The sequence below is a fragment of the Paenibacillus sp. B2(2019) genome (genome assembly GCF_008370385.1).
In the GTDB taxonomy this organism is placed as follows: Bacteria; Bacillota; Bacilli; order Paenibacillales; family Paenibacillaceae; genus Paenibacillus_AQ.
The window spans coordinates 1-57,671 of sequence record NZ_VTZR01000015.1; the positions used below are offsets into that span (position 1 = coordinate 1).

Here is a 57,671-nt window from a genome sequence, read left to right on the forward strand (position 1 = left end):
TATGACATGGCTACGAACTAAAATGGTTAGGGATATGATGTTGCCGGATTATGCGAATAATGCTAACAATGAGATTGAGCAGCTGAGTAATGATTTAATGAAATTTTTAAGTCAACATGATATCAAATCGGAAATACATGTTCAGTAATTTTTGTTAAAATATTATAGTATTTTTTAATTTTTTTTCGTTAAATCCTTCAATGTAGAGCTTATGAACCAATTGAACATCCATCTGGCCGACCAGATTATTCAAATATGTAATTGAAATATACACAAAGATACTTATAATCTACGAGGTGAAGTTCCTACTTTTGGAGAGGCTTGTAATGAACATAATTAATCTGATATATGACAAGTAAAAGGGGGACACTAAGTCCTCTTTTTTTTGTATGTTATTTCTTTATATTTCCATTTATAACCACAAAAGAACAATACTTTTTGGGGTAAAACCTTTAATTTGAACAGATTAAATTGTAAGTAATCTATGATAAGCTTCTATTTGAAATCGCTTACAATTATATAAATGGAAGGATGTGGTGATCTCGGGAGTTTTACCAAACAACAAAGAAAACCACAGACGATTGCTTGGAATACTAGAGGTCAGTCAAGTAGTATGTAATCAAAAAAATCTTAGGAGGTAGATTATGTTTAAGATGAATAAGAAAATCTTGACTGTTTTATTCGCAGCAACTATGAGCTTTAGCTTGTTTGCAGCAACTACAAATGCAGCGACAGATTATTGGCAAAATTGGACTGATGGTGGAGGAACAGTAAATGCTACGAATGGATCCGGTGGGAATTACAGTGTTACATGGTCAAACACCGGGAACTTTGTTGTCGGTAAAGGCTGGAATACCGGATCACCAACAAGGATAATAAACTACAATGCCGGCGTCTGGGCGCCTTCCGGTAATGGATATTTGACACTCTATGGGTGGACGAGAAACTCACTCATAGAATATTACGTCGTTGATAGCTGGGGCACTTATAGACCTACTGGAACATTTAAAGGTACCGTAACCAGTGATGGTGGCACATATGACATCTATACGACTACCCGAACCAACGCACCTTCTATTGACGGCACTGCAACTTTCAATCAGTTCTGGAGTGTAAGACAGTCGAAGAGAGCAACTGGGAGTAATGTTGCCATCACTTTTAGCAACCACGTTAACGCATGGAAGAAATATGGAATGAATTTGGGAAGTAGTTGGGCTTACCAAGTGTTAGCTACTGAGGGATATCAAAGTAGTGGGAGCTCTAACGTAACGGTGTGGTAACAGGTAAACTGTAGCCTCTTAATCGATGATATTCCTAAGGACTGCCGGTCTCACAACCGGCGGCCTTATTTATTCGAAAAGAATACTTACATACTACTAAGTTCATCGTCACGACTTATTATTTTCCTATCCGTTCAAAGGAGATAAATCAATGAGAAAACTATTGAGTTTCCTATTCATAACAACAATAGTTGTTATCAGCGCTTGCTCACAAGAAATGCCTGAAATGAGTAATGACAATGTATTTGTAAAGGGAGGGACTTTTATAAACACAAAGTCCAACTACAATGGTGCAACCCTATCGAACTTTTATATCGGTAAATATGAGTTAACTCAAAAAGAATGGATTGAGGTAATGGAAAGTAATCCCTCAGAATTCAAGGGCGACAATTTGCCGGTTGAAATGGTTAGCTGGTATGACGTTGTTGAGTACTGTAATAAGCGGAGTATAAAAGAGGGTTTAACACCCTATTACAATATAGATAAGAATAAAATAGATACAAATAATAAGAGCGAAAACGATAATATAAAATGGACCGTAACGATCAATGAAGGTGCTAATGGTTATCGATTACCGACAGAAGCAGAGTGGGAATATGCTGCAGGTGGAGGTCAATTAAGCAAGAGTTACACCTACAGTGGAAGCAATAATGCAGATGAGGTAGCATGGTATTGGAAAAACGCTGGAGATAAATACTTATCGGGAGAATGGAACTGGCCTATAATTGAAAACAACAATAATAAAACAAAATCTGTTGGTGTCAAACAGCCCAACGAGTTAGGACTTTATGATATGTCAGGGAATGTAAGGGAATGGTGTTGGAACTGGTATGGGGATAGGGGAAGCGATGTCGGTTCTTTCCGGGTTGTGAAGGGCGGCGGTTGGATCGGCAACATCACCAACAACGAGATATCTTTTCAAGGTAAGTTCGACGCAAATGGCATGGGACCTGATCAAGGCTTTCGTGTGAGTCGTGGTGAGTAAACGACGGGAAGGTTATTCTCTTTTAAGTTAAGACTCCATTTCGTAGGCAATGATAAAATGATCTAGCCAATAAGCTGTTTCCGGTACTCTACCGGAAGCAGCTTATTTAATTTCGTTTATTTCCAACTACAAAAGATCTAAACTTTTCACGGTATAAGCTTTAGTTTATGCATATGAAAAAATTAGGACAATGATAGAATCTAATTATTTCCGCTTACATTAATAAATATGGAATAAAAAGGAGGTTTATCAAACAGGTTGCACAGCATCTTAGTAAGACTAGTTGCAGTATAACCAAGAGGAGGACAGCAAATGAAACAAAAGAGAATGCGTTTGTTTTTAGTAATCATTATTTGTTTTATGCTTGCATTGCCTGCAGTAAGTGTAAATGCCGCAACAACGATCACATCTAATCAAAGTGGCACCCAAGACGGCTACTACTTTGAGCTATGGAAGGATTCCGGTAGCACGAGTATGACTCTTGATAGTGGAGGTACATTCAGTGCTCAGTGGAGCAACATCGGAAATGCTCTGTTCCGTAAAGGTAAGAAGTTCGATGAGACCCAGACACACCAGCAAATTGGAAACATAACTGTTAACTACAGTGCCAACTACCAACCAAACGGCAATTCGTATTTATGTGTCTACGGATGGACCGTTGATCCACTAATCGAATATTACATCGTTGATAGCTGGGGGAGCTGGCGTCCGCCTGGTGGAACGTCTAAAGGTACCATTACCGTTGATGGGGGAACATATGACATATATGAGACTACCAGAGTCAACCAACCTTCAATTAAAGGCACAGCAACCTTTAAACAATATTGGAGTGTCCGGACGACCAAACGTACAAGCGGAACCATATCTGTTAGTGAACACTTTAAAGCGTGGGAGAGCAGAGGAATGTCAAAGGGGAAGATGTATGAAACTTCGCTTACGGTAGAGGGTTATCAAAGTAGTGGAACAGCTACCGTGACTAGCAATACAATTACGATCGGAGGTAGCGGAGGTACGAATCCGACGCCAACGCCTAATCCGACTTCAACGCCAAACCCAACCTCCACACCAAATCCGGGCACAAGTACAAAAATAGAAGCTGAAAATATGACCAAAAGTGGTCAGTATACCTCCAATATAAGCTCACCATTCTCTGGAGTGGCTTTATACGCCAACAATGATCTAGTGAAATATACACAGAATTTTACGACCGGTACCCATAATTTTTCACTCCGCGGGGCTTCGAATAACTCCAATATGGCGAGGGTCGATTTGAAAATCGGCGGGGTAACCAAGGGCACCTTTTACTTCGGGGGAAACAGTCCCGCCGTTTATACTCTAAACAATGTCAATCATGGAACCGGAAATCAAGAGATCCAGCTCGTCGTAACAGCTGATAACGGGACATGGGATGCTTATCTTGATTATCTGGAAATCCAGTAATATTCCAAACACGGAAAATGGAGACGGACTACTTAATGTAGAGACAAAATGAAAAAAGCAACCTACCAGCCATGACTGGTGGGTTGCTTGCCTTGTATAAACGGAAAATTTATTTATCTGTTTAAATTACAACCTATCTCTCAACAACGGTCTCACCTTCAATTAATACAGGCTGATAATAAGTGTTGTTTGGAAGGTCTCTTTTTCCTTGTAGTTTCTTAATGACCCAATCCGCTGCATCGCGTCCCATGGCTTCTTGTGGGTGTGTCAAGGTGGTTAGTTTGATGTTCGCGTTTTTGGCGATATAGGAATTGTCTTGTCCGATAATCGATAATTCCTCCGGAATAGTGATCTCCAGCTGTCTACAGGCATGAACCACTTCCAACCCAACCTCGTCGTTATAACAAACAATAGCAGTGAGTGTATCTCTATTTTTATTCAGAAAATCCTTCAAGTCTGTAGATAACGTCTGTTTTGTCTCCGTGTTGAATGAAAAAATCTGCTCAGGATAAAATCGTAATTTGGATTCTCCGAGTGCTTTAATATACCCTTTCATCCGATACTTTCCTTGTAAATCATCCATTTTTGCAATGAGCCCTATTTGGGTGTGCCCTTTGGTTATCAATTCTTTTGTTGCCAAATAGCTGGACTGCACGTCATCAAGACAAAGGTACGGCAGTTCTATTTCTTCATAAAAGGCATTAATCATTATAATCGGAATATCCTGTTCCTTAAAAGAAAGGTAGTAAGCAATATTGGGGTTATATAGATTGCTTTTCGTCGGTTCAATAATTAAACCATCTACACCGTAGGACAGCATCATTTCCAGGGCCTTTTTTTCTTGAGCAACATCGTTATTTGTACTAGCTAATAGTAGAGAATAATTATCCTCATTTAGTCGACTCTCGATCCCACGGATAATGGAAGGAAAGATATAGTCGGAAATATAGGTCGTGATTACACCGATCGTCTTCTTATGGGAACTCCCGCCGGTCTTCGAACGATATTGGTTGCTGACATAAGTACCAGACCCTTTTTCGCTTCGCAGGAAGCCTTCGTTGGAAAGTTCTAAAATTGCTTTTCGAACAGTCTGCCGGCTAACTTCGTACATGGACTGCAAGGCAGATTCAGTAGGGATTTGTTCGCCAACATTGTAATCTCCCGAAAGGATTTTGCTTTTTATGTCATCTAATATCACTTGATACTTTGGTTTCATGTAATTCCTCTTTCCATTCTTGTTCGCTAAGTTATTCGTATATTCGGTAAATTTGTATGTACAAATTATAGCATGACAACGAAAAAAATAGAAAGGGGCTCTTTTTTTATACAGTTAAATCATTATTATCTCCATATTTGTATGTAAATATAACTATTCAATTGACAAATGTACGTACAAAAAATTATACTATAGCTGTCAATTAAGAAAGCAAATTCTTATCATGACCTTTTAAAAAAGCGCTCTCAGAGAGGTGACAAACGTGATATCGAATCGATTAAGCATCGAACCAGCGATTAATAAGGGAGAAACTTCGCTTGGTATTGAATTTGGGTCCACGCGCATTAAAGTTGTACTTATCGATCATAGCTTTCAAACGATCGCTTCTGGAAGTTACGAATGGGAAAATCAGTTGAAGGACGGTTTTTGGACGTACAACTTGGAAGATATTATCAAAGGTCTGCAAGACGCCTATCGCGAGATGAAGGAAGAAGTTGCACAAAAATACGGAATCACCCTTCAAACGGTTGGTTCAATCGGTTTTTCTGCAATGATGCATGGATACATGGCTTTCGACGAGCACAATGAACTGCTTGTTCCATTCCGGACTTGGCGTAATGCAACTACGGGTGCGGCTGCCAAAGCATTGACCGATCTGTTTGGGTTTAATATCCCAGAACGCTGGAGCATAGCTCATCTTTATCAGGCGATTTTGAATGAAGAAGAACATGTGCCACAGATACGTTTTGTTACGACACTAGCAGGATACATTCATTGGCTATTGACTGGAAATAAAGCACTTGGTGTTGGTGATGCATCCGGTATGTTCCCAATTGATGAAACTACAGGAAATTTTAACGCTTCCATGATACAGCAGTTTGATGAACTGGTTGCAAGCAAAGCTTATCCGTGGAAGACCAGTGATTTACTTCCTAAGGTGTATGTTGCAGGAGAGCAAGCAGGTATTTTAAGCGAAGCGGGAGCTAAAATTCTGGATCCATCGCTGCATTTACAATCAGGTATTCCGCTTAGTCCTCCAGAGGGGGATGCTGGAACCGGGATGGTTGCAACGAATAGCGTAAGAAAACGAACCGGGAATGTATCTGTAGGAACCTCTGTTTTTGCCATGATTGTATTAGAAAAAGAACTTTCCAAGGTTTATCCGGAAATTGATATGGTTACTACTCCGAACGGAAGTCCAGTGGGCATGGTTCATGCGAATAACTGTTCAAGTGACCTTAACGCCTGGCTAGGGTTATTCCGCGAATTCTATGAAGCCATGGGACACAAAGTGGATGCCAATAAATTGTACAGCGTGCTATTAAATAAAGCTTTGGAAGCAGATCCTGATGCCGGTGGATTACTAAGCTATGGTTATCTCTCAGGAGAGAATATTACTGGGTTAGAACAAGGTCGTCCGCTATTTGTCCGCTCGCCGGAGAGCAAATTCAATCTGTCCAACTTTATGCGTACACATCTATTCAGCGCCTTTGGTGCTTTGAAAATTGGAATGGACATTTTGACGAAGGAAGAGAATGTGGCCATTGATAGTATTTTAGGCCACGGCGGCTTATTTAAGACTCCTGTAGTGGGTCAAAAAATGATGGCAGCTTCAATGAATGTTCCTGTTTCCGTAATGTCGACTGCCGGTGAAGGCGGTGCATGGGGAATGGCTATTCTTGCCGCTTACATGATGAATAAAAATCAGGAAGAAAGTTTAGAAGACTTCCTCGATCAAAAAGTGTTCAAAGATGTTAAGGGTGAAGAAATTCATCCAGAGGCAACCGACATTAAAGGATTTGAAACCTTTATCGAACGTTATAAAAAGGGTCTGGCGATTGAGCAGTCCGCTGTTGACAATTTAGTGTGAAAATGGAGGTAGCAAGATGTTAGAACAACTTAAAGAAGAGGTTTTTCAAGCCAATCTGGAATTGCCGAAACAAGGACTTATTAAATATACATGGGGAAATGTGAGTGCAATTGATCGTGAAAGTGGATTATTCGTAATCAAACCTAGCGGTGTAGATTATGAAACAATGAAAGCCAGCGATATGGTAGTTGTTGATCTGGATGGCAATGTGGTTGAAGGAGATATGAGACCTTCCTCCGATACACCTACTCACGCCGTGCTTTATAAGCATTACTCCGAGATCGGGGGAATCGTGCACACGCATTCCACTTGGGCGACCATTTGGGCTCAAGCAGGACTAGATGTTCCTGTCATGGGAACGACCCATGCTGATACCTTCTATGGTTCCATTCCTTGTGCGCGTTTCTTGACGCAAGAAGAAGTCGATCGTGGTTACGAAGCGGAAACGGGTAATGTAATCATCGAGACCTTTGAACAACGTGGGATTGATATTATGGCGGTTCCTGGTGTTTTACTTAAAGGACACGGACCCTTTACTTGGGGGAAAAATGCGAAATCGGCGGTAATAAACAGCGTAGTTTTGGATGAAGTATCCAAAATGAATTTGTTTGCAAGAGAGCTGAATCATTTTGCTGAGGAGTTGCCACAACGTATTTTAGATAAACATTACTTGCGAAAACATGGAAAAGACGCTTATTACGGACAAAAATAATTAAACCACAAAATTACGAAAAGAGGATGAATATGTCAACAGCAGTAGCAAAAGAATTTTGGTTTGTCGTAGGTTCACAACATCTTTATGGGGAAGAAGCATTGGCTGAAGTTAAGGCGCATGCCCAAACGATGACAGATGCTTTGAATAAAAGTGGAGTTTTGCCTTACCCACTAGTATTGCAGGATTTGGCTGTCAGCGCAGATAAAATCACAAACATCATGAAAGAAGTCAATTACCGCGATGAAGTTGCCGGTGTTATCACTTGGATGCATACTTTCTCGCCTGCAAAAATGTGGATCCGTGGAACTAAAATGCTACAAAAACCTTTGCTACATCTAGCTACGCAATATAATGAAAGTATTCCATGGGCAACCATCGATATGGATTTCATGAATCTAAATCAAGCCGCTCATGGTGACCGTGAATATGGTTTTATTAACGCCCGGTTGAACAAACAAAACAAAGTGGTAGTAGGCTACTGGGAACGTCCTGAAGTCCAAAAGCAAATTGCAGAATGGATGGACGTAGCCGTTGCTTATAACGAAAGTTTTAATATCAAGGTCGCTCGCTTTGGTGACAATATGCGTAACGTTGGCGTAACCGAAGGAGATAAGGTTGAAGCCCAAATTCAATTTGGATGGACTGTTGACTACTTTGGTATTGGCGATCTAGTACAAATCATTAATGAAGTTAAAGAAGAAGAGATCGACGCCTTATTCGCTGAGTATTCAGAGCTGTATGAATTTGATTATGGGACTAACAGCAAAGAAGCTTGGGAAGCTAGCGTAAGAGTTCAAGCAAGCTATGAAATTGCTATTAAACGTTTCCTTGATCAAGGTGGCTACAACGCCTTCACATCGAACTTCGAAGATTTACACGGAATGAAACAACTTCCAGGACTTGCTGTTCAACGACTGATGGCACAAGGCTATGGTTTTGCTGGAGAAGGAGATTGGAAGACTGCAGCTCTCGATCGCTTGCTTAAAGTGATGAGCCATAACCAATCCACTGGCTTTATGGAAGATTACACTTATGAATTGACGGTTGGTCAAGAATCCATTCTTCAATCCCATATGCTTGAAGTAGATCCTACTTTGGCAAGCAACAAACCAAAAATTATCGTATCTCCACTGGGTATTGGTGGTAAAGACGATCCAGCACGTTTAGTATTTGACGGTAAAGCAGGAGACGGTGTGGTTGTTTCCATGGCTGACTTTGGGACTCATTACAAACTGTTGATCAATGAAGTTACTGCTTTCGAACCAACGGTTCCAGCTCCCAACCTTCCAGTAGCTCGTGTACTTTGGAATGTTAAACCTAACTTCCAAGATGGGGTTAAAGCTTGGATCGAAAATGGTGGCGGTCACCACACCGTTGTTTCATTAACGCTTACAACAGACCAAATTATTGCTTACGCAAAACTTGTTAACTTGGAATATGTAGTTATTAAATAATAGCAAAGCTTTGTTACGATTAATAGGACTCTATTCCTCGACCTTTTTGAGGAATGGAGTCCTATTGTTTTGTTCGATATACTTCAATAAATGCGATAGTTTCCACTTAGGGCCAATAAACTAAAGAAGTACAGACAGTTATCATAGTAACGACGGAGTCCAGTGCGCAATGGTGTATCCCAAAACAAACGGACAAAATGCTCTGCCTCCGGGCCATTAGAAGCAAGGGAAGCCATGGCATTGGTCGCCAACAGACCTGTCGGGTGCAGTGCCGGTTCGTCGAAGGGCTGTCCCTCAATGGTATACCGCCGGTAATCGGAAACTTCGATATTCCTAAAAAAAGCCTGAATCCGGTTACATTGATCGACCTGCCAGATGTCCTTTTGGAACCAAGCCCAGTCCAGACCGATATTAGCAGCTACCCGGTAAGCATCACTGAAAAAATGGCTGAAATCACCATGAGGCTGGGGTTCTGCCGGGGACCCGTTAAAATTAGCATATTCGGGAGCAAGGCCGGTTATCGGATGGCATGCAGTATGCAGATATGTGCGGCTGGCTTCCGCGGCTTCTCGCCAAAACATGTGGTCACGTTCGTCAGCCCACAAGGCGAACAAATCATAGAAATGGGGGAGATGGTAAGACGGATCACTGAAGGTGGATTCCGGTACGAATTTGATCAATTTAGTTTCCGCGTCCCACATTGAGTCGCCATCTCCTGTTTCAGTTTTATGTACACAAGCATGTAATATCGTTCGGGCCTGCTCAGAATAATTATAAGGTTCCGTACCGTTCCCCCAACGTTTTGAGGCAAAAAACAGAGCCATGGCGAAAAACTCTTCGCCGTCCGGTGCGGGTCCCTGAGAAATCCTTGTTCCGTCAGGCTTGCAGTGCCAAGCAAAGTAATTGGCATAGCGACCTTCTTTGTGCTGCATAAACGTCTTTGAGAAGTTCCATAGACGATCAAACTCTTCTTTTTTATTCATTTGAACGGCCATCATCATCCCGTAGGACATTCCTTCCGACCGAACGTCTAGATTACCTGTATCCAAGATATAGCTTTTATCCTCGTCCTGCGGATAGTATATTCGTACGTTCAGATCTCCGTAAAACAAATCATTCCAAGTTTCATTGAGTTTAGCGTTGATATCATCTTCAGAAAAGCCGAGCTCCTTAAATATATTGCGATATTCCCCCGTATAAAAAGCACCTTGTTGTGTCATTGTCATCAAAAACGCCCTCCTGTGAACTACAGCATGCAGTCCATTTTAATAAAAACTAAGGATGGATGATTTGAATGGTGCCATCATCGTTGTATCTCAGCTCTGTATATTTTACAGAACGCTTGTTGTCAGCTCCACCAGACAAAGAACTGTCATGATAAAATAAATACCATTTCTCTTTAAACTGAACAATAGAATGGTGCGTTGTCCAGCCTATCACTGGAGAAAGGATTTTCCCTTGATATTCATAAGGTCCAAGCGGATCTTTACTGATAGCGTATACAATATTGTGGGTAGTACCAGTGGAATAAGAAAGATAATAATATCCGTTGTATTTATGTACCCATGGACCTTCAAAATATCTTCTCTCTTCATCTCCAGCAAGAATCGGATTTCCGTTCGTATCGATGATGGATATTTCTCTAGGTTCACCTTCAAAGCTCAGCATATCCTCGCTCAACTCCGCTACGATAGGTCCAAGAGCTGGTACCGTTTCAGGCGGCCCCTCAGCATCCGGAACAAATGAGCCGGTTTGCCATTTTTCAAGTTGACCTCCCCAAAGACCACCAAAGTATATATACGATTTACCATCATCATCAACGAAAACGGCGGGATCAATGCTATAACTACCGGGAATGTAGTTTGGTTCAGGTGTAAATGGTCCGGAAGGTGAAGCTGAGGTGGCGACCCCGATACGGAAAATATCGTCATGGTCTCTGGCAGGGAAAAACAAATAGTAGGTATTGTTTTTGTATGCTGCATCCGGAGCCCACATTTGCTGCTTAGCCCATGGAACATCCTTCACATGAAGCACTTCACCGTGGTCAACACAAGGGGAGCCATCTCCATCAATAGAAAGAACATGGTAATCCTCCATATTATATTGGTCACCATTGTCATTAGAGATCATTTCGTGATCCAGGTCATGTGAGGGATAAATATAAATTTTGCCTTAAAATACATGAGCGGAAGGATCCGCAGTATAAATATGAGTTACGAGAGGTTCATTGGGCTGCACAGGCTTTGTCAAATCATGTCCTCCTATAAAGTTAATCGCTTACAAAGTTAATGGTATAAGAACTTTAGGACTCTGTATATATAGCAACTATAGTTTATACCCCACAAAGTTTAGAACATAAAAAAGAACCTTTATTCAAAGGTTCTTTTTTTACTACTGTCTTTGTCCGTGGAATTGTCGATGAAGTTCCCGCACTTGTTCTGCAAGCTCCGTTACAGGGCCATCTACGACTGCATTATGGATAACTTCCTGAATGGTCAAATTACGGACAGGTGATGCTGCAATGCCTATTTCGCTTAACCACTGTGATAATTGCTGCGAAGAACTGGCATATACAATCCTTCCTAATTGAACCCAACCGTGAGCCGCCGCACACATAGGGCAATGTTCCCCGGAAGTATACACAGTTGCCTGCATACGTTCTTCCAGTGACATATTCTGAGCTGCCCAGCGAGCTAAAGCGAATTCGGGGTGCTGAGTATGGTCACCACCGCCTACATGGTTACTGTCTTCGGCCAAGACCTCTCCATTTGCTGAGACCAGGATGGAGCCGAAAGGTTCGTCCCCAACCTCGAGTGCAATTCGGGCAAGTTCAATACAACGCTGAAGATGTTTGATATCTGTATCGTTTATCATGATGATAGAGCCTCCTGAAATTTAATTAATAGATAAATCTTACGAACAGTAGGCCTGAGCCTGTTTGTTCACCGCATTCTTCTATGTTAGCATGTAAAGTATTCGATTAAAAATATGTCATGCAATTTCAAGATAGGGAGGACATCTAGAAATGAAACACCCATTTATATTAAATGCCGTATGGAACGGCGGTCGTAATAGTGATGGAACGATTGAAGCTGGACAACTCAAGACTCAAATCTCCATTCCGAAAGAAATGGGCGGGCCAGGAGTTGGAACGAATCCGGATGAGATGCTACTGGGTGCGGCGGCAACCTGCTATCTCATAACACTGGCAGCTATGCTGGAGCGATCAGGGCTTACGACTTCCAGCCTGACGTTAACATCAGAGGCGACAGTGGATGTAACAAATAACATTTTTACATATGAAGCGATCAAACATTCACCCATCATCACACTTACCGAAGATGCGTCACAGGACGATATTGATAAAGCAATTCGTATTGCCCATAAAGCAGAAGGCTCTTGTATGATTTCCAGAGCTGTAGCAGGAAACGTACAAATTACCACAGAGCCAACAGTGCTAACATTAAGTATGTAAGGTTAAGTTCTAAAGGAGTTATCCCTTAGGAATCAGAGAGGAGAAATTAACTTTGAACGTTGAGTTGTATAAGGATTTGATCAAGGATGAACGTGGGAATTATTACGTAGCGGTACAAAAAGAGGGCAATGAACTGACCTTGGTAAATGCAATGCTTGAGCGTTCTTATCAGGACCTGCTGGAATTTAATGAAGAGTTTAAAAAGAAATATGCGGAATACGAGCACCAGTTCATCGGCAAAGTGATTATGGATAAGCTGCGGCACGATGTTGTGTTCGCGTCAAAAGAAGACGGCCATGGACGAATGTATAATCTGGCAGCGATTGCCGGCGATTACAAGGTTACTTTTATTGATATGATTGAATTTTACCGAAACCCTCGAGTAGGACGTAGCCATGACAACGACATCCATTAAGCTTAGCGTTTTGGACCTTGTACCTGTATTTGATAATGTGGATGCAAGCTTTGCTTTAGGACAAGCGGTGGAAATGGCTCAAACAGCTGAAAGACTGGGATATACTCGTTATTGGGTTGCCGAACATCATGATATGCCGGGCTTAGCGTGTACCTCCACAGAGGTGTTTTTATCGCATGTCGGAGCAAGAACACAGCATATTCGCATCGGATCGGGAGCTTTATTGCTGCCGCACTATAAGCCGTTAAAAGTAGTGGAAACTTTTCATTTGCTGGCAAGTTTATATCCGGGACGCATCGACCTTGGGTTAGGTAGGGCTCCTGGGGGTGCTGCTGAAGTAAGCTTAGCGCTAAGCGGAAATTTTCTCGAAAATGTTTGGAAAATGCCGGAACTGCTTAAGGGAGTCACCGAATTGTTGCAGGGGAACTATTCATATGAAGGACGTCAGATAACCGCCCGTCCGACTCCACCCGAATCGCCAGAGCTGTGGATGCTGGGTACAAACAAGAAAAGTGCGGCATATGCTGCCGAGTTTGGAGCAGGCTATGTGTTTGGTCAATTCATGAGCGATGTAGCTGGGGAAGAGATTTTGCAAGCTTACCGTGAAGCTTTTATCCCTTCTTCAGTTAATGCTAGCCCTCGGGCCATCGTAGCTGTTGGCGTTATTTGCGCCGAGACTGAGGAAGAAGCAGAGCGGCTAGCCTCTTCCGGTATGACATTATTTCAACAAGAAGGCTCAGCCGAAGAGAAATCTAAGCTTTTGGAACGCAAACTGCTGATAGGCACACCCAAAAGCATCAAAGAAAAGCTGGAACAGTTATCTCACTTGTATGGAGTTGATGAATTCATTATCGTTACTATGATTCCAAACTATGAGAAACGGTTGCATTCGTTTGAGTTGCTTGCCCGTGCTTGCTTGAATTCTAACTAGCCCTTTCTTCATGCAATGATGCTAAAGGAGGTCCACATAGATGCAGACTCATACTTCTGACTCCATTAAAATCCCTCCCGGATTTTGGGCTGGATTAATTCAATTAGGGATAACCGCTCAAGATATAGCCAGTAAAGCAAGTCTTCCCCTGAGCCTTATCACGGAGTCAGCAGTCACCACAACCCAATATTTCGCTATTTGGCAGGCATATTCGGATCTCGTTGGAGACACTGCTGAGGGAATCATCAAGCTAGCAACCGTTTTTGAAACCACACAATATCCGCCGACCGTCTTAGCCACTTATCATGCTAAAGATTATCGCGACGCTCTAAACCGAATGGTGCGCTATAAACGAATGTGCCCTCCAGAAAGCTTGCATATCATCGAAGAGGGAGAGTTGTGTACAATCGAATTGAATTGGCAGCCTCCCGAGTATTCCGGTCCACCGCTGCTGCTTGGCCTTACACTGGCGTTTTTACTGGAGCTTGGGCGGCGGGGAACAGGTATACCTCTGACAGCACAGTTTGTAGAATTTTCACAACCCATAGGGAATTTACAGGTTCTTGAAGCTTATTTCGGCTGTCGAATTCAGATCGGTGCTGAGACTAACCGCTTAACACTACGACGTAGTGACTTGGATCTTCCCTTTATCTCGTATAACGAAGAGTTGCTAGAGATTCTGACTCCCGTTTTGGATCGGACACTTGCTGAACAGCACGGCAGTCGCTCAATTACTGAAAGGGTCAAATGGAATATGAAACGCAGCCTTAGCGGAGGCCAACCCGAGATTCAAACCGTTGCTAAAGAGCTAAGGATGAGTGCTCGTACCTTACAGCGGAGGCTTACTGAAGAAAATACGAGCTTCAAGCATTTGCTGACACAAGCCAGACATGAGGAGGCGCGAGCGTATTTAGCAGATCCTTCCCTCGATGTTAAAGAGGTGGCTTTCTTGATCGGATATGAAGATCAGAACTCGTTCTACCGTGCCTTCCGACTTTGGGAAGGAGATACTCCTTCAAATTGGCGTGTTAAACAAGAAGTTTGGCGCAAGACACTAGTTACTGAATAATCCCGGTAAGATAGTATAAATACTAGCCGATGCTCAGTACAGTTCTTGAGAAACTGCTAATTAACTCGCCATGATTAAAGGAGAAATGAAATATGGATATGGGATTAAACAATAAGACAGCTTTAATTACAGGATCTACAAAAGGTATTGGTAAAGCTATCGCCTTTGAACTTGCCAACGAAGGCGTTAATGTACTAATAAATGGACGTAATTTTGAAAAGGTAGAACAAACAGTAAATGAAATTAAAGCAAAATTTCCGGAAACTTCTCCACTGAATGCTACAGCCGATATTGTAGATATGGAGCAAAGAGAAGCTTTATTTGAAAAACACTCCCATATCGATATTTTAGTTAATAATATGGGGATTTATGAACTGATGAGCTATGACGACGTTGATGATGAAATATTTGAAAAATACATCCGTACGAATGTTCTTGCTGCAAATGGATTAACAAAATTTTATTTACCAAAAATGTTAGAAAACAATTTTGGTCGCGTGATCTTTATCGCTAGTGAAGAAGCAATAATGCCGTCAGCTCAAATGCCACAGTATGCAATGACAAAATCAATGCTATTATCATTAGCAAAAAGCTTATCTAAATTAACAATCGGAACAGAAGTTACCGTCAATACTATCATGCCAGGACCAACACTCTCTGAAAACGTGCGCCAAATCATTGATGGAATGTACCCAGATGAAGCGTTGACCTTTTCAGAAAAAGAGAAAAACTTCATGGCTAAAAACTTACCTCAATCTGAAATACAGCGATTTATTAAACCTAATGAAATAGGTAGACTAGCAGCATTTTTGAGCAGTCCCTATGCCTCTGCATTTAAAGGTTCTCCGATCCGTATGGATGGGGGCATGGTACCTACTATTTTCTAAATGTAGTATCGATACAAAAAAAGCCACTCCTTATGGAATGGCTTTTTTTATTTGATATATCATTCACTGTCCTCCGGTATAACAAAGGATACCAAAGTACCTTCATCTTGTTTACTTTGAATAAAAAGACCCTGACCATACAATTGCATCAGTCTTCGATGGGTGTTAGCCAGTCCGATGCCACTTTTAGCTTTCATGGTCGGTTCCAGCAACAACGCGAGCGTTCTATGATCCATACCTTGCCCATTATCCTCCACTTCGATCTTTACAGCATTGTCTAGACGTGTGATCCGAATATAAACGGTACCCCCCTGTTGACGCTTGAGCAGACCATGCTTAATAGCATTTTCTACCAAGGGTTGGATGGATAGAGGGGGTAACAGGATATTAATGTCTGGATCTACCTCCCAAACAACGGAAATTCGTTCTGCAAATCGTGTTTGTTCAATATACAAATAAGATTCTACCAGCTCTAGTTCATGAGAAAGGTTCACGAGTTCTCCGATATTTAAAAAGTCAAAGCTGATTCGCAAAAAGGAAGTAAATGCAGTGATGAGCTCTTGCATCTTTTTAGTATCCATATCACTGAGTGCCGCAATAGAGTTCAATGTATTGAACAAGAAATGGGGTTGAATCTGTGCCTGTAGATAAGCCGCTTCAATACGCACCCGTTCATTAAAAGAAATTTTCATCGCTGTTAATGCTCGAATGCGATATTTGAGTTCAACTGCATCCACCGGTTTGGTAACATAATCATTTGCGCCGGAGTAGAATCCAGTGTAAATATCCTCAGGTTGACTGCGGGCAGTCAGCAATAGTACTGGAAGCTCATATAGGGAATAACGAGCGCGAACCCTTTGCGTTAATTCATATCCTGACATATGCGGCATCATTACATCACTAATCAGTAAATCCCAACTCTTTTTATCTAGCCAATCCAGTGCCTCTTGCGCTGAGTTCACTGTCGTAATGAGATAAGGTTCGTTTTCGAGTATGCCCTTTAGTACATTCAGATTAACAGGGTCATCATCTACCACCAAGAGATTCACCTTCGCATCTGTAAAGAGTGGCGGGATTTTGTCAGTGTGTTGATTAGTTTGTTCGGAAATCCCCCATTCAGCCATCTGCTTATAAATCTCATCTGGTGTATACGTTGTTATAGGTGCAACCTCTCTTACTATCTGTTCGCTATAGGAATCAGCAAGGGGGAGTGCAAAACTGAAAGTTGAACCTTTGCCGAGTTCAGAATGTATGCTCAAGCTGCCACCATGTAGTTCTACCAACTGCCTACTAATGCTTAGTCCCAGTCCAATTCCACGCCCGTCATTTATTCCGTGAGGGCCTTGCTCATAGGGGAGGAATACCCGCGCCAGGGTCTCTTCGGTCATGCCTACTCCGGTATCTGTTACATATATAAAGACATGAGCGTCTTTTTCCTCAGCTGAAACAGAAACAAGTCCTTGCTCGGTGTATTTGAGCGCGTTGTGCACTAGATTTAATAATACTTGTACTAGTCGTTTCTCATCCGCAAGAATAGGAGGCATAGATTCTGGTATGTTCATGGATAGCCGTACCGGTTTGCCTTCAATCATATATTGAAGCATATTGATGACTCCGGGAACCACCGATTGAACCAAAATAGGCTCCTGATGCAAAATAACGCGATGCTCTTGAAGACGTACTACATCCAGTAGATCACCAAGCATATGGGACATACGGCGGCTGATAGTAATCAGTAACTCCATATCTTGCCGGCTACTCTCGTAGAGTCTATCCTTTTCCTTCGTTATTATATTTTGCGCGATATTCATAATTCCATGAACTGGTGTTCGCAGCTCGTGAGAAGTATTGGCGAGAAACTGATCCTTGAGTTTGTCCGCTTTTTTCAGCTGTTCATTTAGCTCCATGTTCTCTTTGGCATTCTGAAAATACTTTTTAAACCAATAAGCTGAGAAGCCAACGATGGCGGCAATAATATCCACAGGATAGTAGACAATTGAATAATGGCCGTTATTATCCCACAAATTCCATAACAAATTAGAGATGATGGCCGCACCTGATATCAGTAGAAAAACAACATCTTTTTCATCTTGCCTTTTGAACAATAAGCGCCCCAAGCTATATATTAACCAGATGAAGGGGATATACTGAAACACTTGAATGATTCCCCAGTGAATCGATGTACTGACCAAATAAGCAGGAACGATAAATATAAATAAGGTATAAAGGAAAAGACACCACGTGTAAGCACGTAACCACTTGTTGACTTCGGCACCTGAGGTGAATTTCCTGAAAACAAGCAGAATAAAAAGGTTCTGCCATAAGAAGGCGATTAAACGGATTTTTAATGACCAAGTGTAATTAATCGGCAGTAATGCTAGAACTAAATTGTCATTTCGGGCTAAAAGGATTACGGCTACAGATAATGTCATTAGCCCTACAAGAAACAGGGCACGTTCTTTAGGATTAAATAAATACAGAATACAGGCATACAGCCCATGTAGTAGCAGGATGATTGCAGTAAGCATTTGAAATCCAACGGTATAAAAATTTGTCCGGTTAACCACTTCCTGAGAGCCAAAGAAAATAGGCCCACTAATACCGCCTTTATAGGGGTGATCAAAGTTTGCTACCTGAATAAGCACATCTATTTCTGTCATATTTTCCGAAAAATATGATGCTGTAAATGAGGTGGTTTTTGGTGCATATGTATTGGCATCGAGAGAAACTGTCCCATTATTGAGAATAGGGGTACCGTTAATTTCCACACTGGAGGCGGAATAAATTTGTTTGATCCAGAACGAGATAGGCTCCTGAAGCGGTTCTACCAAAATACGCAGACGGTAAGTCCCGTATCCATATGAAGTTGTCTGATCAGTTCCGATAGCGTGGCTCCATTTCCCAGGAACTTGAAGCGCTTGGGATTGCTTTGGGATAGTGGAAGTCTTGGATGAAACAAATTGCGAAGGATAGAAGATCCATTCACCATCTAGCCTGAATAAGTTAGCTTTCTCCAGATCCTGGCCACGTAAATCCAGTACACCGTTGCTAATCATAGGTACATTGTTGGAAATCTTAAATATGCTGAACCAAATGCAGCGTAGGCCAAAGAGAATGCTGATAAAAAGTAGAATGATTGCTAATTTGTTTAGGATAGTATTATTTTTCATGAGAACATTATAGCAAATAATTCTAATCTAGATTCTAAAATGGATTTATTTATATAAGATGAGCAAATGCCAGCAATGATCTTAAAGGACAGTATAGTTATAATTGTTCTTTCTAAACAATAACTTGTAAATATTGTTATTATTAGAGAGGGAGTTTTCATCGCTAACAGGTCAATAATCTGCAATAGGTAATGCACTGAATAGAAAAGGAATGAACCTAATGCCTAAGGAAGAAGTGTTAAAAGGCGGTAATGTAAATCATATAGTCCGTATGGCGAACACTGTTCGCCGCCCTATAGGTTATTGGAGTCCGAATGTTCATGAACTACTCAAACATTTGGAACAACAGGGCTATGAGGGAGCACCAAAATTCCTCGGAATCGATGATTCTGGTCGTGAAATATTGACATTTATTTCTGGAGAAGTTCCAGGGAATAATTATCCAAACCTTGAACCGTATATGTGGACGGACGAAACGCTTGTGGGTCTGGCACACCTTATACGTCGTTTCCATGATGTGACTACAGTGTTCAGGCCCAATATGGAGGACAGATGGCAGCTTAGCTATGCCGATGATGCCGAACATGAAGTGATCTGTCATAATGACGCAGCGTTGTATAATGTTGTCTTTCAAAAGGAGGCTCCTGTGGCGCTCATTGATTTCGACATGGCAGGTCCAGGTCCGCGTATGTGGGACATTGCGTACACCCTTTACACATCTGTTCCACTTGCGAGTTTTGCACCTGACCATACTTCTGGAACCATAGTAGCATACCAATGTGAAATACATGACGTAGAGCGACGTCGGCGAATTCATTTGTTTTTTGAAGCTTATGGAATTCCCGTCCCAAATAATCTGCGACAGTGGATTATACAACGTTTGATAGTACTGTGTGATACATTGAGAAATGGTGCTGGTGATGGGAATCCTGCCTTTCAGAAAATGGTTGATGAGGGACACTTGGCCCACTATGAGAGTGAGATTCGGTTTGTAACAGATCATTTCGAAGATTGGATATAAAAATCGGATATTCCGCTCACGGACAGGATCATTGAATAAAATTAAAAAAGTATACCATTAGAATTGAGGTCTGAGAATGAGTGTAAAACGAATTATCACAAATATTAAAACGCAGAATGTTTCGGCAGCAAAAAGCTTTTACCAGGACGTGCTCGAGCTTGATTTATTGATGGATCATGGTTGGATTGAAACATACGGCTTACTGGGGAAGGAGAACATTCAAATAAGCTTCGCATCACAGGGCGGCTCCAATACGCCTACTCCTGATCTATCGATTGAAGTTGATGATGTCGATGCTGTGTTTGAACGTATGAAGAGTGCTGGATATACGATAGAATATGGACCTGTTGATGAGCCTTGGGGTGTTCGGCGATTCTATGTCCGCGACCCATTTGGCAAACTTATCAACATCCTTGCTCATGGACATTAGATAAACGGTCACGGCGTGCAGAAATCTAGATTATTAAACAATCATGAAACGATAGTGGAGGAGCTTCCTATAGGGTAGCTCCTTTTATTATTAAACTCCCATGAAAATTAAATCTGCAGTAACTGTAAAAAAGCAAAGTAAATAAGACGCAGTCCATTCATTTTTTTGAATGTCACAGCATCCGAAATAAGAATATGAGTGTCTTAATGAATTAGGAGACTTCTGCAATAGTTACAGAATAGCCTAAGTTTTCTAGTCTTCGAACTGCGTATTTCACAATAGATTGTTGCTTCTGCTTGTCAAAGTAATCTTCGCCTAGATCCACATACATTTCTTCACGAGTCAACAAATAGTAGGCTATTCTCAACATAGCATGCGCGACAGAGATTGCAGCCCTTTTTCTTCCTTTTCTTGCCGCTGTTCGTCTGTACATGGCACCAAGATAGTTCTTTGAGGCTGCTACGGAATGGGCTGCTTCAACTAAGGCGGACTTCAAATATTTGTTTCCGTTTTTAGATTTAGCAGATTTTCTTTTTCCTGCACTTTCGTTATGCCCAGGCACAAGTCCAGTCCATGAGCATAAATGCGCAGCACTTGGAAACTGCTTCTTAATGTTGGCCCCAATTTCGGCTAAGATTTGTTCTGCCATTCGAGTAGCTATTCCAGGAATTGAATCTAAACGTTCGACATCGTCAGAAAATGGAACAACCCTCGTAGCGACTTCCTGGTCTAGTACTGTGATTTGTTCACTTAAAAAAATCAATGTGAGTTAAAATAGTCTTAATCATCAAGCGTTGATGAGGGTTTACATAGCCGTGTAAAGCAAGTTCAAGTTCATTCTTCTTTCGTTTCATGGTGCGTCTAGCAAAGTTCTCTAGTTTCTCAGGATCATCCTCACCATCAGCAATAGCATGAAGCATATCACGAGAGGAGACACCCATAATATCAGAGACAACAGAGCTGAGCTTAATATTGGCTCCTTCTAACACTTTTTGAATTCGATTATGTTGTCTAGCTCGTTCTTCGATAATACTCCGACGGTAACGAACAAGTTCTCGAAGCTCCCGTTGATTTCGATCTGGAATGAAACTTGCTTTAAGTAACCCATGACGAAGAAGCTTTGCAATCCATTCGGAGTCTTTGACATCTGTTTTACGTCCAGGCAAAGCTTTCATATGCTGGGCATTCACCACTAAAAATTCAACGCCTTCAGCTTCAAGTAAATTTACAATAGGCTTCCAAAATACACCTGTACTTTCCATAGCGACGTGAGTGCATTCATGTTGTTTAATCCAGTCAATTAATTGTAAAAGAAACACTGTTTTAGTCGGAAACGTTTGAATCTCCTTTCCATTAGACATTAGAATACATGCGGTAATGTTATTCTTATGAATATCCATACCACATGCCCGTTCAACTACGATTTCCACTCTAAAGTATCCTCTCTACGGCTAAATTAGGTAAGAGGCTGGTGCAACAATCAGAGTAGGATTAATCTCCCATGAGTGCTTCCCGAAAGGGAGCGACAATCTGTGATGCACCGTGATCGTTGGAGTCAGACTAACGGATGGGCTCGTAGGCACCATAGCTTATCGACCTTCCTCTCCCAGCCATAATAGCAGTATTAACAGATACATATATTTTCATCATCTGTGGTGCGGCGCTTGCGCTGCATGTATGGCTAACGGGACACGATAGCACAATAAACACCAGCTGTGCTGCCGATTAATTTAATCGGTAGCCTTTATTACGCTAACGGGCAGACGGGTTTTATAGTCTGAAAGTAACTGTTATAATTTGGTTGTACCCGAAAATAGTCGAGAAAAGTTGAGAAGAGAAAGGTGAGATGAGGAGCATGGCTCAAGTGAAAATTTTTGGTTTGAAGGAAAATTTAAACCCAATAAAGGAAAGGTTTTCGGAGGTAATTCATACATGTGTAGTTGAAGCATTTAAATTACCCGCCGATAAAAAATTCCATCGTTTTTTTCCAATGGATAGGGAAGATTTTCATTATGCCCCCGAACGTACAGAAGCATATACCATAATTGAACTAAGTATATTTGAAGGGCGTTCGGTGGAATCGAAAAAACATTTGATACGGTCGCTTTTTGAACACATCCAACAAGAACTAAGAATTTCCCCACAAGATATTGAAATAACAATCATCGAGACTCTTAAATCAAATTGGGGAATTAGGGGATTACCTGGTGATGAGCTTCAGCTTAATTACAATGTAAATGTATAGTCTTTAATAAGGCGATCAGATTTGGTTGCCTATTTTAATTTTGGAACGACTCAGTTTAGTTTAAGAGAATTTTGATTCATGTTGTAAAATATAATTATTTGAAGTATTGGGGGACGAAAGTAAATGTATGATATTTGTATTAAAGAAATCACAAAGAACAATTGGGAAGAAGCATTTGAACTATCAGTACACGAAAGCCAAAAATCTTTTGTTCCAAATATTGCAGAATCACTTGCGTTTGCTTATATAAAACCTTGGGATGAGGCTTTGGACCCTTACGTTTTATATGAAAACAATAGAATTATTGGTGCGTTTTATATTAGCTATACACCAAACAGTGAGGAAAATTATTGGATTGGTGGATTTCAGATTGATAAGGAACTTCAAGGTAAAGGGTACGGAAAACAGGCTCTAAATAAAATTATTGAATATATAAAAGAAAAACACCGTAAATGTAAGGTTATATCTTTAACAGTAGAAAAAGAAAACGAGAAAGCTATTGATTTATATGAGAAGGCGGGGTTTATAAGCCAAAACCAAGAAAATACTTACCAGCAACCTATATATAAGTTAAAGATTGAATAATTAATACTTTCGACTATTCAACTAACGGGACACGATAGTGGAGCAGAGTGCCGCGGCAGCTGCTCCTCTTGTTGTTCAACTATTGGGCAGTTTAACGCAACTTCATTTACTTCGATTCCGTCTAGATATTAGGAGGATTTCTCCATGTTGGGGGACGTTTAAATTGAGATATTTAAATTTCGGTATTTTGATTGGTTTGATGTTATTAATTCTTGTTGGATGTAACAATGAAGTCACAGGTGATGAAAAAATAGCCGAACAATACGTTATGGCTCAAGGTTATAAAGATATCACCTACAAAGGCGAAGTTTATAGCTATACTTTAGAAAAGAGCGAACTTTTCGAAAGTACAGAATCAATACCTTTTCAACAGGCTTGGGGCGTTCAAAAGGTAGAACCAGAAAAATATTTTGGGAAAGTCATAAAAATATATGGCTACACAGTTCAAAACCATCCATTGGAAAAGATATATAAATCGAAAATAAATGTTTATATCATGCTTTCCAAGAGTGAAGTTATCGGTGGCTATTCATTTCCTGATAACGATAGCGACGGAGGATGTTATTCACTGGATGGTAAAACCTTGGAGGAAGTAACAGGATTAAGTTATAAAGAGTGGAGTGATAATTGGAAAAAAATATGGAAAGTCATTACGCTAACGGGACACGATAGCTCAATTACGGCATAAAGGCAGCCGATCAGTGAATCGACTGCTTTTGTTCAACTAATATGCAGGATAGTTCGAAATCAATGTTGAACTATTGAAGAAAGTAGTGCATGAATAAGAGGTGTGACTATGAGGGTTGAACTTATTGACTTAAACGGTGTTCCCGTTATTTCTTTGCCCGCAGGTTATTATTTGTTAGAAGCATTTATTGGGACAAATCTTCAAGATAAAGATGAAAATGGTGTCTGGCTAATCGACTCAATAAACGAAGTTCTAAATGGGAAGGTAGAAAATTCAACTCTCGGCGATGTAAAATACTTTGTAATCCAGCTAAATAATACATCTGTGAAGATTATCGACCCATATTCTGATAGTAGAGCCTATTGCGAGTTGCCAACATTAACATTTAAAAACATCATCATAAATTGGCTTAAACAAAAGGATAATTATTACATTGATACAGCTAAAGGGAAATGCTAGTTGAATCAATAGTCTAAAACCTTCTATTAGAAGCAAACTAGAATTAATTGCTCTAGTAGGAGGTTTTATTATAATTTTAAGCGAACTTTGGCGTTATTATGAAGCGGACAAGCGACTCGAGGGGTTTAGTTCAAATACATTGAAAGCATATGCTCTGCAGCTCCGGATGCTGGTTATATATCTTGGGGATATAGTTATTTCCGAGGTAACTCTGAATCTGCTGAAGGAATACCTAGCTAAGCAGTCAGACCGACTAAAGCCAAGTAGCCTAGAGCACCGCATCCGTTTTGTGCGCTCCCTATTCAGTTTTGCATATGAAGAAACCTATTTACCTACCAACCCTTCGCTCAAACTACGTGAACCCAAAATGGATAAGCGAATTCCTAAGTTTTTGATGGAGGAAGATGTAATTCATCTGAAGATCTCTTGTCAGACACCATTCCATCATTGGGAGTGGTTTCTCCTTTATATACTGATGTATATTTTATGGTCAAACTTCACTTTGTGTTTAGATACGTTACGGTGAACCGTACCATAAGTAGGGGCAAGTTTTTTGGAGAAAAGCTCGCAGCACGTTTGGAAGGGCGCTTTGCCGGACATGGCTTCAGGAAGGGGCACGCTTGGTGGCGAAATCGGCGTAAACGGGCTTCTGCGAGCTTTTTGGGGTCACAAAATGATGAGTCCCCCTCCGCCGTTTTGGCGGAAGGGGCCAGTTCAAAAAAATGCTTTTGGATGGTCGGGTCGAACTCGAGCTCTTTTTTTCGGTCTTTCATGTGAATCTGCTTGACCACGGTGTGGAGCAGCGTCTTCTTCGTCTCGGGCGGGGATTCCTTCAGCAGATTGTGGAACTGTGTCAACGCTTGCCTGACTTACGGAAGGGGAATGGACTCCGCCATGCTGTCCTCCAGTTTGCGCTCGACCTCGTTCCTCCGGGACAACAGCCGCTCATGACGGTCTTTCAACTCGCAGAGTAGTTCGACGAACAGGTCGTCATCGACGCCGTTTCCTTCAAACAACTTGAGGAAGCGCTCACGCTGACTTTTGATGCTCGTGAGTTCTTTATCAACGTCAGACTCGATTGAGCAGGCCGAAACAATCTGCGCTGTCCGGCATTGATTTTTTTCCAAAATAGGTTATTTTATAGACAGCTTAGCGATAAGCAAGTTCCTGACACGAAGGGAGATGTGTTTTAATGGTAACTACTTATATGGTGGTTTGGTCTTAAAACTGAATAGAAGGCATACGCGAAAAAAGCGGGAAAACGCCCGTGTTATTTGGTATGCCATCCAAAGTAACCTTTCGTGAATATTGCTGTTTGCAGAATACGATGAAGGTCGTATCTTTTTTTGCGTCCTGATGCCGCGTGACAGCAGCTTCTTTTAGAGGCTGCTGTCACGCGGCATTTTTGCGTCCAAAAAACAACATTGAAGGAGCTAACAAAAAAAACATGATGGATTTGAAAACCTATGGCTACACAGAAATAGAAGCAATTCCCGACGGATCATTGCCCGGCAGGGTGACGGAGCTTCGGCGCGAGCGCTTCACGGTCATGACCGAGCGCGGCGAAGTAACGGCGGTGCTCAAAGGAGCGTTCTATCACAGCGTGGAAACACGCGTAGATTTTCCGTGCGTCGGTGATTCCGTCTTGCTGCACTACAACGAAAGCGGAGATTCGCTCATCGTTACGGTACTGCCCCGCCGCTCCAAGTTCTCACGCGCGGATTACTCAGGGCATGCCGCAGGCTATGCCAAAACCGTGCTGGAACAGGTCGTCGCAACCAACTTTGATTATGTGTTTATCCTTTCTTCTCTGAATTGGAATTTCAACGTTACCCGCATCATGCGGTACCTGACACAAGTCAGGCAGAGCGGCAGTCAGCCAGTCGTCATTCTGACCAAGGCTGATCTCGTTGAAGATTATAATCTCCCGCTCGCAGAAGTTACACAAAGCATCCCTGATGTGCCAGTTCATGCGATTTGCAGTCATACCGGCCTGGGGCTGAACGAACTCGCTCCCTACTTGATGCCTGGTAAAACAGTCGTCTTTCTCGGTATGTCTGGCGTCGGCAAATCGTCTCTGCTCAATGCGTTGATAGAACAGGACGTAATGAGGGTTCAGGCGATCCGGGAGGTTGACAGCCGGGGGCGGCATACGACAACGCACCGTCAGCTGTTCATGCTCCCGTCCGGTACTATGGTCATCGATACGCCGGGAATGCGTGAACTTGGGCTTTTTGATGCCGGCGAAGGCATACGCGCAAGCTTTACCGATGTGGAGGAATGGTTCCCACAATGCCGGTTTGCAGATTGCCGCCATCAAGCCGAGCCGGGCTGTGCCGTTCTCGCCGCGCTTGCCGACGGTTCGTTGCCGCGTGAACGGTGGGAGCATTATGTTGCCCAGCAGCATGAGCACAAGTATGTCCAGGATAAAACAAGCTACCTAATCGATAAGAGGGCTCGAAACAAAACGATAGCTATGTCAAGCAAGCAAACGAAGAAAAACGGAGGATGGAAGAAATGAATATTAAATTTGAAACGCTGATCTATGCCTAAAGCCGACAATTCAAGAAGGATATTATCTTGGCTGACTGCCAAACCATGCCGTTACAGGGCGGAACTGTGGGAAATGTGCACCTGGTAAACGGGATCGCCGAAACCGCGGATGGTGAAAAAATGCCGTACCGTATCGTGCTGAAAATTCAAAAGAAATGGGAACGTTACAACGATCCGGATTCCTGGCGCCGGGAATATGATCTCTATATGTCTGACTTGGGAATGACGTTCTCGGATACCTTCCGCTGGCCGACATGTTATCACGCCGAGATCAATGCCGAAGAAAATGAATTCAAGTTGTGGCTGGAATATATCGATGGCGTAACCGGTTTAGACTTGACCGGTGACATGTATGAACAGGCCGCGCTGGAGTTGGGACGTTATCAAGGCAAGCTGTATGCGGAACAGCCCGCTGTGCTGCAGAGCCTGACCAACCTGAGCCATGCGGATCTCATGAAGAATACGTATCTGCATTACCGGTCATGGCCGGTCGTTTACGATTATACACGCTCGGAGGACTGCGAATTCCCGTAGCACGTGCGGCAAATGCTCATCGACATCGATGAGCACGTAGACGAGATACTCGCCCGCATCGAAAAATTGCCCCTCGTGCTATGCCACCGGGACTTCTGGGTGACTAACCTGATCTATGCCGACGGGAAAATCGCGCTCATCGACTGGGATACATGCGGATGGGGCTACCTGGGCGAGGATCTCGCAAGCTTGATTGCGGATGAAGCGGATATCGATCACATGGTCGAATACTACCAGCGATGTGTCCCCGCGTATTACAAAGGCTTTTCGGAGTATGCGGATGTATCCCCTATCGCTGATCATTGCGTCTACGAGCTTGATCCTTCTCATATTCGGTTACAGGCTTGTGGAGTGGTATCTCCACACAGAGGACGATGACGAGAAGACGAAGCGTGTCCATACGCTCCAAAAAATCTATGAAATGAAGACCAGCCCTACGCAGGGTTGAACTCTAAAAAAAGAACTCCGAGAACCCTTGAATGTAATGGGTTTTCGGAGTTTCTTCCATTACTCCCATTCGATCGTCGCCGGCGGCTTGCTCGTGATGTCGTAGACGACGCGGGACATTCCAGTCGGTGAATCAACAGTGGAATTGACAAATGTTTACGGCGTCACATCGGAAGCTCCGATGTACGTCATCGTTACTGGAAACTTCCTGGATTCCTGCCGACATTTGGCCTTAACTTCTTCGACTTGTGCTTCAAGGCTGTACCCCTGCAATATCTTACGTTTTGTCAAAGTCATGGCCAAGTCCTCACCTTCACATTAAGAACGGCATCTGTTTTTTATGCGTCGGAAGCGGGGAAAAAAAGCTCAATCTCCATGATACTTAATAAAGTGACAGAGGAGGTGCTTAAATGGCGGAAAGAAGATGTGGAATGGTCAAATGGTTCAAAGAAGATAAAGGTTACGGACGGATAATGCTAGACGGGCAGGACGGTAACCATGTTTTTGTTCACTTTAGCGAAATACTACCAGACCCTATTAGGTTACCGAACGGCTTTCGGTTTCTTAAAGAGGGTCAAAAAGTTGCATTCGACCTATTCGAGTTCCCGAGTATAGTTGATTCTCAGCGTTGGACAGCTAAGAATCTGCAAATTTTAGAGGATTGAAGGAATCGAAACGTACTTCATGAATGTAACCGAGGAGGAATACAGTTCCAGATATGAAGAAAGGCGGGGTGTTGATGTGTTATAACAATGTGTTGACACAAAAGTAGTTAGGGACCATACTATATATGAACAACAATAATAAATGACATTGACTCTATTCCCTCGCTTCTACAATCCAAGCGTCAGATTGATCGCTATAACCTAGACATAGACGCACAGGCTAAACTCGTCGCGTCTAGGCTAATGGCAGCGGGAGCCAAGCTTCACTATGGACAGACGAATAGGTTAATAACAATTTAATTGAGAAAAAGGAGGGATCCATCGTGAAAATAAGAGCGATAATTACAGGAGTTACGGGGATGGTTGGCGAGGGTGTATTACATGAATGCCTGCAGCATCCTGATGTGGAACACGTTTTAGTGATTAACCGCAAACCATGCGGCGTTTCACATCCCAAATTAACTGAAATCATCCACAAAGATTTTTTTGATTTATCTGCAATAAAGTCTCAATTAAGTAACTATAATGCATGCTACTTTTGTTTGGGTGTAAGCTCTGTTGGTTTGAAGGAGGCAGAGTTCGCGCGCTTCTCGTATGATCTTACAATGCATGTGGCAGGCATACTTTCAAGCTTGAATCCAGATATGGTATTCTGCTATGTTTCCGGAATGGGAACGGATAGTACAGAATTAGGAAAAAGGATGTGGGCAAGAGTGGAGGGCAAGACAGAAAATCACCTCATGCAGCTGCCTTTCAAAAAAGCGTACATGTTTCGCCCTGCCTACATCCATCCAATAAAGGGATTAAAAAATACGCATAAATCTTATTATGCATTGATGTGGCTATATCCTATTCTAAGAAGACTATTTCCAAACTTTACTGTGTCTTTAAAGGAGCTTGGTATTGCAATGATTCATACTGTTACAAAAGGATATGATAAATCTATTCTGGAGAGCAAGGATATCATTAAATTGGCTAAATCTTAACCGGGTACTTTTGGCTGATCTCATAATCTAATTCATCTGAGCACAATAATACAGCTGTTTTATCCGGGTAATTATTCTCAATGTATCGCTCTCCTCAAGCACAAAGCGCATCCAGAATATGCGTAATAGCGTGGCGAGGTAACGCATGCTTGGCCGAATCAAAAAGCCATTTAAACAGCACATAGACCATTAAAGCCACAAATAGTTTGCCATATACTGCGTTTTCTGTCGTGCCAAATAACTTAGGAATATTCAAATGTTGTTTGATCCAGCGAAAGAACACTTCAATCTGCTAGTGAGCTTTATAGATTTGAGCGATTTGTTCTGGTGTTACTTGCATCAAATCCGTAACAACGCGTATTTCTCTATCTTCAAAGTCCCGAAGCCGAATAACAAAGGATTGCTTGTCTGTTTTGTAACGATCCAAACGCTCCAACTTTTCGTAAGCTCGATCCATTACTATAATATAGTCGGGATGTTCTAAATGCTCACTTACCGGCCTGTCATGTCTGGATCCGATCGTTTCCATGACGTTTAGAGGTTGCACTGTTTCAGCCCGCAAGGCCACATGAAGTTTGATACCTGCACGTTCATCGTGATAAGGAGCCCAGGGCAAACGCATTTTCCCAACAGTCATCGTAGTGGCATCAATGAGAAGCAGCTTTTTCGGAAAAGCCGAGGTGTTGATGTGTTATAAAAATGTGTTGACACAAAAGTAATTAGGAGCCATACTATATATATGAACAACAATAATAAAATAATAAATGACATTGATGCTATTCCCTCGCTTGTACAATCCAAGCGTCAGATTGATCGCTATAACCTAGACATAGACGCACAGGCTATACTCGTCGCGTCTAGGCTAATGGCAGCGGGAGCCAAGCTTGGACATGCCTCGGAAATTCATTTCTCTAGATTCGGTTTATCAACAGGGCGATATCGTTTATTGGCAGATCTTGAAGATAACGAAGGAGAAGAGTTGCCTTCGCAATTAGCGGAGCATCTAGGGGTTACACGTGCTACAGTGACTGGTCTTATCGACATTCTTGAACGAGATGGCCTAGTTTCTCGGCGATCAAGCTCAGACGATGGCCGTCAGAGATCGGTCATTTTGACGGAAGAAGGAGCGAAGAAGCTCCGTGAAATGGCTCCTGAGCATTTCGCTCGGCTGGAAGCAATGGTGGGCTTACTCAGTATTGATGAGCGCAGCGTATTTCTCGACTTGCTAGGCCGAGTTACACAAGGCATCTCAGCACTTACGGGCGAACTTGTCTCGAAACCAAAGGGAAACATCAGTAATGAGTAGAATGGGCTAGTGAAGCTAGCCTATTTTTACTCTTATATAGTTAGGTGCCTAATTATAGCTCACTGAAAGCAATCGTTGAACTATTTCAAAGAAGAAGGGAGCAACTAAATGAACCAGATGAAATACCAGAATCAGACAGATGATGTTTACGGTATCAAGGCTGTTGGTTCCAAGAAAAAGACTTTTGTACTATGGCGCGAAGTTGTAATGGCCTATGCTGCTCCTGCCATCATGGCAGGTATCGGGGGATTGGTTACTTCCGATAGGGGGCTTCAAATAGGGGCATTGACCACAATCGGCGCTGCATCGGCCTTGATGGCCTTGATGATTGGCCTTTTGTTGCGCAGCCGAGTGGGCCAGATGCGATGGGTCATCGGTGCACCTCACTTGGTTGTGGTAGGGGTGTTCGCATTGGCCGGGTCCTCGTTTGGCCTATTCGCCGCATGGGCGACATCTGGTTTACTAGAAATTATGATTCCGAGCAATGACTTGGCCTGGGTCGGTCGTGTCTGGACCGATTTCCCCTTGTCTGGATTCATAGCAAGTACGATAGTGACATGGCGGTGGCGTCTTGCCGTCGCAACAAATTTTTCATCCAAAAGGAGAAGATAAAAAATGATAGTTATTATGGGAGCAACAGGTACGATAGGCAGTGCGCTTTTGGAACGTTTGGTTGATCTTGGCTTACCCGTCAGGGCGCTGAGCAGAGAGCCAGAGAAGTTGCGTGATCAGATCGGAGAAAAAGGCCGCTCGACTATCGAGGTCGCATTGGCGGATGCTTCCGACCCCGAATCGCTGCGCTGCGCGTTTGCAGGTGCTAGCCAGCTCTTCCTTGCCATGTCCAACAGTCCAAGACAAATTGAATTGGAAACTTCAATCATTCAGATTGCCGCTGAATCCGGAATCAAACACATCGTAAAAATATCCAGCCCTGCTTTTGAGCAGAGTTCTCCAGTGGCAGTGGCTGGCTGGCATCAAGAAATCGAGAAAACGCTGAGGGAATCGGGTCTCACCCACACCGTGTTGCGCCCTTATGCGTTCATGCAAAACTTAATGCGCCTTGCACCAACGATCACAACCCAAAATGTTTTCTTCGGCTCCATGGGCGATTCACCGTGTAACTTCATTGACTGTCGCGATATCGCTGATGTTGCTGCAGAAGTTCTGACCAACCGCGAGGTATCAGGCCAAATATATACGCTTACTGGTTCGGAGATTTTCAGTTATCCCCAGATCGCGAGTCAACTGTCCGCCCTGCTTAATCGGCCGATAAGCTACATCAACATGGAACCCCAAGTACTACTACGTAATCTTATCGAGTACGGCCATATGCCTCCTTGGCTCGCGAACCACGTTGTGGAAATTCAAACCATGTCTACGGTGGTGCCAGAAAGTCCAAATGACACTGTGAAGCGCTTGCTCGGCAGAGAGCCACGCACGCTAAATGCCTTTCTGCATGAGTGTGTAGAAAATTTCCGGTAGAGGCGGAGTCCACCTATTTTGAAATTTGTGTCGTTGGCAGCATTTTTCCGATCTCAGACAAGTTTTTGAGCTCCCATGAAAATTAAAATAGCTCAAAACTAGAAAAAGAACATAAGAAAGAAGACCCAGAAAGACACTTTTTAAAAAAAGGCTGAGCCTTATGTGTACTTAAATAAAGTTAGGCAGACAGAAAAACAACAAACTTCGTTCTACAATCACTAAAGACTAGGCTGGTGCAAAAACCAGAGTAGGATTAATCTCCCATGAGTGCTTCCCGAAAGGGAGCGACAATCTGTGATGCACCGGGGTCGTTGGAGTCAGACTAAGGGATGGGCTCTAAGGCACCATAGCTCATCGACCTTCTTCGCCAGCCGTAGTAGCAGTATTGACTGATTTTACCCATTTTCATCATCTGTGGTGCGGCGCTTGCGCTGCATGTATGGCTAACGGGCAGGATAGTTGAATTTACATGACAAGAATGATCATCTAATTCTAGGAGATGACCATTCTTTGATTTCTTCTGAATACAAACTATTTTAAGTCGTGAGTCTTTATCTTATCCAATTCTTTTTTTCTCTTCTGGCTAAGGGACTTTCTTCCTGCACTCCATTCTGCAATAAGGAAAAGCAACCCTAATAGTAGATAAAGGATAAAACCTAAAGTGTTTTCGATACGATTAGTAACAAACATCCATATTAAAAACACAATATAGGCTACTGGTATAACTGATCCCCAATAAACGTTGTTCCTGGTTGAAAAAAAGTATTGAACCGCTAATATCCCGACTATAACCAAAAGTCTGTATAAATCATCCATTATTATTCTTTCCTTTCTTGTTTATATTTTTCAATGATCAGTTTTGCGTCCTCTACGTTTATGCGATCATCAATCGATAGTTTTTTGATGAATTTGATGAAGTCCTCATTATCTATAGCGTCATTGATTTTTATTTTCTCGATCAATCTATCGAGCTTAATCCTTACTGTTGGATATGACACTTCATATACTTTTGCGATTTCTTTCAAAGAACCTGATTTGAGAACTAAATTTTTTATGAATTCTAAGTCCTCATTTTCCAAGGATAATATCCAGTTAGGCACTTTTTTTATATCCATGGCATGTTCCCCCTCCTTTCTCATTAATACAGTAACACATCACTTTAATTAAATCAAACAAAATATAAATTTTATTTAACATGAATCTAAATTACTAATTAATTTATATAAGTATATAAGTTATATTTACTTCAATTTTCTTGCTGATGAAGAGATTAGAAACGCTTAATAATGATTTTTTTAAGGGATATGAGGGTGTATAAAGTAGATACAATAAAAACAGTTCCTCCTTCATTTTGGGAATTATGATTAAGCTAACGAGGAACGTTAGTTCAATAAACTAGCGGCTGTCTAAATAGTTCCGGGATTCTGCCGTTACAAGGGAGCATCGTTTTTAGACGATAACAGAGAGGGTGTATTCATGAATACACCCATCAGGGTAGTAACGCGAAATCAACTCCGTCCCTTAAGGGAGGAGTTTTTTGCGTTCTTATAAATGATGTTAAGAAGGATTAATAATGTTCCAAAAAATCTATGCTTTCGATCGAATTCTGAGCCAGAATATGTTTATTGCTGTAAGGACTTCTTGCCGAAAGAAGGGGGATGCAGGTGCACTAGTATTTGAGTTAAGTTTTCTTCTTTTTGGGAAGATTTCTTGTTGATATCAAGTTATCAAGTTTAATAGTATTTCACATATTTCATAAGCTCAGCAATTCCCAAAAACTGCTTCATTAATTGACTATTTAATTTTTGTAACGCAAGCTCGAATGACATTTCTACTTTTTTATAGTTTTGTGTCTCTATTTCATTCAGGAGTTGTTTCATATTCTCGATATAATACACGGTCTTCCTTAGACTGCTGATTAGTATAATCTTTCTTAATTCCGTTACAGTATAGACCCTATAGCCGTTGTCTTTGTTTCTGTTAGAAGTAATAAGGCCTTCTTGTTCCCAATGTCGAATGGCTGAAGGCTTAACGCCTGCCATTTGTGCAACTTCACCAATAGTCATTGCATTTGTGACCTCTAAATCGTTGTATTTTGATAAATCTGCGTTCCGGAACATGCGTAACACATCCTCTAACCTATGCTTTTCCGTTTGTGTATTATGTTGTTCTTGATTGATTGACCAAAGTGCATCCTCAATTTGCCGAGCTTTAATCTTTCTCATCACATCGTACACAACTGGAATCTCATATCCTTGCAAAAGTGCCCGAATCGTAATAAAAGCTTGGACATGAATGTCTGTATAACACCGGCGATTGCTAGGAGTCCTCGGAACTTCGGGAACTAAGGCTTGATCTTCATATCTTCTTAATGTAGTGGTACTTACATTTAATTTCTTAGCTATCATTGTTGGTGTATAATTATCTCCCATAATCGTCATCGCCTCAGAACATTAAAGTTAAACCTTCAAGTGCTACAACAATATTAAATCTAATTTAATTAGATATATCAAGGCTTAGTATGGGATAAACCGAAAGATTGCATGAATGTTATATGATATTTTTATAAAACAGTAAGGAGAGGATTGTTTGGAAAAAATCATACGATTAACCAACCATTCAGCAATAGAAGTAGGATTGACAGGAGGATCAGATCGTCCAACTATTATGTTACCTATCGCTAAAAAATCCGTGTACAATCAGGAGGCAGAAAATCTAAAGCTATGGGGCGTAGATCCTGAATTAGGTAAACATTTTGTTGAAGGTCTCGCGGATACGTTTCAAGTGCTTTATTTTGATTATGAAGGTCATCTCTTTCAACATCCAGTGAACAACTTAACCGTAGACCATATTGTGAAGGATCTGCTCCTCATTGCTGATGAAATGAACGTTAAGAGCTTTAGCTACTACGGTTATTCGTGGCTAGCTTTAATTGGACTACAATTAGCTATCAGAACAAATCGTCTGGAAAGCTTGGTCATGGGAGGTTTTCCGCCTTATAATGGTCCCTATCAAGAGATGCTGATTGTAACTCGAAAAACACATACCCAAGCTTTGAATAATCAAAATGAGGCAGCTGAAAAAAGCTCTATTGAAACAGAGAATCCTGATGAGATAGACTGGGACAACATCAAAGTATCAATGGATACCCGTGTAACAGCTCAATTTGTTGCCTTATACGAGAGCCTCACTGCTTTTGATGATCGTAGTATTCACCAATTGCTTAGTCTTCCAAAATTAGCTTTTGCAGGAGAAAATGATACTATCGTATATGGTGAGAATTTTGGAAATGTTACCGTTGATATTGCTGGGATATTAAAGAAGAATACGACGAAGCTGTGTGATTTAGGCTGGGATGTTGAAGTGCTAACGGGAAGCCAAATGGATCATACAAAAGCTATGCAACCAGCCGTGGTAATACCATTAATTAAGCCCTGGTTTATAAAACAATTATGAATACAGACTGGACTGTAATTCGGGAGCAGTTGTACCCCAGCTGTAAATGAAAGTGAGAGGGTTACAATTAACAAGCTTATTTTGCAAGCAGCATCATCGGTTTTAGCATTTAGTTTACTCGTTGCCTGTAACCATCAACAAGTCAACTCATATACTCAGGAACAAAAACCATCAGAGGTTAGCTTATTTCCAAAAAACGATCTCATGGATTCCATTGTAATTGACGCAGTAAATGAAGATAAATCAATTCGGGCGGAACAGCAAACGGAAAAGGGAACATTATTGATGATAGCCAAAGGTAGAGAAGAACTTGGGCATTTGGTCGTATCGAGCACGATGGGACAAGAGGGTGATCAGACGTTTCAGAGTAATTACTCTATTATCTACAGACAGGGAGATCAGGACAAAGTCTTAATGGAATTACCCAATTACTTGTTTTTCCGACCATCCAGCAAAAAATTATCCTTTGAGAAGCTGAGTTTTAAAGAAGCTGAGGTTTACATCCTTACTCCTCAATATCAAACAGGTCATGGCGTGGAAGGATATATTTTCGCGATTGATAAGCAAAATGAAGATGTATTCCCATTAGAAATGGTAAACAAGGATCAAGTCTCGAAAACACTTCTTTATTCAGAAGCAGAGCCTTTACCAAGTGTCGAAAATAATATCTTAGTAGTCCATCCACCAGTTGGAGCAGGTACACAAGAAGCAGAGGCAAAAGATATCTTTTACAAATTGGAATTACACAATAAACGGTTGGTGGCTCAATAGCATGATTTGAACAAAAAAAGAAGGTCAGTTCACGAAATCGCGGAGCGTCTATGCTTCTATCATGAAGCTGCAGCAATTCCTCTATAGTTTCTACTTTTAATATATTGGCCGGTGTTACCCGTTAAAGGGTACACCGGCTTTTTTCATAGGAATCAAAAGGATAAGATCACACGTCATATTATTGACATTGAATGTCGAAGCTTATGAAGACATAAAATGATTTCCCGCACTAGTACATAAGAAAAAAACTTTTTTGCAACCAAAACCCTTCTTTTCTTACTTTATAAGTGAGGCCTTAATCAAACTGAACGGAAGTGATGGAGTGGACGATAGTGAAATCATACAGCTGTACTTTGCCCGCAATGAAACAGCAATAGGAGAAACATCCAAAAAATATAGAAATTATTGTACCAAGATTGCTCATAACATTCTGTCTAATTTTGAAGATTCGGAAGAATGCGTGAACGATACCTTTCTAGGAGCGTGGGAAACGATACCGCCGAAGACGCCTGCTAAGCTCTCATCTTTTTTGGGGAGGATCACACGAAATATCGCGTTAAATAAACACGATTATTACATGGCCAAAAAGCGGAATAAAACATTCGATACGATTCTTGATGAATTAAATGATTGTTTATCCTCTCCAGACAATGTCGAAAGTCAATATGAGGAAGAACAAATCGCTGAATCTATAAGCAATTTTCTGCTGAAGATTAATGAAGATCATCGGAATATTTTTCTTAGACGTTACTGGTATTCCGATTCTTTGGCTGATATCGCAACTCGATTCTCAATAAGTGAAAGTAAAACGAAATCGGTTCTTTTTAGAACACGAAAAAAACTCCAATTATACCTTATGAAAGAAGGCTATATCCTATGAATAATAAAGATCTATTTAAGACTATTGGTTATGTAGACGGCAATCTGGTGGAAAAGGCCAACACTGCGAGGCGTACTAATAAGAGAACATATGCGAAGTGGGGAACCATGGCTGCTTGTGCTGCACTTGTGTTAGGAGTGGCCATTTATACATCTCCTCTAAAGTCATCATTAACGAATTCACCACAAATCTCGCAGCAAACGCCAGTTTCAGCGCCTACCGGAGTTCGAAAAATTTTAAATTACAACGGATTTCGTTATGCATTCGTAAGTGATGGTGCTCAGTTTAAGTTCACAGGAATGAAGCCTGAAAAATCACTTGGTACCATAGATTTTGATATTAACCAAGAGATCGGGAAGAACAATGGAGGAGAAGTTGTAGAAAAGGATTTTTCGTCTACGTTCGCTGTTGGAGGTAAGTTATATGAAATTCCGACGTACCCATCCCAATTCCGCATCGCTGTTAAAGTTGAGGAGCATTATTATTTGGCAGAAATCGTGGCGAAGACTAACGATTCTACGATGACCGCTAAGGAATATCTGGATATGTCTAATCTAAAAGAGCATGCAAAAGATATCCATGTTCTTAATCATGTGGGAAATGACGTGTTAAAGAAAATGACAGATCATGCTTCTGTGGAGTCTATCATTGATGGATTGTACAGCGCAAAAACAGCTGATTTAAGTAATAAAGAATACGAGGCTATTGCAGAGGCGCAATCCCAAGGAAAATCGTATCAGTTAAAGTTCAACCTCAAGGACGGAACCTATATGGGCATGTATATCATTCCTGAATTAAAAGTCGTATCTATGGGTGATGCTTACTATCATTTGCCTGATACCTTCTTTGAGCAATCCGGCGAACTTTTTTCAGGGCTTAAACAAGAAGTGTTGCCGCTTTATTGAGTAAAAATGTAATGAGTTGAATTGACGTGGTAATTGAAAGGCAGGGACTAAGGTGATAAACCTTGTTCCTGCCTTTTTGTTTTAGAACTAGGAGTATGAACATGGTTCCTTCAATTACTAGTATATTTACAGGTAGGATAAAACTGAGAATAAAAGGAAATGATATCAAAAACGAACTGGAGGATTGCTACATCATGATCGAAGCTTTTCAACTAATTAAGAAGCAGCTTTCTTCCTCAAGTGATATGAAGAAGGAACTCATCCGAATTCAGGATATAGAGTTAGAAATTCTCTACATGGACAGCGTTTGTGATGAAAAGAAAATTAAGGCAGATCTAATCTTCCCCATATTAGAATGCTCAGGGAAAGAGGAATTCAAGGATTATCTGACTTCTCTTCCGGACATTAATAAACCAGAGAAGGATCAAGACATTTTGCAAAAGTTGATGATCGGTCATGCCTGTATTCAAATGGAAAACGAACTTTTCTTGTTCAACGCGAAAAAAGTGATTAATAATCAGCTTGGAGATGCCAGCTCCGAAACGGCGATTTATGGCTCGCAACGTTCATTCAGCGATGTGATGGATACAAATCTCAATTTAATTCGGCATCGTTATCCCTCCCCAAATCTTGTTTATGAGAAAAGTAAGGTTAGTGGAGTACCACAGACGGAAATCGGAATTATTTATGACAGTCTATTAGTTGATAAAGGCGTATTAAGCGAACTTCAAACGGAGATCGCTTCGGTCAAACCGGAGGTCATTCTTTCGGCGGCACATCTTCAGAGATTACTTACTACTCGCAAATACTCGCTTTTTCCTATATTGATGATTACCGAAAGACCGGATCGCGTCGCGTTAAATCTGAAACAAGGCAAAATCGTTATTCTTGTCGAAGGCAGCCCATTCGTTTTAATCGCTCCGGCTACTTTTTTTGATTTTATTTCCTCGATGGATGATACGTTTGAGCAGTTATGGGTCAGTTTTAGCCTTGTCGTACTACGTTATATCAGCATTTTCATTACAGTGTTGCTTCCGGGCATCTATATTTCTCTGGTCTCTTTCAACCCTGAGTTGTTTCAATCCCAACTCGCTTTCTCTATTGCCGGTAGTCGTTCGGGTATCCCTTATCCGTCATATATTGAAGTTCTCATTATGATGTTCTTAATCGATACCTTAATCGAAGCTAGCATACGGCTCCCCAAATCGATCAGCGCGGCGGCAACGACAGTTGGCGGATTAATTCTAGGACAAGCTGCGCAGCAGGCAAATCTGGTTAGCAATATCATGATTATCGTAACTTCCGCCATTGGCATCGCCAATTTTGTCGTACCAATCAATGCAATGAGTTTCGCCTTACGGATTGTCAAATATCCTTTTATCTTGTTAGCTAGTTTATTTGGATATGTAGGCCTGATCGCCGGGCTATTTTGTTTGATTCTTTACTTGAACGATTTAAAAAGCTTTGGAAAACCTTATTTAAAAGTGTTTATCGGAGAACAAGAAAATTTCGGGAAATTATAAAGGAAAGGAGGATATTTTTCATTGAATCGATATGTTTTTTATGTTTTGTGGTGTGATGGGATAACCATCACAGGTCTTTTATTATATACCCTTTTATTGGATGAACGGTTTAATGGGAGCATGATGGCTATCGTGATAAGTGCGGTTAGCGGCATGATATTTCTTGTAACAATGACCAAGTCACTTGGGTATTTTCCAAAGCAGGGTTTGCCTGAAATCTTTCGGATGTTTTTGCCGGCAGGAGCAAGAATATCATTATTAATATTCTTTTCAATTATGACTATAACAAAAGGATGCATCATGATAGGGTACGCATCAACCTTTTTTAATTTATATCTAACAGATGTAAACACAATTACTATTATGGTATTTATTTTTCTTGCAGTATCTTGGGGAGCTACAAGGTCAAGCAAAACAATTTTAAGTACGCTTGAGATCGTTCTTTTTATTTGCATTCCTTTAATGTACTATGCATTTACAAAAGCCATCTTTAGTCAAGGAATAGAGTGGAATTCCATTAAAGCAATGGCAGATTATGCATTCATTTGGCCGAAATGGGGAACGATTACGGCTGCAAATAGTGTTTTCTCCGGATTTGTTGGCTTAATCGTATTTAATCGAGTTGTTCCCAGTAAAATCAAATGGAAATTCACTCCCATCGTCCTTATTGTTAATTTGCATATATTAGTCACTGGTTTGATTATTTCCATTGGAATTCATGGCACTTACGGGGTGGGGAATTATATAGCCCCCACGTATTCTGCATTAGATTCAATTGGTATGATGTCAGGGTTATTCTCACGTACGATTATGCCTTATTTTCTCATCGTCCTTTTTTTGCTCTTAGTGTATGCGTCTGTAACCATTCATGTTGGACTTGAGCTGTTGAAAGGATGCTTCTCTATGAAATTTCAAAATAATCTTCGAAAGGAACAACTATTATCTTGGGCAATTTGTTGCCTATTTACCATTGTTACAGTAATCTACTTCAGTACATTCACTTTAAAACAAATCATAAACCATACAGTCAATTGGCTTGAGTTGCGATTTTATACCGAATTTCTGATGGTCGCACTTGTTGCGTTGTTTGCTGTAATGAAATGGAAGCGTAAAGTATGAGAAACATTATCCTATTGGTTCTCTGCTTTACAGTGGTTATACAATCGGGTTGTGCATTCAAGGATATCGACAAACGAATATTCGTAATCGCCATCGGAGTAGATCAATCAGATGATGTGAAAAATCCATATCGCGTGACATTGAAATTAGCTTTACCTGCTCAAAAATTTGATCCTTCTGTGAATAATATTCAAATCATAAGCGAAAATTCCCAAACGATATCAGGCGCGATCGGACGAATAAGGTCAAAATCATCAAAAGATCTTAATTTTGGTCTTTTAGAAATATGCATTTTGGGTGAATCATTAGCCCATGAGAGTATCAACGAGCCACTTAATTGGCTGTCAAGAAGATTCGATATTCCGATGGAGGGGATGGTGGCATTAGGAAAGCCCAACGCGGAGACTGTTCTTAAAATGAAACCAAAATCAGAAAATTTTTCAGGTAATGCATTGTTATTAAGCCTGTCCGAATCGGGATCAATCTCATCGTTCACGGTTCCCGAACACCTTTATGATTTCTATCGTCGAACGACGGAAAAGGGCATGGACCCCTACTTGCCTATTATCGAGACCGAAAAAGAGGTATACAAAATTGATATGGTTGCTCTTTTAGACAAACATAAGATAAAAACGATTTTGACAACAGATGAAACGCGCGTCTTTAAAGAACTTCTTCATAGCTATCCTCATTTCGAAATCACCACAAAAATGGTAAGTCAACCTTTTGTCTTGGCTATTGAACAATTGAAGAGACGTTATACGATTGATACAAACAATAAGAATAAACCAGTTATTCGTGTATCTATTCAAATGCGTGGAGTTGTAGAAGAATTCGTAAATCAGGTGTATGAAGAAAATTGGACTAAATTTGAAAAGCATGTTGAACAGGAAGAAAAGACGAAGATATCAAGCTTGCTGAAAAAGCTGCAAAAAAACGGGATAGATCCGTTCGGATTTGGATTACTCTATAGAGCTACCCGGCATGAAGGGGATAAGGAATGGGAGCAATGGCAGTCAATTTATCCCGAAGCTGTTTTTGATGTAAATGTTAAAGTTTCTATACAGGGAACGGGAGCAATAAAATAACAAGGCACCGATATTTACGCCTTATTCCATTAAAAGATCAAATAATAAAATTTTAAGGACCTTGACACGACACCTTTTGGTGTCCTATAATCAAATAGACACTAAATGGTGTCCAATTTGGTACTGATGAAGTATAATCGGTCACACTACAGGTAATATTACGGAAAAGGTGGGGGTGGTTTTGAACGATAATAGTCAAGTGAGGGATGTATATGACGCTGTTGCAGATCCAACAAGGCGAAAATTACTTCAAATCCTGGCTGATGTTGATGAATTACCCCTACATGAAATCACGATTCATTTTGAAATGGGTCGTACTGCAGTTTCTAAGCACTTGTCTATTCTTAAAGAGGCTGATCTTGTAGTTGCTCGAAAGGTTGGTAGAGAAACGAGGTATCGTTTGAATGCCAATCCATTGAAAGAAATTCGGGATTGGGTATCTTTTTACGAAGGCTTCTGGAAAGAAAGAATCGATAAACTAAAACTTTTATTGGAGGAAGAATAATGAAACCAGATGTATCCTTAGATTATCAATTTACAAGCTCCATCGAGAAGGTATGGAACGCTTTGACGGATTCAGATACACTTGCGAAATGGATTTGGAGCAATGACTTTAAACCAGTCGTAGGGCATAAATTTCAATTTCGTGCAGAGCCAAATGAATGGTGGGACGGTATTGTAGATTGCGAGGTTCTCGTAGTAGATGAGCCACATACATTATCCTATACTTGGCATAGTGCCGGAGAAGGTACAACAGTTACTTGGACTTTGAGCAAAGAGGAAGATGGTAAGGTTCATCTGCATCTTGCTCAATCTGGATTTAGTGAGGAGACCAAAGCTCGCCAAGGCGCTATTGAAGGAGCTAAATATGCTTGGGCGAATATGGGCAGTCAGCTTGAAAAAGTATTAGCAGAATTGTAAATTCAAGAATAGGGCGCTTTTCTGAAACACGGAAAGTGCCCTTTTTAATGGAATAAATCATGGCAATACTAAATGAAGAGAATGGAGATGAGATGATACCACTATGAAAATCAACCGATTAATTGCGAACAATATTAATAAGCTAGATGCAGTATTACCTGTAGACCAATCCCTAGGGATTGCTGGTTTATCCGGATCTGGTAAAACCACCTTTTGTCAAACCATCGGCGAAGAATCCAAGAAACGTCTCGTTTCTTTATTACCAAAGGCAGAATATCAGTATTTATTCCCTAACATTATGGAGACTAATTTCAGTGCGATTCAGATGGAAGAAATGCCACTCGTACTTTTTCTAGGGAGATCATCTATTTCTTCCAATCCTCGTTCAACCATTGGCACACATACGGGTGTGTTCACAGAGATTCGAGTTGCGATTGCTGAACAATATAACCTATCGCCAGAGGTTTTTTCATTTAATAATGAATTAGGCTGGTGCCCAGATTGTAAAGGTCGCGGCACTACTAAAAATGTCGAATGTAAAAAGTGTAAGGGTAAGCGATATAATCACGAAACTGAACAATACAAAATGGAGTTATTAGACCAAGACAAGAGTATTTCCGATATTAATGACTTAAGCATTGAAACCATTTTTTCTCTAGCAGAAGTTCTAAACATTAGTGAAGGTAAACAAAACATTCTAAAGAACATAATCCATATGAATATTGGTTATCTAACCTTAAATCGTATAATGGGTACCTTGTCAGGTGGAGAGTTAACACGACTTTATTTGGCAGAATTCATGGCAACCAGTGAAAATACAGTAATTATCATTGACGAAATCTCTGTGGGTCTGGATCACCAAACCCTTTTAAAAATATTAGAGCAGATAAAACAACTAGGATTTAAGAATCAAATTTGGCTTATTGATCATTCGGATACCGTATTAGACATAACGGACGAGCAATTGTTCTTTGGACCAGGAAGTGGTAAATATGGCGGGAAAATCGTTGAAGAATCGCCACGTCCGGCGCCCATCAATGGAGAAATAAATCAGGCAGCTCCAACTGAATATTATCATTTTCATGATCTTTACTGTCGTAATATTCAAATCACCGAAATTCAGATTCCTCGTAATAGACTTGTAACGTTCACTGGGGAATCTGGCTGCGGTAAATCTACATTGGTCAATGAGTGTATGTCCAAGGATTTTGTGAAGCGATATCCCAAGGATAAGCTGGTGATTGTGGGGCAGGATCGAAATCAATCGATTACCAGCCGGTCTACGGTTGCGACTTTTCTTGATATTAAGAGAAAGCTCACAAAATATAGCGAAGAGATTGATGATATTTTTCAGCGCTCAATTGAAGATATTATTGATGAACTGCCAAATGAAGACATCGCTCATAAACGTTTAAGTTTATTAATCAAGCTTGGGCTGGGTTATTTAACGTTGGAAAGAAAAACACAGTCTTTATCCACAGGTGAATTTCAATGTGTTCATTTAGTCTCCGAACTATTTGCAGGTTCAAGAAACCCCAAAACACTTTTCATTTTTGACGAGCCTTCCAAAGGGTTATCACAAAATATTCTAAATCAATTCATTGATAGCATTAGAGTCATTCTTCAGGACGAATCGGTCTCCATAATGATGATTGAACATAACTCGTATATGCTGGAAAACTCTGATTTTATCGTTGATTTTGGTAAAAGACAGCTTGAACCTGTTGAGCATCTAGATGTTGTCGGTCATCAAAATTATTATCTCGAGCAAAACAGTGAAGATCATGTCGCACCATTGCAGATTTCTTCAACACTGCGTCAACAAAATGGCATTAACTATTTAAAAGAAATTCAAATTGCCTACTTTAAAAATGCGGAAAACGTTTATAAAGGTGGCATCTTAAAAAGCTTATCCTCTATGGCGCGTTTGATATATGGTGAATATGAATCAGATACCATTGCACCTGTCATCGCCATTGATCTGGAAAGACACTTATATAGTCAATATACATTTCTATATGAAATTGGTGGCTTGATCAACCAAATTGTAACGGCACATCCAACTAATAAAGATACAAATAGCTTCGATTTCTATAATCAAGACAATCATTGTCCATGCTGCAAGGGGCGTCGAGTCATTGAAAAATTTGATTTTGAAGTTGTTCTTCAGGATCAAAATGTGCCATTTTGGGATGGCTTATTACATCCAGATGCAATGGATATTCTGAAATTCTATCAATTCCCCAAAATAAAATTCATCTTTGATGAGATTAAGAATGAACTCGGACAAGATATCAGTAAGAGTTATAATGAGATGACGGATGCAGAAAAGCATACTTTTTGGTACGGATATTGGGAAAAGTCATTTTATGATAAAGCAAGCAAGGCAACGAGGACTTGGGAAGGCTTTAATTACATCATTGGGAACTACATGGTGATATCGAAAGCGATTATTAAAGAGCATATTAAACAATCCAAAATACTGATTACCTGTCCAATCTGTGAAGGAACCGTACTAAATCATCATAAGAAGCTAAAGTTTGGCGACACAGATATTCGTGAGATCATTGGACTACCTCTTGATCAAGTGATCAATACCGTTGGCAAATTACCGGTGCTTGAAAAAATGAAAGCTATTGTCGGCGGTGATATGGTTCTAACAGTGGATGTCTCTCTATTGCCTAGGAAAATACAAGTTGCTCTAAAAATGCTTGAACTTGAAGTAGCGAGCTTTGCGCACTATGAAATGGTATTACAAAATGCACTGCCATTCTGGGGCGATATTAGCGGCAGTATTGAATCTATTAGCTTGAATAATCAGATTACGATTTGTGATTTTGAGAATATCACCGAAACCAGAGAATACATCATTGATAAGTTTTTCACGAATGGAAAATACAAAAAGCTGACCTATGTTTATGAAGCGTTTGGTTACAAAAAACTGGTCACTCTAATTAATAAGATAAAAGCTAGTCAGCCATGTCCATTCTGTAAAGGAAAGAAAGTCATATCCGAAGATGGACTTCACGATGGCGTTTATAAGTTAACGATTCCATGTGTTAGTTGTTACGCAAGTGGCATTAATGATGAAGGGCGTAAAGAAATCATCGAGGGCATTGACGTACAAACTTGGCTAACTGGCAATGTAAGTGATGTTATGTCTGAAAGTTCAAATATTGAAGCTGTAGCAGATATTCCAATTTTCAATCGTATTCGGGAGCTAAATAAACAAGAAATGATGGCCGTTTATCATTACCTTGAAAATAATTAGTTAACCTAATGAAACCGCGCTATGCGCGGTTTTTTATTATATGGACATACATTTGGGATAGCAAACGATGTGACATAACTCACAATTCGGACACATCTTTTTAATAGGGATAGCTACATTGAGCTATAGGCATGCAACTTCCTTTTCTTTACAATTAGGTGTAATGATCGTTCTCTTAATGGAAATGATAGATTAGAGAATGAATTGCTGATAGGGGGTGAACAATGGTTATACGCAAAAGTTTCTGTCACCTCAGAGTAATGCTAATGATGTTATTCAGCCTTTTCTTAATAATCACGACCTACAGTGGGAGTGCCAGTGCAAATACTACTTCGAAAGCGATTCCACTCCAGCCGATTATTAATGCGGCCCAAATCGGAGATTCGATTACTTTAGCTCCAGGTACTTACCAGGGTCCGGTTCAAATTGATAAAAGGCTGACGATTAGCGGGGAAGGAAGGGCAACACTATTAAATTCATCTCCCGATGCTGAGGTTGCAGTTATGATTCAGGCTGATGGGGTAAAGCTTCAAGGACTTAATATACAGCAGCATAACGGGGGAGAAGCAGCAGCGATTCGGGTGGAAGCCGATCAGGTAACTTTGAAAGATTTAGTCATACATACATTTGGCTTTGGCATTATACTACGTGAGGCTGATAGTGGAGTTATAGTAAACAATAAAATCCGTTGGTTTATACCTAAAGGTGCTGCTTCGGGAAAAAGAGGTAATGGCATCGATCTCTATAACTCTCATGGTTCAGATATCAGTGAGAATGAAATATCTTATCTCCGAGATGGCATTTATTTAGAGAAGAGTCGCAATTCAAAGGTTGATCACAATCGGCTCTATCATTTGCGATACGGTGTTCACTGTATGTATATCAATGGATCATCTGTTACGAACAATATTGGAGAATACAACATTACTGGCGCGATGGTGATGGGAGTGAGCGACGTTATGGTATCAGGAAACTCTTTTCGTAAACAAAATCAGAATGTTCATTCTCAAGGAATCCTGCTCTTTGACGTTCGTACCTCTCAGATTGTAAATAACCTCGTGGAAGGAAATCGGGTAGGAATCTATATGCAACAATCCTCCGACAACACTCTCCAGAATAATATGGTGCTCCGAAATTATATTGGGATTCAATTTGAGGGTTCTGAAGGCAACCGCTTTCAGAAGAATGCTTTTATTGCAAATGTGATTGAAGCACAGGCAACGGATTCTAAGAATAATAAGATGACGAGAAATTTTTGGGATTCATTCGCAGGGCTGGATGTATCGGGTGATGGCGTAAGTGATCTGCCATATGCTATTAATCCATTTTATCAGCAATTAGTTACAGAAAATGCTGCTTATCAGCTCTTTTTTCAATCACCGGGCATGACATTTTTAAGCGATCTGTATGCAAATGATAAAGAACAATGGTCCACCGATCCAGAGCCGCTTATGCAATTGGATTCAGTTCATGCAGATGGTGGACAAGTTAGTGAGGGGCAAGGGTCGGTGATGGTAGCCGGTTGGCTGCTTTTGTTTTTCTCTGTGATCACAATACTATATATGGGGGTATTACGGTTATGAAAAAATGGAGTTTAATGCTGATGTTGATGGTGGGTTTGTTAATTCTAGCGGCTTGTGGTTCCAAAAAGTTTGAACCTTTGGCGATTAATGAAGAAGTTGATATTTGCGCGATTTGCAATATGCAGGTTAAGGACGATGCCTTTGCTACTCAGCTAACAACGAAAGACGGGAAGAATTATAAGTTTGATGATATTGGTTGTATGAATGAATGGAAGAACAAGAATGGAACCAAAAACATCGGAAAGGACTATGTCCGTGACTATAACGACAAAGAATGGGTGGAATTCAGTAAGGCAAGCTTTGTCTATGATGAGACACTACGCACACCTATGGCTTATGGAGTTATCAGCTTCAAGGACACTGCTTCAGCCGAAGCTTTTGTGAAGGAACAAGGTGTTGGCAGCGTACTGTCAGCAAGTGATCTGTCCAAGCATGAATGGAAACAAAATACGGATATGATGCAAATGGATATGAATGGCGGAGAAGGTCATATGGACGAGCATAAGTCTGAGGAAATGGAAGGTATGACATCGGATAAAGAGATGGATATGTAATGGTTGATATCCTGCAAGTCGCACGCAGAGAGATTAAAATGGGGTTTCGAAATCCATGGGCTTATTCTTTTTTGGCATTATTTTGTGCGTTTAGTCTTGGCTTACTGCTGATTAATGCACAAAATGAGATTCAAGGCTACACCGCAGTTACAGGTTCCATGCTAAGTCTGATTTTGTATCTGCTGCCGCTTATGACCTTATTCCTAGGCTCTTTTTCACTGACCTCAGAAAAGGAAGAAGGTAGTTGGCAGCTTTTATCTACTTATCCAATAGGAACGTTGTCATTTATTCTTGGCAAGTATGTGGGGCTGGCTGTCGTATTACTTACGGTTGTGGCTTTCGGCTATGGTTTAATGGGAATGATTAGTGGATTCTTGGGCATGGCCTATGATTCTACTACTTACTTTCTATTTTTGTTTTTTTCCGCAGGACTTGTTTTACTATTCTTGACCATCGCCTTGTTTATCGGTTCATTATCAAGAAACCGCTGGCAGGCGCTGACTGTTTCTGTTGCTGTGTGGTTTTTCACAGTAATAGGGTGGCCGACCTTTTTGATCGCCTTTTTAGGTTTAATGCCTTATCTCTGGATTAAGCCCTTGCTGGTCGTATTCACAATACTCAACCCAGCAGAGCTTGTTCGGTTATTCGTTGTAATTAAGCTGGGCGGAGGTTCAGTGCTGGGACCTGAATATTACCAATGGGTAGAATGGATAAATGGTTCGAAGGGTAGTTTGTTGTTTATGGGAGTCTGTCTAGTCTGGATGTTGAGCTCGATCCTGTTTGTATATTGGATATGGGAAAGGGGGCGCTCTCGTGGATAACCCCTTAGTGAATGTAAAAGGAATCTCTAAGGTTATTAAAAAGCAAACAATAGTTGAAGAGATTAGCTTTCAAATCCCCACTGGGAGCATACTTGCATTATGTGGCGGTAACGGGGCTGGCAAAAGTACCGTTTTGCGAATGGTTGCGGGTATTCTTCAACCTTCGGTGGGCGAAATCTCAGTGGGTGGTTTATACTGGCACAAATCACGCAAACAATTCTCGAAACAAATTGGTTATATGCCGGATGATTATCAATTCAATCAGGGGCTGTCGGCAGAGGAAGCTCTGACTTTTTGGGCCGCTCTCCGTAAGGTACCCAATCGCAAAGCGAGAGTCAACGAAGTCCTTGGCTTAGTAGGTCTAGAGGATAAACGAAATCGTCTGGTCAACACTTTTTCAAAGGGAATGCGTCAGCGTATCTTATTTGCTCAGGCATTGCTCGCCAAACCTTCGTTGCTAATTATGGACGAACCCACAAACGGTCTTGACCCTTTCTGGATGAATGAATTCGTAGCCCTACTCCAAAGAATCAAGGAAGAAGGGCATACTGTTATTTTCTCCACACACCAATTAGAAATCGCTGATAAGATCGCAGATCAGATTGTCTTTCTAAGTCATGGAAGAAATGTTGGTTCAGGTCCGACCAAAGAATTTCATGCGAAATTTGGTTCTCTGTATACAGCCTTTAATCATAGTCTGGGTCTGAAATGAGCATGCGTCGAATCATTGCTTTGCTGGTGATTATCGCAGCTGTCACGACTGTTGTATGGGTATTTAGCCATATTGAAACAAGAGATTCATCTGAGAGGATTGCAGTGGGCTCTATCGCTCCCGAATTTGAAGCTACTTCTATAGAAGGTAAAAAGGTTCGACTAAGCGATTTTCAGGGACGGATTGTGGTGCTTAACTTTTGGGCTTCCTGGTGCACGTCATGTGTGCGTGAAATGCCCCTTCTGAATGACATTCACAAATCCACTAGTTCTCAAATTGAAACCTTGTTTATTAATGCTGGTGAGTCTAAAGGGACTGTATCAGAATATCTTAAGGATCATAGTTTTTCTTTTCCAGTTGTCATCGATGTTACCGGAAAAATATCTACTTCATTCGGAGTTAGTGCGCTTCCTGCCACGTTTGTTATAAACGGAGAGGGAAAGATCAAAGAGGCTATATTAGGCGAAATCACAGATTTCCCCTTAATGCAGCAGTGGCTAGAGGATGCTAGAAATCATAACTGATCAACTCATATACATATTCCGGTATACAGCTGGAGTGAGATTCTCGAACCGTTTGAAGGTTTTAATAAAATAACCAGTATCACAAAATCCTAAATCATCGCTCACTTGATTAATAGGTGCATCTGTGGTTTCCAGCAACTGCTTGGCCCATTCAATTTTGAGCCTGGCAACGAAGAGGGAGAAGTTCTCGCCTGTTTCTTTTGTAAATATGCGACTGAAATAACTGGGGCTGATATGACAAAGCTTGGCCATTTCTTTTAGGCTGAAATTTTCATTTTTGTGCGCATAGATGTAATCGAACGCAGGCTGAAGCACTGCATTTGAAGAGACTAACTTTTGTGCTCCATTTTTCAATTTGGTCTCAATAAGCGCTCCTGACAACTCTTGCTGCAGAGACTGAATTTTGCGATAAGTAAGGTCTGTCTCCTCGAAAGATTCTGTTGAAGCAGATATATCGATATCTGTGGTCAGTACTCTTTTGTACAAATCAACGGTAGTACGCTTTTGAATGGCTTCTTCCACGATGTAAGTACTTAACTGTAGAAGTAGGTCCACGCACTTGGTTACTTCATCGTAGGATAGGACAGGAAGTGCTTCGTAATCCTCTTTGAGCGCGTGAAACTTCATGTTCGACTCAACATTAGGTGGCCTAGATACTATCTGCTCCAGCTGTGACACATCAGGTTCACGAAGCTTAAGCTGTCCGGCCATAATTGCACCCAAATATTGATCGTCAATAATAATTGGAATCGCGATATCGATAATGTTGAAATGGCATAAATAAATATAAGGCTTGTTCTGGCGTACAGCTTCAATGCCGGCACGAGCATCACATTTTTGACAATAAGGAGAGAGATTAGAATCTTGGCGAACGCCTTGGCAGAAAGGCTGACAGAAGCTGTGCTTAGTCACGGGAACGCCTTTATAATCTACGGTAAGAATCGCCATTTTAGTCACGAGTGATAAAGAATCCTGCAGTTTCTCCCATTTCTTCAAATCAATTATTTCTTCTAAATTAAATCGAGATTTGGACATCACGATATTCTCCTAGGTAAGTTATAGAAACATATTGAACATTATAGCGAATTTTTGCACAAAAGGACAAGATAATACTATTCCTTAATAAGAAGACAAAAAAACTCGATAAGAAAACGCTTTATTCTGATCTTATTGTTTCATGCATACCGAAATAGAGCAATCTATAATAATAACTATATACAACCTAGGAGGAATGAAAATGAGAAGAGCGTTTATCAGTCCGACGAAATATGTGCAAGGTGAGAATGAACTTTTGAATTTAGGCTATTTTGTAAAAACATTCGGTGATTCCGCACTGCTCATTGCACATCCAGATGATGTTACACGTGTGAAAGATAAATTGGAGTCAACTAAACAGAAATTTAATATAACGCTTGTTGAAAGTGGCTTCCATGGGGAATGCTCAAGACAAGAAGTCGCAAGATTACAGGCTCTGGCTAAGGAACATCAATGTGCATGTACGATTGGTTTGGGTGGAGGTAAGGCGATTGATACGGCAAAATGCGTAGCAGAAGGTGAAGCATTGATTATCGTTCCAACGATAGCAGCAACTGATGCACCAACAAGCCACTCTGCGGTACTCTATACCCCAGAAGGTGAGTTTGATGATTATGCTTATTTCAAGCAAAGCCCAAGTGTAGTCATGATCGATACAACAGTCATTGCCAAAGCGCCAACAAGATTTCTTGTTGCAGGGATGGGTGATGCACTCTCCACTTATTTCGAAGCAAGAGCTACAGCAAATTCTTATTCCAATGTGAATGCGGGATTGCCTTGCGGGGTTCGTGAAGGTGTTTGTGGGGAAGCTAAAGGAACGATAACCGCACTAGGTCTTGCCAAACTGTGTTATGACACTTTACTTGAAAATGGGTTCAAGGCGAAGCAGGCCTGCGATCTGAATATCGTAACCCCAGCCTTGGAGAATATCATCGAAACGAATATTTTGTTATCGGGACTAGGCTTTGAAAGTGGAGGATTGGCTGCGATTCATGCGATCCATAATGGTTTAACAGCTTTAGAAGGAACACATCATTATTATCATGGTGAGAAGGTAGCCTTCAGTACAATTGCTCAATTGGTGCTTGAAAATGCAGACCGTACCGAATTAAGAGAAGTATTGGATTTCTGCCTGTCTATTGGGCTTCCGGTGTGCTTAGCAGATATCGGAGTGGAGCAAGTAACTTACGAAGAACTTCTTGAGGTTGCTAAAAAAGCTTGTATTGTTGAGGAATCGATTCATTCGATGCCGTTCCCAATTACAGAAGAAGCCGTAGCATCGGCGATTATGGCTGCCGACCAATTAGGCCGTCAATACAAATTAAGTAAGGAGCTTTAAGATGAAGAAAATTATGAATAAGCCGGAAACGCTAGTCCGGGAAATGTGTAATGGACTTGTCTTAGCGCATCCTGAGCTGGATTTCAACGATAAATTCAAAGTGATTTCTAAAAAAGAGATCAACACCGATAAAGTTACACTTATAAGCGGTGGCGGTAGTGGGCATGAACCGGCCCATGCCGGGTTCGTAGGCAGCGGTATGCTGGATGCAGCCGTGTGTGGCGATGTGTTTGCTTCTCCATCCCAGATTCAGGTCTACCAAGCGATCTGTAGCTCTGCTAGTAAAAAGGGGACGCTGCTTATTATTAAGAACTACAGCGGTGACATCATGAACTTTAAAAATGCGGCTCATCTCGCAAGTGAAGATGGCATACAAGTGGAATATGTCAAAGTAGACGATGACATTGCCGTTGAAGACAGTCTCTATACCGTAGGGAAACGAGGGGTGGCCGGAACTGTTCTCGTTCATAAAGTAGCCGGGGCTGCGGCAGAAGCAGGACTGTCCCTGTCGGAAGTAAAAGAAGCGGCGCAACATGCGATTGACCATGTTCGCACCATCGGCTTCGCCTTTACATCTTGCACCGTTCCTGCCAAAGGAACCCCGACGTTTCATATCGAAGAGGATGAGATGGAATACGGTGTTGGAATTCACGGTGAACCTGGAATTCGCAGAGAAAAAGCCGTGTCAGCGGATGAACTGGCGCAGCGAATGGTTACGTCTTTACTGAGCAACTTGCAAATGAACGATGAGTCGCAGCAAGAAGTTGCTGTTCTGATCAATGGATTTGGTGGAACACCACTGCAAGAGCTTTATTTGTTGAATAATTCTGTGATCCGTGAATTGACGGCGAAGAATAAGCAAGTGTTTAAAGTATTTGTCGGCAACTATATGACCAGCATCGATATGGCTGGCGCATCAGTGTCGATTATGAAGCTGGATGAGACGCTGAAGAAATGGTTGTCTGCTCCGTGTGATACACCGGCATTGTCGGTTAAAGGTTCATTTGAGCCTGTGAAATATACGGAAGTCATCAAGGAAGAGAAAGCAGACAGCACGGTATCCTTCAAGAATAATACGGATGCTGAAGCAGCGATAATTAAGAACAACCAGTTTTCCTTACAAAATATCGTATTTTTGATCGATCAAATGAGTGAGGTCATTATCGAGAATGAGGTACCGTTCTGCGAGCTAGACGCCCACGCCGGAGATGGTGATTTTGGGATGAGCGTAGCCAAGGGCTTTAAGCAGTTGAAAGTAGAATGGGAAGATATTCTAGCTAATCATCAGAGTGATATCGGTGACTTCCTTGATGCTTGTTCATTGATCATTATGGAGCATTGTGGAGGAGCTTCCGGGCCAATCTGGGGATCGGGATTCCGCGCTGCGAGCAAGACTGCGCAGCAGAAGCAGGAGTTATCCATTCAGGAATTTGCCAATATGATGCAAGCGGTCGTCAAAGGAATTCAAGATACGGGCGAAAGGTCTTTCGGGAGAGGTGCTGTCGTTGGAGACAAGACTTTAATTGATGCGCTTGTACCTTTTGCGGATGCCTGGACACAAAGCGCAGAACAAGGCGAAGATATAAAGCTGGCAGCTATCAAAGCTGCTGAGGCGGCGGTTCTCGGTGCCCGGAAGACTTCCGATATCGTCGCGCGTATGGGAAGAGCAGGCACGGTAGGTGAACGAAGCATTGGTTATCCGGATGCAGGAGCTTACGCGCTTGGAGTTATTTTCACAGAGCTAGCTAAAGCGATGAGATAAGAGATAATATAAACTGAATCCGGATCTGAATAATGCTACGAAAGTTAAAAGCTGATTAACAGAAATCGACACCCCCTTATCCATTAGAATGAGGGGGTGTTTGTATTTGGAATCATACGCTAACACTCCTCATAAACTGTTCGTTGCAGTTTAGCTAATGTCTCGGATATAATGATCTAAATGATAATCGTTATCATTTAATACATGAATAAAGGTGATCTCCTCATGATAAAACACTACATTGGGGTTACAGCATACTACAGATCTGCTGAGGGTATGAATTAATGACAAGAAAATCAATTCATAACATCTACAACGGGTATTTCAATGCATTGTTTGAGACTCCGGCTATAAGGGACACCACAGAGCGAATGCATTTCTCACAACCTAGTGACCATGGATACGTCGATAGGGTTATCACATCTTCCGGGATCGAAATTGTAGATAGTGATTACCGTTTCACTGAGGATCGTTTAGTCCGAGTTCAATCCGAAGCAGCTATGATTGAGCTAAGCTTTTGTCTACAGGGCAGCGGAGAAGTTCAGGTAACAGGCAATAGTCACGAGTTGGTGCCCGACAGTTGTTCATTGCAGCTCATGCGAGATTTCCAAGCCGAATTTCACTATCGCAGTGCTGAACCCATCCGTTTACTGTCCATTGGTGTACCGGTAACACTGTTCGATTCATGGATGGTAGAGCAAGGATCTCTACATACTTGCAGTTTATCCGGGCTGTTAGATACACAATCATTTCGTATGTTCCGTATGCCTATTCTTCCAGAAACCTCCCGAATATTGGTTCAATTGAGAGATTGCCCATATCATACCTCAATGCGCAGGTTATACGCAGAGGGTAAGGCATTAGAACTCCTTTCCGCATATTTGGGCGCTTTTCTTTTTGAGCAGAGTCATACTAAACGTAGCTTGCATTTATCTCGCACTGACCGGGAAAGCATTCGGAGAGCCAGGGAAATCATACTCGAGCAAATGGCAAACCCTCCATCACTCATAGAGCTTTCCAAGCTGGCGGGTATTAACGAATACAAATTAAAAGTTGGTTTTAAGGAAGAGTATGGTACGACTGTATTTGCCTATTTACGGAACAAACGTTTAGAAAAAGCATGGGAAATCATGCGTTCCGGGGAGAGTAGTGTTAGTCAAACAGCGACGATGGTAGGTTACAACAACTTTAGTCATTTTGCGGAGGCGTTTCGGAAGCAATATGGAATAAATCCTTCTGAAATAATAAAAAAACGTTAGACAACAAATAAATATCCGCCAAACCGTTATTCAATCCCTCTATCGGTAGTTCAGCCCTATCAGCAGAGTGTATGATCGGACTTGCTAGTAGTGAGAACGATTATCAATAGATTGGAGAGGGTTGGAAAAAATGTTCAGTTTAAAACGTATCTCTTTTGTCGGAATCGCCTTATTTATGATGGTGATGTTGTACGGATGTGGGAATTCAGGGCAGGAGGCTCAAGGGGAGAACTCCCCACCTGCGGTAAAATCTGAACCCGTCGCTACGAATTCCTCCGAAACACGTACCATTAAGGACGCCAAGGGAGATGTTGAAATACCGGTAAACCCGGTTAGAATTGCCGATGTATCTGGCTCAACTGAAGAACTTTTAGTGCTTGGATATAAACCTGTGATTACCGGGAATACAGACATGGCTAATTCACTGGAAATCACACCTATTCTAAAAAAAGAACTGCCTAATGTAACGCCCGTTGGATGGTTTCAAACGGAAGTCAACTTGGAAGCGATTAGTGCAGCAAGTCCTGACTTGATACTGGCAGGGCCTACGCAAGAGAAAATCTATGATCAACTAAATATGATTGCTCCAACAGTGAGGGTTCCTTATGGCTTTAATGCTTTTAGAGAGCGGTTTGCCTTTGTTGCAGAGGTACTTGATAAGAAAACAGAAATGGATGAGTGGCTGAAGGCCTATGATCAACGTGCTCAACAACTGCATGATCAAATCACAAAGATAACTAAAGAAGAAACGTTTGCGGTAATCGAAGCTACAGAGAAAGAAATCCGGATCTATTCCCGTACAGGTATTGCAGATATGATTTTTAATGATCTTGGATTACTCATCGCGCCAGGTACACCGGAACCAGACCCATGGGGAGGAAAAGTAACAAGTCTAGAAGCACTGTCTACTTTTAATCCAGACCACATCATTTTATTATCTGATAATGACCGGAATGTTCTAGACCAAAGTAAGGTCTGGAGCAGCTTAAAAGCTGTAAAATCGAAAAATATATATCGCATGACAAGCAGACAAAATTACAATGAAGCATTCTTTGCATTAGGGAAAGAGGCATTACTGGAACAAATCGCTGAACAAATCAATGAACATATCAACAAGTAAAGCTATTCTGTTTAAAATTGTGTAGCTAAAAAACACTGATCCTAATCTGGATCAGTGTTTTTTTAGTTCGAGATTCTTCCAACTTTATGAATCTAATCAATACATTCAATTTTCCTAAGAAGGGTTTCTTCATGAAAATCAAAGAATTTGTATATGCTGCATGATTCGCTGGAAGTCAGAACTTGGAAGCTGATTGTCGTAAATTTGATTTTTGGTGTAATGTTGATTAATCTGATAGGTGCGCCTATCATGGCATTGATTACGAATACTTCCATTTGGGCTAGATTAACAAGTGTGGTGATCTTTCTTCCAGGTGATATCATTAAAGCGGTTATTGCAGCCATCATTGCGATATAGCTTAGAATAATCCGCAGGTTTTACATAATTATAAATCAAGAGGAGATTTGATAGGATTATGGATGGTAATTAACTGGATATGATGTAGAAAACAGCACCAAGTAAACAACAATAAATTATTGAAAAGAAGAGGGAAGTTTTATGCAAAGGATTCAAAATTCTAAAATGTACTTTATATTTATTCACATATTTTTATTGATCTTATTGTGTACCTCAATGTATGCCTATTCTCCATGGATTCGTACTAAAGTGAAGGAAATTCTCGAGCCTGCGGACAAAGTCTATACCATTGCTCACCGTGGCGCTTCGGGATATGCTCCTGAGAATACTATACCTGCATTCGAACTAGCCATTGATATGGAT

At 41.1% G+C, this 57,671-nt stretch carries 55 protein-coding genes and 5 pseudogenes (1 of these 60 running past the window's edge); 47 read left to right on the forward strand and 13 right to left on the reverse strand.

From position 1 onward, the window contains the following. Positions 1-644 precede the first annotated feature (644 nt). From PAENI_RS13225 to PAENI_RS13235, 3 genes are all read left to right on the forward strand, one after another. Positions 645-1,280, forward strand: coding sequence for a glycoside hydrolase family 11 protein (locus PAENI_RS13225; protein ID WP_149645584.1), 636 nt, complete (start codon positions 645-647; stop codon positions 1,278-1,280). A gap of 151 nt (positions 1,281-1,431) precedes the next feature. After that, positions 1,432-2,265: a formylglycine-generating enzyme family protein gene (locus tag PAENI_RS13230; protein WP_149645585.1), complete on the forward strand. Its 834-nt coding sequence runs from the start codon at positions 1,432-1,434 to the stop codon at positions 2,263-2,265. Positions 2,266-2,577: 312 nt separating this feature from the next. Further along, positions 2,578-3,705 (forward strand): glycoside hydrolase family 11 protein, encoded by a 1,128-nt coding sequence (locus tag PAENI_RS13235; protein WP_149645586.1) that lies wholly within the window; start codon positions 2,578-2,580, stop codon positions 3,703-3,705. A 133-nt stretch (positions 3,706-3,838) separates the two neighbouring features. Here PAENI_RS13235 and PAENI_RS13240 read toward each other — a convergent pair whose 3' ends face one another. Beyond that, positions 3,839-4,921, reverse strand: coding sequence for a GntR family transcriptional regulator (locus PAENI_RS13240; protein WP_149645587.1), 1,083 nt, complete (start codon positions 4,919-4,921; stop codon positions 3,839-3,841). Positions 4,922-5,183: 262 nt separating this feature from the next. Here PAENI_RS13240 and PAENI_RS13245 point away from each other — a divergent pair, with 262 nt between their 5' ends. Genes PAENI_RS13245 through araA form a run of 3 tightly spaced genes read left to right on the forward strand, consistent with a single transcriptional unit; the run spans position 5,184 to position 8,960 of the window. Beyond that, positions 5,184-6,791: a xylulokinase gene (locus tag PAENI_RS13245; RefSeq protein WP_149645588.1), complete on the forward strand. Its 1,608-nt coding sequence runs from the start codon at positions 5,184-5,186 to the stop codon at positions 6,789-6,791. Positions 6,792-6,807: 16 nt separating this feature from the next. Continuing rightward, a complete protein-coding gene (locus PAENI_RS13250) occupies positions 6,808-7,503 on the forward strand; it encodes an L-ribulose-5-phosphate 4-epimerase (RefSeq protein WP_042188210.1) in 696 nt (231 codons plus the stop codon). 32 nt (positions 7,504-7,535) lie between these two features. Continuing rightward, positions 7,536-8,960 (forward strand): L-arabinose isomerase, encoded by a 1,425-nt coding sequence (gene araA, locus PAENI_RS13255; protein ID WP_149645589.1) that lies wholly within the window; start codon positions 7,536-7,538, stop codon positions 8,958-8,960. A gap of 83 nt (positions 8,961-9,043) precedes the next feature. On the opposite strand, the gene PAENI_RS13260 is transcribed toward araA, so the two are convergent. The 3 genes and pseudogenes from PAENI_RS13260 to PAENI_RS13270 form a co-directional block, all read right to left on the reverse strand. Next, positions 9,044-10,186, reverse strand: a complete 1,143-nt coding sequence (locus PAENI_RS13260; protein ID WP_149645590.1) for a family 8 glycosyl hydrolase — start codon at positions 10,184-10,186, stop codon at positions 9,044-9,046. 49 nt (positions 10,187-10,235) lie between these two features. Continuing rightward, positions 10,236-11,210, reverse strand: a pseudogene (locus PAENI_RS13265) (glycoside hydrolase family 43 protein). Between the two features lie 141 nt (positions 11,211-11,351). Beyond that, complete coding sequence (locus PAENI_RS13270; protein ID WP_149645591.1) at positions 11,352-11,834, reverse strand: nucleoside deaminase; 483 nt, start codon at positions 11,832-11,834, stop codon at positions 11,352-11,354. A gap of 151 nt (positions 11,835-11,985) precedes the next feature. Between PAENI_RS13270 and PAENI_RS13275 the strand changes: the two genes are divergently transcribed. From PAENI_RS13275 to PAENI_RS13295, 5 genes are all read left to right on the forward strand, one after another. Then, the gene (locus PAENI_RS13275; protein ID WP_149645592.1) at positions 11,986-12,435 is read left to right on the forward strand and encodes an OsmC family protein; all 450 of its coding nucleotides are present in this window, start codon (positions 11,986-11,988) and stop codon (positions 12,433-12,435) included. Between the two features lie 52 nt (positions 12,436-12,487). Continuing rightward, positions 12,488-12,850: a hypothetical protein gene (locus PAENI_RS13280; RefSeq protein ID WP_042188220.1), complete on the forward strand. Its 363-nt coding sequence runs from the start codon at positions 12,488-12,490 to the stop codon at positions 12,848-12,850. After that, a complete protein-coding gene (locus PAENI_RS13285) occupies positions 12,831-13,781 on the forward strand; it encodes an LLM class flavin-dependent oxidoreductase (RefSeq protein ID WP_149645593.1) in 951 nt (316 codons plus the stop codon). Before PAENI_RS13280 ends, PAENI_RS13285 begins: the two co-directional genes overlap by 20 nt. A 40-nt stretch (positions 13,782-13,821) precedes the next feature. Then, on the forward strand, positions 13,822-14,850 hold the full coding sequence (locus PAENI_RS13290) for an AraC family transcriptional regulator (RefSeq protein WP_149645594.1): 1,029 nt from the start codon (positions 13,822-13,824) through the stop codon (positions 14,848-14,850). 92 nt (positions 14,851-14,942) lie between these two features. Continuing rightward, positions 14,943-15,737, forward strand: a complete 795-nt coding sequence (locus tag PAENI_RS13295; RefSeq protein WP_149645595.1) for an SDR family NAD(P)-dependent oxidoreductase — start codon at positions 14,943-14,945, stop codon at positions 15,735-15,737. A 59-nt stretch (positions 15,738-15,796) separates the two neighbouring features. On the opposite strand, the gene PAENI_RS13300 is transcribed toward PAENI_RS13295, so the two are convergent. Further along, the gene (locus PAENI_RS13300) at positions 15,797-18,793 is read right to left on the reverse strand and encodes an ATP-binding protein (protein WP_262495598.1); all 2,997 of its coding nucleotides are present in this window, start codon (positions 18,791-18,793) and stop codon (positions 15,797-15,799) included. Positions 18,794-19,127: 334 nt separating this feature from the next. On the opposite strand from PAENI_RS13300, the gene PAENI_RS13305 reads away from it, so the two are divergent. Beyond that, positions 19,128-19,928 (forward strand): phosphotransferase, encoded by an 801-nt coding sequence (locus PAENI_RS13305; protein WP_149645597.1) that lies wholly within the window; start codon positions 19,128-19,130, stop codon positions 19,926-19,928. Between the two features lie 76 nt (positions 19,929-20,004). After that, positions 20,005-20,358 (forward strand): VOC family protein, encoded by a 354-nt coding sequence (locus PAENI_RS13310; RefSeq protein WP_149645598.1) that lies wholly within the window; start codon positions 20,005-20,007, stop codon positions 20,356-20,358. A gap of 211 nt (positions 20,359-20,569) precedes the next feature. Here PAENI_RS13310 and PAENI_RS13315 read toward each other — a convergent pair. Then, a pseudogene (locus tag PAENI_RS13315) lies at positions 20,570-21,788 on the reverse strand (IS110 family RNA-guided transposase). A gap of 425 nt (positions 21,789-22,213) precedes the next feature. On the opposite strand from PAENI_RS13315, the gene PAENI_RS13320 reads away from it, so the two are divergent. The 5 genes from PAENI_RS13320 (at position 22,214) to PAENI_RS13340 (ending at position 24,861) form a co-directional block, all read left to right on the forward strand. After that, positions 22,214-22,603, forward strand: coding sequence for a tautomerase family protein (locus PAENI_RS13320; RefSeq protein ID WP_149645599.1), 390 nt, complete (start codon positions 22,214-22,216; stop codon positions 22,601-22,603). Between the two features lie 123 nt (positions 22,604-22,726). Next, on the forward strand, positions 22,727-23,188 hold the full coding sequence (locus PAENI_RS13325) for a GNAT family N-acetyltransferase (RefSeq protein ID WP_076286962.1): 462 nt from the start codon (positions 22,727-22,729) through the stop codon (positions 23,186-23,188). A 163-nt stretch (positions 23,189-23,351) separates the two neighbouring features. Then, a complete protein-coding gene (locus PAENI_RS13330; protein ID WP_262495599.1) occupies positions 23,352-23,876 on the forward strand; it encodes a DUF4830 domain-containing protein in 525 nt (174 codons plus the stop codon). A gap of 108 nt (positions 23,877-23,984) precedes the next feature. Beyond that, positions 23,985-24,335, forward strand: coding sequence for a hypothetical protein (locus PAENI_RS13335; RefSeq protein WP_149645600.1), 351 nt, complete (start codon positions 23,985-23,987; stop codon positions 24,333-24,335). A gap of 73 nt (positions 24,336-24,408) precedes the next feature. Next, complete coding sequence (locus PAENI_RS13340; RefSeq protein ID WP_262495609.1) at positions 24,409-24,861, forward strand: tyrosine-type recombinase/integrase; 453 nt, start codon at positions 24,409-24,411, stop codon at positions 24,859-24,861. Positions 24,862-25,204: 343 nt separating this feature from the next. Here PAENI_RS13340 and PAENI_RS13345 read toward each other — a convergent pair whose 3' ends face one another. Beyond that, positions 25,205-25,462, reverse strand: a complete 258-nt coding sequence (locus PAENI_RS13345; RefSeq protein ID WP_149645601.1) for a hypothetical protein — start codon at positions 25,460-25,462, stop codon at positions 25,205-25,207. A gap of 320 nt (positions 25,463-25,782) precedes the next feature. On the opposite strand from PAENI_RS13345, the gene rsgA reads away from it, so the two are divergent. Beyond that, positions 25,783-26,856, forward strand: a complete 1,074-nt coding sequence (gene rsgA / locus PAENI_RS13350; RefSeq protein WP_149645602.1) for a ribosome small subunit-dependent GTPase A — start codon at positions 25,783-25,785, stop codon at positions 26,854-26,856. Between the two features lie 53 nt (positions 26,857-26,909). After that, positions 26,910-27,870 (forward strand): annotated as a pseudogene (locus PAENI_RS13355) (phosphotransferase). Positions 27,871-27,929: 59 nt separating this feature from the next. On the opposite strand, the pseudogene PAENI_RS33045 reads toward PAENI_RS13355, so the two are convergent. Both PAENI_RS33045 and PAENI_RS31820 read right to left on the reverse strand, forming a co-directional pair. Continuing rightward, a pseudogene (locus PAENI_RS33045) lies at positions 27,930-27,998 on the reverse strand (GMP synthase (glutamine-hydrolyzing)); the annotation flags it as partial. A gap of 27 nt (positions 27,999-28,025) precedes the next feature. Further along, complete coding sequence (locus PAENI_RS31820; protein ID WP_179085873.1) at positions 28,026-28,166, reverse strand: hypothetical protein; 141 nt, start codon at positions 28,164-28,166, stop codon at positions 28,026-28,028. A 113-nt stretch (positions 28,167-28,279) separates the two neighbouring features. On the opposite strand from PAENI_RS31820, the gene PAENI_RS13365 reads away from it, so the two are divergent. The 3 genes and pseudogenes from PAENI_RS13365 (at position 28,280) to PAENI_RS13375 (ending at position 29,520) form a co-directional block, all read left to right on the forward strand. Then, positions 28,280-28,534 (forward strand): cold-shock protein, encoded by a 255-nt coding sequence (locus tag PAENI_RS13365; RefSeq protein WP_076301118.1) that lies wholly within the window; start codon positions 28,280-28,282, stop codon positions 28,532-28,534. A 135-nt stretch (positions 28,535-28,669) separates the two neighbouring features. After that, positions 28,670-28,798: pseudogene (locus PAENI_RS32605) on the forward strand (MarR family transcriptional regulator); the annotation flags it as partial. 59 nt (positions 28,799-28,857) lie between these two features. Then, positions 28,858-29,520, forward strand: a complete 663-nt coding sequence (locus tag PAENI_RS13375) for an NAD-dependent epimerase/dehydratase family protein (RefSeq protein ID WP_076286956.1) — start codon at positions 28,858-28,860, stop codon at positions 29,518-29,520. Positions 29,521-29,812: 292 nt separating this feature from the next. Here the strand turns inward: PAENI_RS13375 and PAENI_RS13380 are convergent, their stop codons facing one another. Continuing rightward, on the reverse strand, positions 29,813-30,208 hold the full coding sequence (locus PAENI_RS13380; RefSeq protein ID WP_316502821.1) for a transposase: 396 nt from the start codon (positions 30,206-30,208) through the stop codon (positions 29,813-29,815). 51 nt (positions 30,209-30,259) lie between these two features. On the opposite strand from PAENI_RS13380, the gene PAENI_RS13385 reads away from it, so the two are divergent. From PAENI_RS13385 to PAENI_RS13395, 3 genes are all read left to right on the forward strand, one after another. After that, complete coding sequence (locus PAENI_RS13385; protein ID WP_149645603.1) at positions 30,260-30,826, forward strand: MarR family winged helix-turn-helix transcriptional regulator; 567 nt, start codon at positions 30,260-30,262, stop codon at positions 30,824-30,826. Between the two features lie 108 nt (positions 30,827-30,934). Beyond that, positions 30,935-31,438: a hypothetical protein gene (locus tag PAENI_RS13390; RefSeq protein ID WP_188114554.1), complete on the forward strand. Its 504-nt coding sequence runs from the start codon at positions 30,935-30,937 to the stop codon at positions 31,436-31,438. Between the two features lie 3 nt (positions 31,439-31,441). Continuing rightward, positions 31,442-32,308: an SDR family oxidoreductase gene (locus PAENI_RS13395; protein ID WP_076287107.1), complete on the forward strand. Its 867-nt coding sequence runs from the start codon at positions 31,442-31,444 to the stop codon at positions 32,306-32,308. An 818-nt stretch (positions 32,309-33,126) separates the two neighbouring features. Here the strand turns inward: PAENI_RS13395 and PAENI_RS13405 are convergent. Both PAENI_RS13405 and PAENI_RS13410 read right to left on the reverse strand, forming a co-directional pair. After that, the gene (locus PAENI_RS13405; protein ID WP_076287105.1) at positions 33,127-33,423 is read right to left on the reverse strand and encodes a DUF2089 family protein; all 297 of its coding nucleotides are present in this window, start codon (positions 33,421-33,423) and stop codon (positions 33,127-33,129) included. 618 nt (positions 33,424-34,041) lie between these two features. Next, positions 34,042-34,740: a MerR family transcriptional regulator gene (locus PAENI_RS13410; RefSeq protein ID WP_149645604.1), complete on the reverse strand. Its 699-nt coding sequence runs from the start codon at positions 34,738-34,740 to the stop codon at positions 34,042-34,044. Between the two features lie 157 nt (positions 34,741-34,897). Here PAENI_RS13410 and PAENI_RS13415 point away from each other — a divergent pair, with 157 nt between their 5' ends. The 15 genes from PAENI_RS13415 to PAENI_RS13485 all read left to right on the forward strand — a co-directional run bounded on the left by PAENI_RS13415 (position 34,898) and on the right by PAENI_RS13485 (position 50,436). Further along, on the forward strand, positions 34,898-35,764 hold the full coding sequence (locus PAENI_RS13415; protein WP_149645605.1) for an alpha/beta fold hydrolase: 867 nt from the start codon (positions 34,898-34,900) through the stop codon (positions 35,762-35,764). Between the two features lie 81 nt (positions 35,765-35,845). Further along, positions 35,846-36,535 (forward strand): hypothetical protein, encoded by a 690-nt coding sequence (locus PAENI_RS13420; RefSeq protein ID WP_149645606.1) that lies wholly within the window; start codon positions 35,846-35,848, stop codon positions 36,533-36,535. A gap of 253 nt (positions 36,536-36,788) precedes the next feature. Further along, a complete protein-coding gene (locus PAENI_RS13425) occupies positions 36,789-37,415 on the forward strand; it encodes an RNA polymerase sigma factor (RefSeq protein ID WP_262495600.1) in 627 nt (208 codons plus the stop codon). Next, positions 37,412-38,320, forward strand: coding sequence for a hypothetical protein (locus tag PAENI_RS13430; protein ID WP_262495601.1), 909 nt, complete (start codon positions 37,412-37,414; stop codon positions 38,318-38,320). Before PAENI_RS13425 ends, PAENI_RS13430 begins: the two co-directional genes overlap by 4 nt. Before the next feature lie 194 nt (positions 38,321-38,514). After that, positions 38,515-39,843 (forward strand): spore germination protein, encoded by a 1,329-nt coding sequence (locus PAENI_RS13435; protein ID WP_188114555.1) that lies wholly within the window; start codon positions 38,515-38,517, stop codon positions 39,841-39,843. A 21-nt stretch (positions 39,844-39,864) separates the two neighbouring features. Further along, positions 39,865-40,962 (forward strand): hypothetical protein, encoded by a 1,098-nt coding sequence (locus PAENI_RS13440; protein WP_149645609.1) that lies wholly within the window; start codon positions 39,865-39,867, stop codon positions 40,960-40,962. After that, positions 40,959-42,050, forward strand: coding sequence for a Ger(x)C family spore germination protein (locus PAENI_RS13445; protein ID WP_149645610.1), 1,092 nt, complete (start codon positions 40,959-40,961; stop codon positions 42,048-42,050). The genes PAENI_RS13440 and PAENI_RS13445 overlap by 4 nt, the downstream gene beginning before the upstream one ends. Before the next feature lie 175 nt (positions 42,051-42,225). Next, positions 42,226-42,555 carry an ArsR/SmtB family transcription factor gene (locus PAENI_RS13450; RefSeq protein WP_371915753.1) on the forward strand — a complete coding sequence of 110 codons (330 nt, stop codon included), beginning with the start codon at positions 42,226-42,228 and terminating at the stop codon, positions 42,553-42,555. Next, positions 42,555-42,971, forward strand: a complete 417-nt coding sequence (locus tag PAENI_RS13455) for an SRPBCC family protein (protein WP_042127759.1) — start codon at positions 42,555-42,557, stop codon at positions 42,969-42,971. Before PAENI_RS13450 ends, PAENI_RS13455 begins: the two co-directional genes overlap by 1 nt. A gap of 103 nt (positions 42,972-43,074) precedes the next feature. After that, on the forward strand, positions 43,075-46,242 hold the full coding sequence (locus tag PAENI_RS13460) for an ATP-binding cassette domain-containing protein (RefSeq protein ID WP_149645611.1): 3,168 nt from the start codon (positions 43,075-43,077) through the stop codon (positions 46,240-46,242). Between the two features lie 224 nt (positions 46,243-46,466). After that, positions 46,467-47,825 (forward strand): right-handed parallel beta-helix repeat-containing protein, encoded by a 1,359-nt coding sequence (locus PAENI_RS13465; protein ID WP_149645612.1) that lies wholly within the window; start codon positions 46,467-46,469, stop codon positions 47,823-47,825. Further along, positions 47,822-48,379, forward strand: a complete 558-nt coding sequence (locus tag PAENI_RS13470; protein ID WP_076286794.1) for a nitrous oxide reductase accessory protein NosL — start codon at positions 47,822-47,824, stop codon at positions 48,377-48,379. The genes PAENI_RS13465 and PAENI_RS13470 overlap by 4 nt, the downstream gene beginning before the upstream one ends. Continuing rightward, the gene (locus PAENI_RS13475; protein ID WP_149645613.1) at positions 48,379-49,200 is read left to right on the forward strand and encodes an ABC transporter permease; all 822 of its coding nucleotides are present in this window, start codon (positions 48,379-48,381) and stop codon (positions 49,198-49,200) included. The genes PAENI_RS13470 and PAENI_RS13475 overlap by 1 nt, the downstream gene beginning before the upstream one ends. After that, positions 49,193-49,912 carry an ABC transporter ATP-binding protein gene (locus PAENI_RS13480; RefSeq protein ID WP_149645614.1) on the forward strand — a complete coding sequence of 240 codons (720 nt, stop codon included), beginning with the start codon at positions 49,193-49,195 and terminating at the stop codon, positions 49,910-49,912. The genes PAENI_RS13475 and PAENI_RS13480 overlap by 8 nt, the downstream gene beginning before the upstream one ends. A gap of 2 nt (positions 49,913-49,914) precedes the next feature. Beyond that, positions 49,915-50,436, forward strand: coding sequence for a redoxin domain-containing protein (locus PAENI_RS13485; RefSeq protein WP_188114556.1), 522 nt, complete (start codon positions 49,915-49,917; stop codon positions 50,434-50,436). Here the strand turns inward: PAENI_RS13485 and PAENI_RS13490 are convergent, their stop codons facing one another. Further along, complete coding sequence (locus PAENI_RS13490) at positions 50,437-51,471, reverse strand: PocR ligand-binding domain-containing protein (protein ID WP_149645616.1); 1,035 nt, start codon at positions 51,469-51,471, stop codon at positions 50,437-50,439. A 202-nt stretch (positions 51,472-51,673) separates the two neighbouring features. Between PAENI_RS13490 and PAENI_RS13495 the strand changes: the two genes are divergently transcribed. The 6 genes from PAENI_RS13495 to PAENI_RS13520 form a co-directional block, all read left to right on the forward strand. After that, positions 51,674-52,810, forward strand: a complete 1,137-nt coding sequence (locus PAENI_RS13495; RefSeq protein ID WP_149645617.1) for a glycerol dehydrogenase — start codon at positions 51,674-51,676, stop codon at positions 52,808-52,810. Between the two features lies 1 nt (position 52,811). Further along, a complete protein-coding gene (gene dhaK / locus PAENI_RS13500) occupies positions 52,812-54,572 on the forward strand; it encodes a dihydroxyacetone kinase subunit DhaK (protein ID WP_149645618.1) in 1,761 nt (586 codons plus the stop codon). A gap of 284 nt (positions 54,573-54,856) precedes the next feature. Next, complete coding sequence (locus tag PAENI_RS13505; protein ID WP_076299736.1) at positions 54,857-55,831, forward strand: helix-turn-helix domain-containing protein; 975 nt, start codon at positions 54,857-54,859, stop codon at positions 55,829-55,831. A 130-nt stretch (positions 55,832-55,961) separates the two neighbouring features. Further along, entirely contained in the window at positions 55,962-56,951 is a 990-nt protein-coding gene (locus tag PAENI_RS13510; RefSeq protein WP_149645619.1) for an ABC transporter substrate-binding protein, read from the forward strand. A 153-nt stretch (positions 56,952-57,104) separates the two neighbouring features. Beyond that, positions 57,105-57,308: a biotin transporter BioY gene (locus tag PAENI_RS13515; protein WP_076299738.1), complete on the forward strand. Its 204-nt coding sequence runs from the start codon at positions 57,105-57,107 to the stop codon at positions 57,306-57,308. A 141-nt stretch (positions 57,309-57,449) separates the two neighbouring features. Then, a protein-coding gene (locus tag PAENI_RS13520) for a glycerophosphodiester phosphodiesterase (protein WP_149645620.1) crosses the window boundary here: on the forward strand, positions 57,450-57,671 show its beginning. It continues 678 nt past the right edge of the window; 222 of the gene's 900 nt are visible here — the first part of the coding sequence; it begins with the start codon at positions 57,450-57,452; its stop codon lies off the right edge, out of view.

Bases quoted from the DNA above. Each gene is read 5' to 3' on its own strand.
- PAENI_RS13225 (WP_149645584.1), top strand. From the start codon at position 645: ATGTTTAAGATGAATAAGAAAATCTTGACTGTTTTATTCGCAGCAACT.
- PAENI_RS13230 (WP_149645585.1), top strand. From the start codon at position 1,432: ATGAGAAAACTATTGAGTTTCCTATTCATAACAACAATAGTTGTTATC.
- PAENI_RS13235 (WP_149645586.1), top strand. From the start codon at position 2,578: ATGAAACAAAAGAGAATGCGTTTGTTTTTAGTAATCATTATTTGTTTT.
- PAENI_RS13240 (WP_149645587.1), bottom strand. From the start codon at position 4,921: ATGAAACCAAAGTATCAAGTGATATTAGATGACATAAAAAGCAAAATC.
- PAENI_RS13250 (WP_042188210.1), top strand. From the start codon at position 6,808: ATGTTAGAACAACTTAAAGAAGAGGTTTTTCAAGCCAATCTGGAATTG.
- araA (WP_149645589.1), top strand. From the start codon at position 7,536: ATGTCAACAGCAGTAGCAAAAGAATTTTGGTTTGTCGTAGGTTCACAA.
- PAENI_RS13260 (WP_149645590.1), bottom strand. From the start codon at position 10,186: ATGACAATGACACAACAAGGTGCTTTTTATACGGGGGAATATCGCAAT.
- PAENI_RS13270 (WP_149645591.1), bottom strand. From the start codon at position 11,834: ATGATAAACGATACAGATATCAAACATCTTCAGCGTTGTATTGAACTT.
- PAENI_RS13275 (WP_149645592.1), top strand. From the start codon at position 11,986: ATGAAACACCCATTTATATTAAATGCCGTATGGAACGGCGGTCGTAAT.
- PAENI_RS13285 (WP_149645593.1), top strand. From the start codon at position 12,831: ATGACAACGACATCCATTAAGCTTAGCGTTTTGGACCTTGTACCTGTA.
- PAENI_RS13290 (WP_149645594.1), top strand. From the start codon at position 13,822: ATGCAGACTCATACTTCTGACTCCATTAAAATCCCTCCCGGATTTTGG.
- PAENI_RS13295 (WP_149645595.1), top strand. From the start codon at position 14,943: ATGGATATGGGATTAAACAATAAGACAGCTTTAATTACAGGATCTACA.
- PAENI_RS13300 (WP_262495598.1), bottom strand. From the start codon at position 18,793: ATGATTAGCAACGGTGTACTGGATTTACGTGGCCAGGATCTGGAGAAA.
- PAENI_RS13305 (WP_149645597.1), top strand. From the start codon at position 19,128: ATGCCTAAGGAAGAAGTGTTAAAAGGCGGTAATGTAAATCATATAGTC.
- PAENI_RS13310 (WP_149645598.1), top strand. From the start codon at position 20,005: ATGAGTGTAAAACGAATTATCACAAATATTAAAACGCAGAATGTTTCG.
- PAENI_RS13320 (WP_149645599.1), top strand. From the start codon at position 22,214: ATGGCTCAAGTGAAAATTTTTGGTTTGAAGGAAAATTTAAACCCAATA.
- PAENI_RS13325 (WP_076286962.1), top strand. From the start codon at position 22,727: ATGTATGATATTTGTATTAAAGAAATCACAAAGAACAATTGGGAAGAA.
- PAENI_RS13335 (WP_149645600.1), top strand. From the start codon at position 23,985: ATGAGGGTTGAACTTATTGACTTAAACGGTGTTCCCGTTATTTCTTTG.
- rsgA (WP_149645602.1), top strand. From the start codon at position 25,783: ATGATGGATTTGAAAACCTATGGCTACACAGAAATAGAAGCAATTCCC.
- PAENI_RS31820 (WP_179085873.1), bottom strand. From the start codon at position 28,166: ATGACTTTGACAAAACGTAAGATATTGCAGGGGTACAGCCTTGAAGCA.
- PAENI_RS13365 (WP_076301118.1), top strand. From the start codon at position 28,280: ATGGCGGAAAGAAGATGTGGAATGGTCAAATGGTTCAAAGAAGATAAA.
- PAENI_RS13385 (WP_149645603.1), top strand. From the start codon at position 30,260: ATGAACAACAATAATAAAATAATAAATGACATTGATGCTATTCCCTCG.
- PAENI_RS13390 (WP_188114554.1), top strand. From the start codon at position 30,935: ATGAACCAGATGAAATACCAGAATCAGACAGATGATGTTTACGGTATC.
- PAENI_RS13395 (WP_076287107.1), top strand. From the start codon at position 31,442: ATGATAGTTATTATGGGAGCAACAGGTACGATAGGCAGTGCGCTTTTG.
- PAENI_RS13405 (WP_076287105.1), bottom strand. From the start codon at position 33,423: ATGGATATAAAAAAAGTGCCTAACTGGATATTATCCTTGGAAAATGAG.
- PAENI_RS13410 (WP_149645604.1), bottom strand. From the start codon at position 34,740: ATGGGAGATAATTATACACCAACAATGATAGCTAAGAAATTAAATGTA.
- PAENI_RS13430 (WP_262495601.1), top strand. From the start codon at position 37,412: ATGAATAATAAAGATCTATTTAAGACTATTGGTTATGTAGACGGCAAT.
- PAENI_RS13435 (WP_188114555.1), top strand. From the start codon at position 38,515: ATGATCGAAGCTTTTCAACTAATTAAGAAGCAGCTTTCTTCCTCAAGT.
- PAENI_RS13445 (WP_149645610.1), top strand. From the start codon at position 40,959: ATGAGAAACATTATCCTATTGGTTCTCTGCTTTACAGTGGTTATACAA.
- PAENI_RS13455 (WP_042127759.1), top strand. From the start codon at position 42,555: ATGAAACCAGATGTATCCTTAGATTATCAATTTACAAGCTCCATCGAG.
- PAENI_RS13460 (WP_149645611.1), top strand. From the start codon at position 43,075: ATGAAAATCAACCGATTAATTGCGAACAATATTAATAAGCTAGATGCA.
- PAENI_RS13465 (WP_149645612.1), top strand. From the start codon at position 46,467: ATGGTTATACGCAAAAGTTTCTGTCACCTCAGAGTAATGCTAATGATG.
- PAENI_RS13470 (WP_076286794.1), top strand. From the start codon at position 47,822: ATGAAAAAATGGAGTTTAATGCTGATGTTGATGGTGGGTTTGTTAATT.
- PAENI_RS13475 (WP_149645613.1), top strand. From the start codon at position 48,379: ATGGTTGATATCCTGCAAGTCGCACGCAGAGAGATTAAAATGGGGTTT.
- PAENI_RS13485 (WP_188114556.1), top strand. From the start codon at position 49,915: ATGCGTCGAATCATTGCTTTGCTGGTGATTATCGCAGCTGTCACGACT.
- PAENI_RS13490 (WP_149645616.1), bottom strand. From the start codon at position 51,471: ATGTCCAAATCTCGATTTAATTTAGAAGAAATAATTGATTTGAAGAAA.
- PAENI_RS13495 (WP_149645617.1), top strand. From the start codon at position 51,674: ATGAGAAGAGCGTTTATCAGTCCGACGAAATATGTGCAAGGTGAGAAT.
- dhaK (WP_149645618.1), top strand. From the start codon at position 52,812: ATGAAGAAAATTATGAATAAGCCGGAAACGCTAGTCCGGGAAATGTGT.
- PAENI_RS13505 (WP_076299736.1), top strand. From the start codon at position 54,857: ATGACAAGAAAATCAATTCATAACATCTACAACGGGTATTTCAATGCA.
- PAENI_RS13510 (WP_149645619.1), top strand. From the start codon at position 55,962: ATGTTCAGTTTAAAACGTATCTCTTTTGTCGGAATCGCCTTATTTATG.
- PAENI_RS13515 (WP_076299738.1), top strand. From the start codon at position 57,105: ATGCTGCATGATTCGCTGGAAGTCAGAACTTGGAAGCTGATTGTCGTA.